Origin of the sequence: Streptomyces sp. BB1-1-1 (assembly GCF_031597775.1) — a bacterium.
Taxonomy (GTDB): Bacteria; Actinomycetota; Actinomycetes; order Streptomycetales; family Streptomycetaceae; genus Streptomyces; species Streptomyces thinghirensis.
The window spans coordinates 4,024,479-4,082,149 of sequence record NZ_CP134203.1 but is presented as its reverse complement, the minus strand read 5'-3'; the positions used below and the strand labels follow the sequence as shown (position 1 = coordinate 4,082,149).

Here is a 57,671-nt window from a genome sequence, read left to right as displayed (position 1 = left end):
ACGCGTTTCCTGAGCGTGTGCGCGGAGGGGTTGCCGCACTGGCCGCACACCAGTGTCAGTATCGCCAGCTGGTAGAGGTATCCCTTGGTGCCGAAGATGATCACGGGGCGGTCCTTCCGGGTCGGTGCCCGCGGGCGCGCAGGGCACGCAGATCTTCTCCCAGATTGCGCCCGGGTGGGCCCCGGAAGCCAACCGCGGCCGACGGCGGCCGGCGTCACCCGCCCGCGTCCGCGCCCCCCGCCTCCCAGCGCAGCAGGTCTCCCGGCTGGCACTCCAGTACGTCGCAGAGCGCGGCGAGCGTCGTGAAGCGCACCGCCTTGGCGCGGCCGTTCTTGAGCACGGCCAGGTTGGCGGGGGTGATCCCGACGCGCTCCGCCAGCTCGCCCACGGACATCTTGCGCTTCGCCAGCATCACGTCGATGTCGACGACGATCGCCATCAGATCACCTCTGCCAGCTCGTCCCGCATCCGCGCCGCCTCGATGTCGCGCGCGACGGCCTGGGCGAGCAGCATCCGCAGGACGAGCACGACCAGCGCCACGCCCAGGACCGCGACGACGACCCCGCCCAGGATGAGGACGATGCCGGGCGCGACGGCCTCGCCCGGGGCCAGGACGACCCCGAGCGTGAAGACCAGGAGCGCGGCCGCGACGAAGGCGCCGATCACGACATGGACGTACCGGAAGGCATCGAGGGAGAACACGGTGCCCCGCCGCACCATCGTCACCAGCCGCCAGACGCAGATCAGCACGACCTCGGCTGCCGCGGCACCCAGGACGACGATCAGGAAGACCGGCGTGCGTACGGACGCCAGGGCGGCGTCGGGATCACCCGTACCGGCCACCAGCAACCAGACCAGCACGGCCTGAATGAACACCGAACCTGCGAGCAGCATGACGAGCACGCCCCGCAACGCGAGAACTGTCAGCTGTCCCATCACCCCTCCTTCATTCGACTTCAATCGACCTACGATGGGAATCTATCGAGAAACGATAGGTAGGGCAAGGTCTGGCGCAGAGGGGCGGGTGTCATCCGTCCGGTTCGGGGCACCCCATAGGCACGGAGAGTCAGCGATCGGGAGCGGTCAGTCATGGCGGTGGCGCAGGAACCCGGAATCGCGGAGGCGGCGGAACCCGCCGTCTCGCCGGTCAGTTCCCACAACGAGTGGGACCCGCTGGAGGAGGTCGTCGTCGGCCGGCTGGAAGGCGCGACGATTCCCTCCGACCACCCGGTCGTGACCTGCAACGTCCCACCGTGGGCGGCCCGGTTCCAGGGACTGGCCGCCGGCTTCAGGTATCCGCGCGTCCTGGTCGAGCGGGCGCAGCGGGAGCTCGACGGGTTCGTCGCCCTGCTGCAGTCGCTCGGCGTCACGGTCACGCGGCCGGACGCGGTCGACCACCGCCGGCGTTTCAGCACCCCCGACTGGTCGTCACGCGGCTTCTGCAACACCTGCCCGCGCGACTGCCTGCTCGTGATCGGCGACGAGATCATCGAGACCCCGATGGCCTGGCCGTGCCGCTACTTCGAGACGCACTCCTACCGCCCGATCCTCAAGGACTACTTCCGGCGCGGCGCGCGCTGGACGGCCGCACCGAAGCCCCAGCTCACCGACGAGCTGTTCGAGCCGGACTTCCGCGTCCCCGCGGCGGGCGAGCCGATGCGCCACATCCTCACCGAGTTCGAGCCGGTCTTCGACGCGGCGGACTTCGTGCGCGCGGGACGCGACCTCTTCGTCACCCGTAGCAACGTCACCAACCGCATGGGCATCGAATGGCTGCGCCGCCACCTCGGCCCCGGCTACCGCATCCACGAGATCGAGAGCCGCTGCCGCACGCCCATGCACATCGACACGACGTTCGTCCCCCTCGCGCCCGGCAGGGCACTGGTCAACCCGGAGTACGTCGACGTCGACCGCCTCCCTGACGCGCTGCGCTCCTGGGAGATCCTGACCGCGCCCGAGCCCGACCCGATCGACGACCGCATGCTCAAGATCACCTCGATGTGCGGCAAGTGGCTCAGCATGAACGTCCTCGTCCTCGACGACAAGCGAGTCATCGCGGAACGGCACCACACCGGCATGCTGCGCGCGCTGGAGAGCTGGGGCTTCGAGCCGATCCCGTGCGACCTGCTGCACTACGCGCCGTTCGGCGGCTCGTTCCACTGCGCGACCCTCGACGTACGGCGCCGCGGCACGCTCGAGTCGTACACCGACTGACGGTCGTGAACGGCTGACCCCTACACGTCGTGTGCGGTCGCTTTTGGGTTCCGTACCGGATGGTGCCGACGGCCCGAGGAAAGCGAAGCTGTAGCCGATCCAGCCTTTCCCGGACACAGTCCGGGGCGGGTCGGCCACGTATGCGCGGCTGCGCCACTTCGCCCTGGTGTGATCGTGACGTTCCCACCTCGCAAGGAGAGCAGATGGCCCGCCCCACCGACCGCGTCGCCTGCCCAGGGCCCCGCGCCGGGAGGAGGAGACCATGCCCGGATCCGACGACCAGCTGCTCAGTGAGATCGAGTCCCGCCTGCACCGCGACGACCCACGGTTCTCCCACGCCCTCGACACCGGCCGCCCACGCCGGCCACGTGAGTACCGCCACCTCCGGGCCTGGCTGCTGCTCGCCGCCGCCCTGGCGGTGCTGGGCTCCGGGGTCGTCCTGGCCCAGGGGCTGCTCATCGCCTCCGGCCTGGTCCTCGCGGGCATGGCCGGGGAACTCTTCGACCCGCATCGACGCGGGCGCGCGAACCGTTACCCTCCGCCCCGCTTCTGGACCCGCTGACCGCGGGCCGGCCCCGTACGACTCGGGGCGGGCTCGATGACCCTGCCCGAGCTGTACCTGACCCTGCTGATCGGCGGCACGGTGCTGCTGGCCAGCATCGCCGCCGCCCGCGCCGCCCACCGGGTGGGCCTGCCGAGCCTGTTGCTGTTCCTCGCCGTCGGTGTCGTCGCCGGAGAGGACGGGCTGGGCCTGGAGTTCGACGATGCTCAGCTGGCCCAGGCGCTGGGCACCGCCGCCCTGGCCGTCATCCTCGTCGACGGCGGCCTGACCACCCGGTGGAGCGACGTCAGGCGCTTGCTCGCCCCCGCCGGCGTGCTCGCCACCGCGGGCGTGGCCGTCTCCGTCGCGGTGACCGCGGCCGGCGCGCACTGGCTGCTGGGCATGGAATGGCACCTGGCCCTGCTGCTCGGTGCGATCGTCTCCTCCACCGACGCCGCCGCGGTCTTCGCCGTACTGCGCTCACTGCCGCTGCCGCAGAAGGTGACGGGCCTGGTGGAGGCGGAATCCGGCTTCAACGACGCCCCCACCATCATCCTGGTCCTGATCTTCTCCACCACCACCGCGGGCGACCTGCCCGGCCCCGCCCCGGTCGTGGGCAACCTGCTCTACCAGCTCGTGGTCGGCGGCACCCTCGGCGTGCTGATCGGCCGCCTGGGCGCCGCCGCGCTCCGGCACATCGCGCTCCCCGCGACCGGCCTGTACCCGCTCGCCACGGTCGGGTTCGGCATCGTCGCCTTCGCCGCGGCCGGGGCGGTCAACGCCAGCGGCATCATCGCCGCCTACCTGTCCGGCCTGGTCCTCGGCAACGCCGAGCTGCCCCACCGCGCCGCCACCCGCTCCTTCGCCGAAGGCGCCGGCTGGCTGGCCCAGATCGGCCTGTTCGTCATGCTCGGCCTGCTCGTCGACCCCAGCGAACTGCCCTCCGCGATCCTCCCGGCGCTCACCGTCGGCCTGGTCCTGCTGCTGGCCGCCCGCCCCGTCTCCGTGGTCCTGTGCCTGCTGCCCTTCCGCGTTCCCTGGCGCGAGCAGGCGTTCATCTCCTGGGCGGGCCTGCGCGGCGCGGTCCCCATCGTGCTCGCCACGTTCCCCATCGTCGCCGGGGTCGCCGGTGCCCGCGAGGTACTGAACATCGTCTTCGTCCTCGTCGTCCTCTTCACCCTCGTGCAGGGCCCCACCCTGCCCGCCGTCGCCCGCCTCCTGCGGCTGACCCGCTCCGACGCGCTGCGCGAGATCCAGGTCGAGACCGCCCCGCTCGACGTCCTGGACGCCGACCTGCTCACCGTGGCCATTCCGCGGGGCTCCCGCCTGCACGGCGTCGCCGTCTTCGAACTGCGCCTGCCGCCCCCGACCGTCCTCACCCTGATCGTGCGCGACGGCGTCACCGTCGTCCCCGACCGCGACAGCGTGCTGCGCGCCGGCGACGAACTCCTGCTCATCACCACCCCGCACACCCGGGAGGTCACGGAACGCCGCCTGCGTGCCATCGGTCGGCGCGGCAGACTCGCCCGCTGGCTCGGCGAACACGGCGCCCCGGAACCGGAACCCCGACCGGGCACATCGGCACGGACCACGGCACGAGCAGGTCAGTGGTAGGCGTGGACCACGGCGTGGCCCTTGCCGCGGCCGATCATCCACTTGTTGACCGGCGTGGTGATCACGAACGCCACGGCGAAGCCACCGAGGAGCGCCGCCCAGAACAGCCCGTCGGACAGGTGCGCGTCCATCGCTCCCGGCGTCAGCGCGATGATGCCGTTGTCGACCAGTTCCATCACCGCGATGGAGACGGTGTCGGCGGCCAGCGCGACCTTGATCGCGGCCTTCAGTGAAACCCCGGCGCGCACCACCGCGAAGAGGGTGAAGGAGTAGCCGAAGACGAAGGCCAGGGTGATCGCGAGGACCATCGTCTGCACGTTGCCCCACATCAGGGCGGTGCCGATGACCATGCCGAGGATCTCGCCGATGGCACACCCGGTGAGGCAGTGCAGCGTCGCCTTCATCGCCGTCGCCCAGGTCGTGCCCTTGCTGTGGTCCATGACCTTCATCCCCATTCGGCTCGACGTCCCGCTAGGACCTCGGCGGCCCCACACGTGGAAGAGTATACCCCCCTGGGGTATATCGGAAGGAGGGTTGGAGGTCGGAGGGAGGGATGTCGGCGGGCAGGCCGGAGCGGAGCCGGCGCCGACGGCGCCCGCTCCGCTCCGGGGTGATTCCGGTCAGTCCTTGCCGAGCAGCTGGTTCATCTGCTCGATCTCCGCGCTCTGCGAGGTGATGATCTCTCCGGCCATCTTCTTGGCCGGACCGTGGGCGCCGTCGGACTGCTCGGTCTTCGCCATCTCGACCGCGCCCTCGTGATGCTTGATCATCATCTCCATGAAGGTGGTGTCGAACGCCTTGCCCGAGGCGTCCTCGAGCCGGTTCATCTCCTCGGCCGTCATCATGCCGCCCATGCCGTGCGAGGAATGGTCCATGGCGCCCTCGGCGGGCACCTCCTCGCCCCAGGAGGTCAGCCAGCCGGAGAGCGTCTCGATCTCCGGGCCCTGGGCCTTCTCGATGTCCGAGGCGAGCTTCCTCACCTCGGCCGACCGCGCGCGGTCGGGCGCGAGGTCGGCCATCTCGACGGCCTGGCGGTGGTGGGGGATCATCCCCTTCGCGAAGGCGACGTCGGCGGCGTTGTGCTGTCCCTGCGACGCAGACGCAGACGCAGAGGCAGACGCCGACGAGGAAGCGGGCGCGTTGTGGTCGCCGTGTCCGGCCGAGCCGTCGCCGTCGCCACCACAGGCGGCCAGGACGAGTGCTGCCGCACCGGCGGCGGCGACGGCGGCACTACGGCGGACGAGTGAGCGCTTGCGGGTCATGGTCGTGCAACTCCTTCACGCGCGCCGTTCGCGGCGCGCGGTTCAAGCGGATGTGGGCGTGCGAAAGCGCGGCAGCCGTCGTCGGAGGACCGACTCCGGTCCGGTCTCCGGGGTGCCGTGCGGGGCGCTCTATATCCGCAGGAGTTGCAGCTCGGAAAGGTCGGGGGGCGCCCGGCCGTGCCGGGGCGACCCCAGGGCCGCCGCGGCGGGCGAGGACGCGGTGGGCGCGTCCAGCACGTCGCCGGCCAGTGCCGGCGGCGAGTAGGCGGAACCGGTCCCGGCGGCGGCGCACGTCGCGTCGGCATGGTCGAGGTGACTCGATCCGCCCTCCGGGTGCGCGCATCCTCCGCCCGCGTGCGGAGCGCGGTCCGCCGAAGCCGCCGCCATCTCGTGGCCGGTGCGCGGCTGCGCCGTCGGCGTCACCTCGGGCAGGCCGTGCATGCCCAGCACTCCGGCCAGAACGGCCATCACCAGCAGCACGAAGAGCCGCCCTGCCGGGCGGCTGCTCGATCGGATGCTCCTGGCCACGCGCCCATCGTACGGCGCACCGGAAAACAAACGACCGAACTCATCGCCGGGGCTACTCTGTGCCGGGGGGAGGTCGCAGGGGCAGCGGCCTTCATGACGCGGGGGGACCGCATGCTGGAGCTCCTTGGACTGGGAAAGAACTCGGTAGAGCTTTACCGGGCCGTGCTGGCGCATCCGGGAATTTCGGTCGAGGACCTGGTGGACACGTTGAAGTGGCCGGCCGAGCGGGTGCGCTCCGCGCTCGACGAGTGCGTACGGCTGTCACTGGTCAGGCCCTCCTGGGAGGCGCCGGGCACGCTCAGACCGGTCCCGCCGGGCGTCGGACTCCAGGCGCTGCTCGCCAGACAGGAAGCCGAGTTCCTGGAGCGGCAACGGCAGATGACGGACGCGCGCGTCGAGGTCTCGCGGCTCGTCCACGACTACGCCGCGGTGCAACGGGAGTCGTCCCAGATCGAGACCGAGCGCATCGAGGGAATCGACGAGATCCGGTCCCGGATCGAGGAACTCAGCCACAACTGCCACGACTCGCTCCTGGCGTTCCATCCCGGCGGCGGGCAGTCGGCCGCCAGCCGCGCCGCGGGCCGGCCGCTGAGCGGGACCCTGCAGAGCCGGGGCGTCGTGATGCACACCGTCTACCTCGACAGCATCTACAACGACCCCGAGTCGGTCGACTACGCGCGCTGGCTGCTCCGTTCGGGAAACCACGTGCGCACCACGGCCTCGCTGCCCTCCCGGATGCTCATCTTCGACCGCCGGCAGGCGGTCGTGCCCATCGACCCGGACGATTCCGCGGCCGGCGCCATGGTGTTCCGCAGCGCCGGGATCCTCGCCAACCTCTGCGAACTCTTCGACCAGGTGTGGGACAAGGCCGTACCGCTCAGCGGTGAGAAGCGGCCGCGGCAGGCCGCCGAGGAGAACGAACTCACCGGTCAGGAACAGACCGTACTGCGCCTGCTCGGGGAAGGACTCACCGACGAGGTGGTCGCCCGCCGGCTGGGTGTCTCGGTGCGTACCGGACGCCGGATCACCGCGGAGCTGATGGGCCGGCTCGGCGCCAAGAGCCGCTTCCAGGCCGGGATGCGCGCCGTCGAGTACGGCTGGCTCGGCGGTGACGAGGACCGGGCCGCACACCCGGGCGAGCCCGCCGAGCCCGCCGAGCCCCTGGACGAGAACTCGGCCGACGCCTGTGAACAGGGCGAATCATCCGTATAGAGCTGGCATAGCGCCCCGACTCAACATCGACTCACCGAACGGATGGGCGGAGTCGCACGACTCCGGATCCTCACCGATCTCTCAGGGAGTCGACATGAGCAACGCGACCACCGGTCTGGACGCCGCACGCAAGCAGGAGATCAAGGAGGTCGTCTGCGACATCCTCGAGATCGACGAGGACGAGGTCACCGAGGTCAGCCTCTTCAAGGAGGACCACGACGCGGACTCGCTGCGCGCCATCGAGATCCTCGCCGCCCTCGAGCGCACCCAGCGCGTGACGATCGACCAGGCCGAGCTCAGCCGCATGGTCAACCTCGTCGGCGTGTACACCGTCGTCGAAGAGGCCTCCGCCCGCGGCTGACCGGCAGTGCTCCGGCCCTGCCCCGATCAGCCGGTTGAGTCAGCCAGAGGGTGAGCTTCGATGAACACAGGTATGCGAGGCACGGACGTCACCCCCCGCAGGGTGGTCGTCACCGGACTCGGCGTCGTCACCAGTATCGGCATCGGTATCGACGCGTTCACCACCGGACTCCGCGAAGGACGCGGCGGAGTCAAGCCGATCACGGCGTTCGACACCACCGGGTTCGACTACGCCAACGGGTGCGAGGTCACGGACTTCGACCCGGCGCAGTGGATCCACCGGGTGGACCCCGACGAGCTCGGGCGGGCCAGCCAGTTCTCCGTCGCAGCCACCCGGATGGCCATCGAGGACGCCGGGCTGACCGTGGACGAGGTGCGGGCCCGCCGCTCCCTGGTGTCCGTGGGCACCACGGACGGCGAGTCCCGCGACCTCGACCAGCTCGTCGAGACCGGTCTCGCCACCGGTCCCGAGTCGTACGACCCGGTGGTCGCCCGCCGGGTGCCGGCCGGCCGGCTCTCCTCCGGCATCATCCGGGAGTTCGCCCTGGAGGACGTCGAGGCCGTCACGATCCCGACCGCCTGCGCGGCGGGGAACTACGCGGTCGGCTACGGCTACGACGCACTGCGCAGCGGTGACGTGGACGTCGCCCTGGTGGGCGGGGCGGACGCGCTGTGCCGCAAGACCTTCACCGGTTTCTACCGGCTCGGCACCATCGCCCCCGAGGCCTGCCAGCCCTTCGACAAGGACCGCAAGGGCATCCTCACCGGTGAGGGGGCCGGGATCCTCCTGCTGGAGAGCCTGGACTCCGCGCTCGCCCGGGGCGCCCGGATCTACGCGGAAGTGCTCGGTTACGGGCTCGCCTGCGACGCCCTGCACCCGGTCGCGCCCGACCGGGACAGCATCGCCCGCACGATCGACATCGCCCACCGCAACGCGGGGGTGACGCCCGACCAGATCGACTTCGTCTCCGCGCACGGCACCGGCACCAGGGCCAACGACATCACCGAGGTCGGCGCGATCCGGCAGATCTTCGGCGCCGACGCCATGCCGCGGACGGTCTCCATCAAGTCGATGATCGGCCACAGCATGGGGGCGGCCAGCGCGGTCGCCGCCGCGGCCTGTGCCGTGGCCCTCACACAGGGCTTCATCCCGCCGACCGTCAACCACAACGAGACGGACCCCGAGTGCGGCGTCGACTGCGTACCCAACGAGGCCCGTGAGGCCGAGCTGAACATCGTGCAGAACAACGCGCTCGCCTTCGGCGGGAACAACGCGGTGGTCATCCTCGGCAAGTACCGGAGCGCGGCATGAGCTGGCTCGTGACCGGGACGGGAGCCGTCGCCAGCATCGGCTCCGACACCGACGAGATCTACGAGTCGCTGGTGGCGGGCCGCAGCGGACTCGCCCCACTGCGCGGCTACGACCGCGGCAAGTTCCGCGCCCAGGTCGCCTACGAGATCGACGACCGGCCGGCCCCCGGCGTCGACGAACCCCTGCGGGCCACCCGCTGGCTGGAGCGGGCCGTCGAGGTGGCCGCGCGGGAAGCCGGCCTCGGCGACGACCTGTCGTCGGTGCCGGTCCTGGTCGGGACGACCCTGCGCGAGCTGCGCTCGGTCGAGCTGTCCTGGCGGGACGGTACGCCGGTGGAGGTGGCTGACCTGCACTTCGGCACCATGCTGCGCAGGCGCTTCGGTGCCGCCGACACCCACACCGTCGCCAACGCCTGCTCCGCGTCGCTCTACGCCCTGGCCCTCGCCACCGACCTGCTCGACCTCGGGCAGGCCGACACGGTGGTGGTGGCCGGCGTGGACACCATCTCGGAGAGCACGTACGGGCTGCTCGACCGCTGCTACCCCGAAGCCCCCGACCGGGTGCGGCCGTTCGACCGCGCCCGGCGCGGCATGCTCCAGGGCGAGGGCGCGGTCGCCGTCGTGCTGCGCAGGGAGGCCGACGGGCCCGGCCCGGGAGCCACCGTGCGGGCGCGGGTGCGCGGTGTCGCGGTCAACTGCGACGCCTACCACCCCTCGGCGCCCGAGGCGAAGAACATCGCCGCGGCCGTGCGGGAGGCACACCGCCGGGCCGGGGTCGGCTCCGCCGACATCGACCTGGTGATGCTGCACGGCACGGGCACCCCGCTCAACGACGAGGCGGAGTCCGCGGCCCTCGGCTCGGTCTTCGCCGGCGTCGAACCGTCCCCGTACATGACCGCGATCAAGTCGATGACCGGGCACACCGCCGGGGCGTCCGGGCTGCACAGCCTGGTCGCGGCCGTCGACGTGATGCGGCGCGGGAGCGTGCCGCCGATCGTCGGACTCGACGACCCGGTGGAGTCGGTGGCCGGGTTCCGGCTGGTGCGCGGGCAGGCGGTGCGCCCCGACGAGGAGCTGCGGATCGCCCAGATCGACTCCTTCGGCTTCGGTGGACTCAACGCCGTCGCGATCGTCGAGCGGTATGCCGATGACGAGGCGGCCGCAGGAGACGAGGCCGCCGCTGAGCACGAGGCTTACGCGGGACACGACGCGGACGCGGAGCGCGAGGCGTACGCGGGAGACGAGGCGGACGCGGGACACGACGCGCATGCGGGACACGAAGCGCACGCGGGAGACGAGACGGCCGGCGGCAACGGCGCCGCCGCGGTGCAGGAGGAGGGGCGGTGAGCCGGATGCACGTCGTGGTCACCGGACTCGGTACGGCGGTCCGCGGTCTCGCCACCCCCGAGGAGCTGCTCGGCGACCGGCGGCCCGGTGGCGTGCCGGCCGACCCGGTGGACCGGCTGACCGGCCGGGGCCTGCGCTACAAGGACCGGGCCACCAAGCTCGCCATGGTCGCGGGCGAGGAGGCGCTCGCCGCGGCCGGGCTGATCGGGGCGGACGGCGCGCCGACCGTTCCCGGCGAGTCCGTCGGCACCGTCGTCAGCACCAACTTCGGCAACGTCGACACCGTCTGCGAGACGGTCGCGACCATCGCCCGCGACACCTACCTCGGCACCAGCCCCATGCTGCTGCCCGCGACCTCCAGCAACGTGGTCGCCTCCTGGCTGGCCATCACGCACGGCCTGCGCGGCGCCAACCTGACCCTGTGCAACGGCCGTACCTCCGGTCTCGACGCGGTCAACTGGGCCCGACTGCTCATCGGTTCGGGCCGGGTCGAGCGGGTGCTCGTGGTGGGGGTGGAGCCGGACAACCCGGCGGTCCGCCATCTGGCGCCGGAGCAGGACGAGTTCTTCGACGGGGCGGCCGCCCTGGTGCTCGAGTCGGCCGCCTCCGCGGCCGCGCGCGGGGTGCGGCCCCTGGCCGAACTCGGTCCCTACGCGCGCCGCGCCGAGCACACCATGGCCGTCGCGGACGTACGCGAACGTGAACCGCGCGCCGTCGGCCTGTGGTGCGTGCCCGAACACCCCGAGGGCATCCGGGCCCCCGGCGCCTCCCTCGGGTCGGTGCCGGTCGGCGGCGTACGCGATCTGTCCGAACTGCTCGGTCCCAGCTCGGGGGCGCTCGGTGTGCTCCAGTGCGTGGCCGGCACGGCCTGGCTGGCCGGTGCCGCGCCGGACGGGGCCGGCGACGTGGTGCTCGCCAGCGCGGGCACCGGGGACACCGGCCGGGACGACGCGGCGGCGGCCCTCATCCTCACCCCGGCGGGGAGCGCGTGATGTGGGCCGACGAGGACCGCGAGGGCAGCGTACGGGTACGGCTGCGCCGGGCGCCGCACGACGACGCCCGGCGGCCCGTGCGGGTACTGCTCCTGCACGGCCTCGCCGGATCGACCGCCGTCTGGCGGCGGTTCACGGAGCTGGCCGGGGGCGAGCTGGAGCTGTGGGAGGCCGAACTTCCCTGGGCCGCCCACGGCGACACCCGGTGGAGCCACGACCCGGACCCGGTGCCCTGGGTGGCCAGGGCGCTGGACGCCGTACCGGGGCGGGTCGACCTGCTGATCGCGCACTCCTTCGCCGCCAACGCCGTACTGGAACTCCTGGTCTCCCGTCCCGCCGGACGGCCGGGCGCCTGCGTCCTCGTGTCCCCGTTCCACCGGGGTACGCCCGAGGAGTTCGAGTGGGACACCGCCGTCTACTACCTGCACGGCTTCCAGCGCATCCTCGACGAAGGGCTGCGGGTCGGTTCGGACGGCCGGATCCCCGTCGAGTTGCGCGAGGCGATGGCCCTGCGGGTGCGGGACCGGATCGGCCCGTACGGCTGGATGCGGTTCTTCGACGCCTACCTGCGCAGTCCCTTCCTCGACACCGCGGCCATCGGCCTGCCCACCCTCGTGGTGGCCGGCGAGCACGACTTCGCGGCCCGGCCGGCGGACGCCCGCGCCCTCGCCGGGGCGCTGCCGGACGCACGGCTGCGGATCTTCGAACGGTCCGGGCACTTCCCGATGGCCGAGCAGCCCGAGCTGTTCGTCGGGGCGGTGCACGGCTTCCTTTCCTCCCTGACACCCACCTCTTCCTCTCATCCCTCCCGCCTCCTCACCGAAGTACCGGAGTTGACGTGACCGCGAACAGCACCGCTCTCACCTTCCAGGAGCCGAGCTCCCTGGAGATACGGCCCCGGTACGAGGGGTCCAACATCTGCACCTGGATCGGCTTCAAGCACGTCAACTACCTCGTCGAGGAAGCCGTGCTGAACCATCTGCGGCAGAACGGCCTCCTGCCGGGCACGGTCTACGAGACGTACGGCCTGTGCACCGACATCGTCGACATCGACACCCGCATCCTGCACGCCTTCCACATCGACGACGTGGCACGCGCCGAGGTCAGGCCGCACCGCAGGGCCAAGGACGGCGAACTGCTGCTGTCGGTGGTGCTGCACGTCCAGCGCGAGACCCTCCTCAAGGCCGTGACCTCCACCGTCCGCGTCCAGCTGCGCCTCGACCCGCGAGGCGGGGGCAACGAGCCGGTGCCCGCGTCCCTCGCCCCGTACGCCGTCGAGCGGCTGGCCGCGGCCCCCGCCTGGGACGTGGTCGCGCCCGAGGTGAACCCGGAATCCGCGGACCTGGTCAAGGAGCTGACGGCGGGCACCAACTCCTTCGCCTGGAAGTTCCGGATCCCGTACTGGTACTGCCACTTCACCGAGCGCATCCAGATGTCGGGCTACCTGCGGCTGATGGAGGAGGCCAAGGACCAGCTCGTCGCCGATCGCGGCGTCTCGATCAAGACCCTGCTCGACGAGCAGAACTGGATCCCCGTCGTCCCGCACTCGCGCGTCACCGTCCTCGACGAGGCGCGCATGGAGGAGGACCTGTACGTGGTCCTCACCGTCGAGGAGATCTTCAAGGGCTTCACCTACACCTCCCGGATGGACACCTACGTCGTCCGTGACGGGGCGCTGGTGCACACCGCGACCGGGCGGATCACCCACGGCTACGCGGTGATCGAGAACCGCCGCGACTGGAGCCTGGTCTCCTTCGACGACCGCATGAACGCGGCGCTGGAGGGCAAGTCGGCATGACCGGCGAGGTCGTGGTCACCGGGATCGGTGCCGTCACCTGCCACGGCGGGGGTACGGACGCGCTGTGGCGTGCCATGACGGCGGCGCGGATCCGCCGGCCGGACGAGCCGGCCGACCCGCTCGCCGTGATGGACCTGCCGCGGATCAACCTGGTGCCCGACCCCGACCTGCGGGCGGCGCGCGCCACCCGGTTCGCCGTCGCGGCGGCCCGGGAAGCGCTCGCCGACGCGGGCCTGACCGGGCTGTCCGAGGCGGCGGTCGTCCTCGGCAGCTGCATGGGCGAGCCCGGTCCCAACGAGCGTGAGCGGGGCGGCGACCGATGGACCGCGCCGTTCCGGCTGGCCTCCGCGACCGCCACGCGACTCGGCCTGGCGGGCGTCGCCCACGACATCGGCAACGCCTGCTCGGCCGGCGGCTACGCGCTCGGCATGGCGTACGACATGGTGCGCGCGGGCGAGGCCGACGTGGTGCTCGCCGGCGGCTCCGACGCCTACTCGCGGGTCGCCCTCGGCTGCTTCAACCGGCTCGGCGCGGTCGACCCGGACCGGTGCCGGCCCTTCGAGACCGACCGGGCCGGCACGGTCTTCGCCGAGGGCGCGGGCATCCTCGTCGTCGAGTCCGCCGCGCACGCCGCGGCCCGCGGCGCCACGGCCCCGCTGACCCTGGCCGGCTCCGGCTGGAGCTGCGACGCGGGCCATGTGACGGCGCCGCACGCGGACGGCGAGCAGATCGTACGGGCCATGCGCGAGGCCGTCGGACCGGCGGGCGGTGCCACGGCCATCGGCTGCGTCATCCCGCACGGCACCGGGACGCGGCTCGGCGACGAGGTGGAGAGCCAGGCGCTGCACCGGGTCTTCGGCGAGCGGACGCCCGACGTGCCGCTCTACAGCCTCAAGGCGCTGCTCGGCCACGCGGGCGGGGCCTCGGCCGCGCTCGGCGCGGTCGCCGCCGCGCTGATCCTGCGCGACGGGCACGTCCCGCGCAACGTGCCGCTGCGCGAGCAGGACCCCGGGTGCGACGTGTGGCTGCCGCAGCGGACCCCGGTCCCGCTGCCGCACGACCGCCGGCGGGTCCTGGTGAACGCCTACGGGTTCGGCGGCAGCAATTCCTCAATGGTCCTGGAAGGAGCGGCGGCATGAGCGGGACCAACGGGACCGGCGGGACCATGTGGGCCGTCACGGGGGTCGGGGGTGTCGCCCCCGAGGCCGGTGCCGGGGACGGCGACTGGTTCGACCACCGGGTGCGGCTCGGGCCGCGCGGCTACAAGTACCTGCCCGCCGCCGCCCAGTACCTCCTCGCCGCGGCCCGCGCCGCGCTCGCCGACGGCGGCCGCACCGACGCGGTGCCCGCGGAGCGCAGGGGCGCCGCGCTCGCGCTCAACGGCGGTTTCGCCGGACTCTTCGACACCATGGACCGCCGGATCGCGCTGGAGGGCGGCGCGGCCGGACTGTCGCCCGCGACGGCGCCCTTCTTCGCGGTGAGCCTGCTCGGCTCCCGCCTCACCTCCGAGCTGAGCCTGAAGGCCTTCGCGCTGACACTGGCGAGCCCGAGGGTCGCGGCCCTGGAGGCGGTGGAGGCCGGCGGCCGGGCCCTCGCGGCCGGCCGCTGCGACACGCTCCTGGTCGGCGCGGCCGAGCACCGGCTGCCCGTGTCCCCGGCCGGTGACGGCTCCCCGGCGGGTGACGGCTCCCCGGCGGGTGACGGCTCCCCGGCGGGTGACGGCTCCCCGGCGGATGACGGTTCTCCGGCGGGTGACGGCGAACAGGGCGCCGTCGCCCTGACCCTGGAGCCGCGGTCCGCCGCCGAGGCGCGCGGCGCCCGCGTCCGGGGCACCGTCGCCGCACGCTCGCTGTTCGTCCCGCCGGGCCGGGAGCTGCCCGCCGGGCTGGTCTCCGGGGTCGTACGCCGGCTGCTGTCGGACCTGGACACCACCGTGGAGGTCCACCACGTCCTGGACGGCTCGCCGTTCGCCGTGACGGTGGCCGCCGCCGTGGACCGCGCGGCCGGCGCGACCGGACGCGTGACCCCCGCCGGGGCGGGCTGTCTGGCCGGGGCCCAGGCGCTGGCCGGGTCGCTCACCGGGCCGCCCGGCACCCGGCTGCTGACCACCGCCACGCGCGAGGGACACGCCGCGCTGGCACTCGTCCGTACCGGACCGGACCCGTACCGGGGTCCCGGGACGTCGCACACTTCCCAGAAGCGGGGGACCCACTGATGCTGAAATCCCTTGAAGGCAGCTGGTGCCTGGTACTCGGAGCCTCCAGCGGAATCGGCCGGGCCATCAGCCTCGGCCTGGCCCGCGAGGGGGTCAACGTCGTCGGGGTGCACTTCGACACCGCGGCCCGGGACGACGAGGTCGCCGCACTCGTCGACGAGATCCGCGGGTACGGCGTCGAGGTGTCGTTCCACAACGCGAACGCCGCCAGCCGTGCCACCCGCGACCGGCTCGTTCCGGAGATCGCCGAACTGACCGGTTCCACCGGCGGCATCGGCATCCTGGTGCACTCCCTCGCCTTCGGCACGCTCGTGCCGTTCCTGCCCCGCGAGGGCTGGGAGCGGCCGATCACCTCCCGGCAGCTGGAGATGACCCTCGACGTCATGGCGCACAGCCTCGTCTACTGGACGCAGGACCTGCACCGGGCCGGACTGCTGCGCAGCGGTTCCAAGATCTACGCGATGACCAGCGCGGGCGTCGTCCAGGCCCTGCCCAGCTACGGAGCGGTCTCCGCGGCCAAGAGCGCCCTGGAGGCCCATGTCCGGCAGCTCGCCTGTGAGCTGGCGCCGCAGGGCATCGCCGTCAACGCCCTGCGGGCGGGCGTCACGCTGACGCCCGCGTTGCAGGCCATCCCCGAGCACGCCGGCTATGTCGCGCGCGCCGCGGTGAACAACCCGCACTCCCGGCTGACCAGGCCCGACGACGTCGCCGAGGCGATCGCGGTGCTCTCGCGCACCGACTCGTCCTGGATCAGCGGCAACACCATCGGCGTCGACGGCGCCGAACTGCACGCCGCCGCCGGGGCCTGGGGCCCCGCCCCCACCGGCACCACCGACACCACCGGCAAGGAACTGAAGGGCGAGGGACGATGACCGCAGACAGTCTTGTCGTGTCCGGGTGGTCCACGGGATCGCCCTACGGGCTCGGCGCCGAGGCGTTCGCCGACGGAGTGCGCGCGGGCCGGGACGCCACGACCGCGTCGGGGCAGGGGCCGTACCGGCGCGCCGGTGAGATACCGGGTTTCGACGTGCGCGCCATCCTCGGCCGCAAGGGCACCCGCTCCATGGACCGGGCCACCGCCATCGCCGTCGCCACCACCGGCATGCTCCTGGAGACCGCCGGCGGCGGCCTCGCCGAGGACCGTCCCGACGACGTCGGCATGGTGCTCGGCACCGGCCACGGCAGCGTGCAGAGCATCATGGACTTCACCCGTGACTCCCTCACCGGGGAGAAGCCCTTCCACGTGGACCCGGCCCGCTTCCCCAACACGGTGATGAACCGGGCGGCCGGGCAGAGCGCCATCTGGCACACACTGCGCGGCCCCAACGCCACCGTGGCCGGCGGCGCGCTGACCGGGCTGCTGGCCCTCAACTACGCGTCGCGGCTGCTGCGGCGCAGACACTGCGAGGCCGTGCTGTGCGGCGCCGTCGAGGAGTACTCGGCCGACCGCGCCTGGCTGGAGTACCGGGGCAGGCAGGACGCCGCCCGGCGCTCGGCCGGACCGCTCGGCGAGGGCTGCGCGCTGTTCCTCCTCGAACCGCGCGGCCGCGCCGAGTCGTACGGGCGCCGCCCGCTGGCAACCCTGCTCGGCAGCCGCTTCCTCGGCTTCCCGGAGCCGGAGGGTGCCCAGCAGGCCGTCGTACGGGCCGTCACCGAGGCGCTCAAGGAGGCCGGAGCGGAGCCCGAGGACGTCTCGCTGATCGTGCCGAGCGACACCGGCGGCGCCCTCGGGGGACGCGAGGAGGCCGCCCTCAACGAGGTGTTCGGCCCGCACCGGCCCCGCCGGCTGCGCCTGCGCCGGCTCATCGGCGACGCCTCCGCCGCGTCCGCCGCCTTCCAGCTGGCCGCCGCGCTCAGCGTCACCGGCCCCGGCGAGGTGGCCCTGGTCACCTCCGTCGACCCGGACGGCCAGGTGGGCTGCACGCTGCTGCGGGTCTGAACCCGTGCTGCCGACCGCCCGCCGCCGCGCCTACCGCACCCGCCGCCTGCTCGTCCGGGCCCTGTACGCCGCACCAGCCGCACCGCCCGCACCAGCCGTCCCAGCCCGCCACATCCTCGAACGGAAGACGACCATGACCGAGACCACCGTCAGCAACCCCGCCACCGGCACCCCGTCCCTCGACAAGGAGGGCCTGCGCGTCCTCGTCGCGGAGATCCTCGACCTGGACGTCGCGGAGGTCACCGACGACGCCCACTTCGTCGACGACCTCGACGTGGACTCGCTGATGGCCCTGGAGATAACCGTGCGCCTGGAGCGCGAGTACGCGGTGAAGATGGCCGAGTCCGAGCTCGTCGCCATCACCTCCCTCCAGGGCACCTACGACCTGCTGGACAGGAAGCTGAAGGAGAAGGGGCAGGCCGCGTGAGCCGCGCGAGCGCGCTCGGCGCGGACGGCCTGGAACTGCTGCGCAACGAGCCGTCCGGCGCCACCACCGCCTTCGTCGCCGAGCCGGACGACCCGGTGCTCATCGGCCACTACCCGGGCTTCCCGGTGCAGCCGGGCGTGTTCCTGGTCGAGGCCGCCGACCGCACCGTCCGGCTGTGGGCGGACGGCGCCGGTCTCGGCGCGGGCCTCGAACTGGTCGCCATGGACCGCTGCCGCTTCCGCCGCCCGGTCTTCCCCGGCGACCGGGTCTCCACCGAGGTGACGGTCGACGCCGGCGAGGAGGGCGGGCTGCTGACCGCCAAGGCGTCCGCGCTCACCGTGTCCGGAGCCGTCGCCGACATCAGACTGCGCTACCGCCGCACCTCCGCGGCGACGACGCCGACACCCGAAGGAGAGGCCCAGTGAACGCGCCCGCACCCGAGGAGGTACGTCACGGGACCGACGGGACCGGCGGATTCCACGGGATCCACCGGATCAAGAACACCATCCCGCACCGCGTGCCCATCCTGCTGGTCGACCGTGTCGGCGAGGTCGTGCCCGGCGTGCGCATGACGACGTACAAGGCGATCTCCGGCAACGAGCCCTGCTACGCGCAGCTCGGGCAGCACGCGGGACCCGCCGACTACGCGTATCCGACCGCGTTCGTCATCGAGTCGTGGGCGCAGTCCGCCGTGCTCCTGTCCACCTGGGAGCAGCCCAACCCGGACGTGCTCGCGGGCAAGGTCGAGCTGGCCGGTGCCATCAACGACGTGGCCTTCGACGGCCAGGCGTACCCGGGGGAGGTCCTCGAACACTCCGTACGCCTGCTCAAGCAGGCCGGGGACACCGCGATCCTCACCGGGGAGACCCATGTCGGCGGCCGGCGGCTGCTGAGCGTAGGCGCCTTCGTCGTCGCCCTGAAGGACGTCACCGAACTGCTGCCCGCGCCCGCGGGCCTGCCCGTGTGAAAGGAGGACGTCAACCATGACTGCTGAGGCCTCGGAAGCGAAGGTCGCCCTGGTCACCGGCGGTTCGCGCGGCATCGGCCGCGCCGTCGTGAACCGGCTCGCGAGCGACGGCTACGACATCGCGTTCTGCTACCGCTCCGACGAGTCCGCCGCCGACCTGGTGGCGAAGGAGGTCGCGGCCCTGGGCCGCAGGGTGTTCGCCCGCAAGGTGGACGTCGCCGACCGTGAGCAGGTCAAGGCGTTCGTCACGAGCGTCGAGGACGAGTTCGGGCCGGTCGCCGCCGCGGTCACCTCGGCCGGGATCACCCGGGACAACCCGCTGGTCCTGATGCCGGACGACGACTGGGACGCGGTGATCCGGACCAACCTGGACGGCACGTACAACGTCTGCCGCTCGGTGATCTACCCGATGATCAAGCGGCGCGGCGGCGCGGTGGTGACCCTGTCGTCCGTCGCCGGCGTCGCGGGCAACGCCGCGCAGACCAACTACGCGGCGTCCAAGGCCGGCATCATCGGCTTCACCCGCTCCCTCGCCAAGGAGGGCGGCAGGTACGCCATCCGCGCCAACACGGTCGCCCCGGGCTTCATCGAGACCGACATGACGTCGGCCCTGACGGAGAAGGTCACCAAGGAGATGGTCGGGCGGATCCCGCTGCGCCGCTTCGGCACGGTCGACGACGTCGCCGCGCTCGTCTCCTTCCTCGTCTCCGACCAGGCCTCCTACGTCACCGGACAGGTGTTCCAGGTGGACGGCGGCATCGCGCTGTGAGCACCGGGAAGCGCAAGCGGGTGGTGCCGCGGTTCTACTTCTCGCTGCGCAGCCCGTACTCCTGGCTCGCCTACCGCGAACTCGTCGACGAGCACCGGGAGCTGGCCGCGCGCATCGAGTGGATCCCGTTCTGCGAGCCGGACGAGCTGAGCCGCAAGATGCTGGACGCGGCGGGCGGGGAGTTCCCCTACGCCCCGATGTCGGCGGCCAAGCACCGCTACATCCTCCAGGACGTACGGCGTCTCGCCGCCGCGCGCGGGCTGAGCTTCCGGTGGCCCGTCGACCGGGACCCGGTGTGGGAGGTGCCGCACCTCGGCTACCTCGCCGCCCGGCGGCACGGCAAGGGCGCGCGGTTCGTCGAGCTCGCCGCGCGGGCCCGCTGGGAGGAGGGCCGGGACATCTGCGACCCGGCCGTCATCGGCTCCTTCGGCCCGGAACTCGGCATGCACAGCGCCGAGTTGGCGGGCGCGTCCGACGACCCCCAGCTCCGTGAGGAGGGCCTTGAGGCGCTGCTCGCGGTGCACCGCGACGGGGTGTTCGGGGTGCCGTTCTTCACCGTCCACTACGACAAGTTCTGGGGCGTCGACCGGCTGCGGGACTTCGTGGCGGCGGCCGCCGCCCGTGAGGCCCTGGAAGCCGGGGACGCCGGCCGCCCCGACGAGAACAACCGGAAGCTCCCGCACGGCCCGTCGTTCGACGACGGCCACGCGGGCGGCTGCGGCTGACACCGGGCGCCGGGACCACCCGGCGTCCCGGGCCCTCGCACGGCCGGCAACCCCCCTTCGCGGGCCCAGAGGCACGCCCCGCAGCCACCAGGCCGCCGTCCGGCACCCCCCTGCCGTACGGCGGCCTCCCGCGTGGACTCCCACGTGAAGCTCCCAGCCGACTCCCAAAGGACGGAACGTCATGACCGCTACCGGTACGCCGGCCGTCGCCAACGCCGCCGACTTCGACGTCATGCGCCGCAACGCGCACTCCGCCGCCGTCGCCTTCACCGTCGCCGAGGCCGCCGCGGACCCCACCGTCGCCGGCCACTACCCGGGCTTTCCGGTGCTGCCCGGCCTCTATCTCGTCGAGGCGGTCGACCGCGCCGTCCAGGAGTGGGCCGGACCGGCCCGAGAGGTCGGTCTGGTCGCCATGGACCGGTGCCGCTTCCGCCACCCCGTCCACCCGGGCGACCGGGTGTTCGCCGCCGCCGAGGTCACCGAGACGGCGGAGGGCTTGCAGGTCAAGGGCACGGTGACCACCAACCGTGGCCGGGTGGCCGATCTGCGGCTGCGGTACCGGATCGCGGCCGGCCCCGCATTTATAGGGCCGGGATAGCCGTGCCGACGAGGGTGGGCCCACCAGTCGGCTTCGAACGCAGGAGGAGTGGCACGTGATCTGCTTCGACGGGTACGTGAGCGGATTCCGGCGCCGGGTCGCGGAGCATCCGGACCGCACCGCCGTCCGCTTCGCCTCCGCGGACACCGCCACGGACGAGCTGGTCAGCTACGCCCGGCTGGACGTCGACGCCCGGTCGGTGGCCCAGTGGCTCGCCTCCCGCACCTCCCCCGGCCAACGGGTGCTGCTCGCCTTCCACCCCGGTACCGGATTCATCCGGGCCTTCCTCGGGTGCCTGTACGCGGGAGTGATCCCGGTACCCGTACCGGCGCAGGGCGGGCACAGCACGCAGGAGGCGCGCATCCACGGTATCGAGGCGGACAGCGGCGCGAGCCTGATCCTCGACGAGGCGACGCTCGAACAGGCCGTGGCGACCGATGTGCTCGGCTGGACGCCGCCCGCCGTACTGCCGCGGCTGCCGGCCTTCCTCCAGTACACCTCCGGCTCGACCAGTGAGCCCAAGGGAGTGGTGGTCTCCCACGCCGCCCTGGTCCACAACATCGAGCTGATGCGCACCAGCCACGGCTGGCACGGCGGGCAGACCTGGTGCAGCTGGCTGCCCGCGTACCACGACATGGGGCTCATCGCGATGATGCTCACGCCCCTCTACCTCGGCGGCACCGCGGTCCTGATGCCGCCCACCGACTTCCTCAAACGGCCCGTCTCCTGGCTGCGGCTGATCGACCGGACCGGCGCCGCCATCAGTTGCGCCCCGAACTTCGCGTACGACCTGTGCGCGCGGCGGCTGACCGACGACCAGGTCGCCGGCCTCGACCTGTCGCGCTGGACGCACGCCTGCAACGGAGCCGAGCCGGTCGACGCCGCGACCCTGGCCCGCTTCGCCGCCCGCTTCGCACCGGCCGGGCTGCGCCCCGAGGCGCTGCTGCCCGGCTACGGGCTGGCCGAGTCGACGCTGTTCGTGACCGGCACCCGGGTGGAGACACCCCCGGTGGTCACCGCGGTGGACGCCGCCGCCCTCGCCGCCGGACGCCTCACCGGGGCCCGCGCGGGCGCGACCGGACAGGAGCTGGTGAGCAGCGGCATCGTGCGCGGCCTGGAGGTGCGGATCGTCGACCCCGCGACGGCCCGGGTCCTCCCGGACGGGGAGATCGGCGAGATCTGGATCCGCGGCGAGAGCCTCGCGCAGGGCTACTGGGCGCGCGAGGAGGAGACCCGGCGCACCTTCGACGCCACCGCCGCCGGGCTGGGCGGCGGTTTCCTGCGCACCGGCGACCTCGGGGCCCTCTTCGGCGGCGAGCTGTACGTCACCGGTCGCATCAAGGAAATGATCATCGTGCACGGACGGAACCTCTACCCGCACGACATCGAGCGGGAGATCGGCGCCCTGGAGGAGGAGTTCGGGAACCTTCCGGCCGCCGCCTTCGCGGTCCCGCAGGGCCCGCACGAGGAGATCGTCGTCACCCAGGAAGTACGGGCGGGCCGCCGCGGCGAGGACGAGCTGCGGCACCTGGCGACCAGTGCGCGGACCCGGCTGGGCCGGCGCCTCGGGGTCAGGGTCGGCGCCGTCGCCCTGGTGCGGGTCGGCGAGGTGCGCCGCACCACCAGCGGCAAGATCCGGCGCACCCTCATGCGGGAGCTCTACCTCAAGGACGCGCTGGCGCACGCCGGGGCGCCCCGGACCCGGAAGGCGGACAGCCGGTGACCACGGCGGCCACGACAGCGACCACGGCCGGGGAGTGGTCCCCCTACGGGCTCACCGAGGAGCTGGAGGGCCGGTTCGGCGACCCCCATGACGCGGCCCTGGCCTTCTCCTTCGCCCGGCTCGGCGCGCTGGACCGGGCGGAGGCGTTCCCGGCCGAGGTGTGCCGGCAGCTCGACGCGCTCGGCCTGCCGAAGTGGTTCGTGCCCGCGCACCTGGGCGGAGAACTGCGCTCCAGCGAGGAGCTGCTGCAGATCATCCGCACGCTGGGCCGCCGCGACTTCACCGTCGCGCTCGCGCACACCAAGACGTATCTCGGCGCGGTCTCGGTCTGGGTGGGCGGCAGCGCTGAGCAGGCGGCCTGGCTGGCCGGGCGGGTCATGGACGGCGCGGTGGTCTCGCTCGCGCTGACGGAGCAGACGCACGGCAGCGACCTGCTGGCCGGCGAACTGACCGCCGAGCGCACCCGGACGGGCGGTTACCGGCTCGACGGCGAGAAGTGGCTGATCAACAACGCCACCCGGGCCGACCTGGTGACCGTCCTCGCCCGCACCGACCCGGCCGGCGGCGCCCGCGGCTTCAGCCTCTTCCTCGTCGACAAGTCCCGCCTCGCTACGGAGAGTTGGCGTCCGGTACCGGCGCTGCCCACCCACGGGGTGCGCGGCGCCGACATCAGCGGGATCGCCTTCACGGGCGCCGAGATCCCCGCGTCGGCGCGGATCGGCGCCGAGGGCGCGGGACTCGAGATCATCCTCAAGGGCTTCCAGATCACCCGCACGCTCTGCTCCGCGATGACGCTCGGCATGGCCGGACAGGCCCTGGGCGTCGCGGTCGCCTTCGCCGAGCGGCACGAGCTGTACGGGCGACGGCTCGCCGATCTCCCGCAGGCCGGCCGCACCCTCGCCGAGGCCTACGCCGACCTGCTCGCCGTGGAGGCCGTCAGCCTGGTCGCCACCCGCGGCATCCACACCCTCACCGGGGAACAGAGCGCCGTGTCGGCCGTCGTGAAGTACCTGGTGCCGACCGTCGGCGACCAGTTGATCGCCGGCCTGCGGCAGGTCCTCGGGGCGCGCGCCATGCTCGTCGCGGACCACGCGGAGGGCACGTTCCAGAAGATCGAACGCGACCACAGGATCGTCGGCATCTTCGACGGCAGCACCGTCGTCAACCTCAACTACCTCATCAACCAGTTCCCGGTCCTCGTCCGCGGCTGGCGCGGCGGGCACACCGACCCGGCCGGCGTCGCCGCCTCCGCCCGGCTCGACGCACCGCCCCCCGCGCTCGACCCGGGCGCCCTGACCCTGTACGCCCGGTCCGGCTGCAGCGTCGTACAGGCGCTGCCGGCCGCCGTCGGCCGGGTCCGGGACCGGGAACCGGACAGCGCCGTCGCCGCCCAGGCCGGGCGACTGCTCGTGCTGGCCGGGGAACTGCACGACGAACTCGCCGCCCACCGGCCCTCCGCCCGCGACGTGCCCGAACGGGCCTTCGCCCTCGCCCGCGACTACACGCTGCTCTACGCGGCCTCGGCCGCCCTGCACCTGTGGCTGGAGAACCCCGCCGGACGCTGGTCCGACAGCGGCTGGCTGGAAGCCGTACTCACCCGGCTGCTGCGGCAGCTGAGCGGTGAACCCGATCTCGACGACGTGGACGGACCGGCCCTGGACCGGCTGCTGCCGACCCTGCGCCGGCAGCACCGCGAAGGGCTGCTGTTCTCGCTGTTGCACTGCGAACTGGCCGAGGCCGCGGGCCGTCCGACCCAGGAGGGGTCATGAGCGAGACGATCACGCACGCACCCGGACCGCACGCCCCCGGACCGCTGCCCGCGACGACCGCGGCGGACCCGGACCACCGGGTGCGCACCGCCGCCCTCGAACGCCTCGTCGGGCCCGCCGGTGACCCCGACAACCCGCTGGGCACCGTCGCCGTGCTCGCCGCGGACGAACAGGGCGAACTGTCCGCCGAGGGCGAGCGGCTGCTCACCGGATACGGCCTCAACGCCGAGTTCGTGCCCCGCGCCCTGGGCGGCCGCTTCACCCAGGCCGACGGGTTCGCGCACCTCATGCGCACCGTCTTCCGGCGCGACTGCTCCCTCGGCATCGGCTACGGCGTCACCAGCTTCATCGCCGGACTGCCCGTCTGGGCGTCGGGCTCCGCCGCGCAGCAGCGGCGGGCCGCCGACATCCTGCTCTCCGGCGGCCGCGTCGTCGCCGCGTACACCGAACTCGCCCACGGCAGCGACTTCTCCCGCGTCGACCTCACCGCCACCCCGGTGCCCGAGGGCCTGCGGCTGCGGGGCGGCAAGCAGCTCGTGAACAACATCTCGCGGGCCGAGGCCGCCGTGGTGTTCGCCCGCACCAGCGACCGACCGGGCAGCCGCAGCCACTCCCACCTCCTGGTCGACCTCGACCGGCTGCCCGCCGACGCGGTGCGCCGCGACACCCGCTACCCGACGTCGGGCGTCCGCGGCTGCCTGCTCGGCGGCATCGAGTTCGACGACTGCCCGGTGCCCGCCGACTCCGTGCTCGGCACACCCGGCGGCGCCATGGAGACCGTGCTGCGCGCCTTCCAGGTGACCCGCAGCGTGCTGCCCGGCATGGTCGTCGGCATCGGCGACACCCAGTTGCGGGCCGCGCTCGGCTTCGGGCTCGGGCGACACTTGTACGGCCGGCCCGTCGCCCGGCTTCCGTACCCGCGCGCCACGCTGGTGGGGGCCTTCGCCGACCTGCTGGTGTGCGACGCCCTGGCCACGGTCGGCGCCCGGTCGCTGCACCTGCTGCCGGGCGAGACCAGCGTGCAGTCCGCCGCCGTGAAGTACCTGGTGCCCAAGCTGCTCCAGGAGTCCTCGTACCGCCTGTCGGTGCTGCTGGGCGCCCGCAGCTACGTGCGCACCGGCCCGTACGCCGTCTTCCAGAAGGCCGCCCGCGACCTGCCCGTGGTGGCGCTCGCCCACGCGGGCAGCGCCGTCTGCCAGGCCACGATCGTGCCGCAGCTGCCGCGGCTCGCGGAGCGCGGCTGGTTCCGGCCCGGGGCCGCGCCCCCCGCGGCGCTGTTCCGCCCCGGCGACCCGCTGCCGCCCCTGGACCTCGCGCGGCTGGAGCTCAACGCGCGCGGCCGGGACACCCTCGGCCGGGCCGTCACCGACACCGAGTACGACGACCCCCGCGTGAACGCCCTGGCCCGGCTGTTCGCCGGCGAACTGCGGGGCATCGCGCGCCGCGCCGCCGAACTGCCGCCCCGGGACCGCACGGTGCTTGCCTCGCGCCGCGGGTTCCTGCTCGCCGACCGGTACGCGCACGTGCTCGCCGCCGCGGCCTGTCTCGGCGTGTGGCGGCACGGCGACGGCCCGCTGCGCGATCCGGCCTGGGTGATCTGCGCCCTGCACCGGCTCGCCGACCGTCTCGGCCTGAAGCCGGGGCCGCTGCCCCGGGACGCGGCCGAGGAGCTCCACACGGAGCTGCTCCACCGTCACGAAGAGCACCTCACCTTCGACCTCATCCGCGCTCCGCTCGCCTGAGCGGGGCGCCGTCCCACGGGAGTTCAGCCATGTCCATCGCGTCCACCGGGCCCTCCGCGCCCGACACCGTCTCCGCCGCCGACATCCGCGGCTGGCTCGTCGAACGGATCGCCTTCTACCTGGAGTGCTCCACCGAGGAGATCGACGAGGACGCGCCGCTGGTCGACATCGGACTCGACTCGGTCTACTCGCTCACCCTGTGCGGCGACGTCGAGGACCGCTTCGGGCTCGCCGTCGAACCGACCATGGCCTGGGACCACCCGACCGTCGGCGCGATCACCGCCCACCTCACGGAAGAGCTGGCCAGGCGGTGACCGCCGCGCTCCCGCTCTCCGCGGGCCAGGAAGCCATGTGGTTCCTGCACCGGCTCGCCCCCGCCAGCGCCGCGTACAACGTGGTCCTCGGCGTGCGCGTGCACAGCCCGCTCGACGTGGAGCGACTGCGCCGCGCGGTGGCCGCCCTCGCCGGCCGCCACGAGCTGCTGAGCTCCGTGTACGAGGAGGAGGACGGGCAGCCGGTACGCCGGCCCGCGCCCGGCCTGCCCGTGCCGTTCGAGGTGCGCGAGGTGCCCGGCGGCACGGACGAGGAGGTGACCGCGCTCGCCCGCGAGGCCGGCGCCCGGCCCTTCGCGCTCTGCGACGCCTGGCCGTTCCGGGTCGTGCTGCTGCGCCGCGGGCCCGCCGACGCGGCGCTCGTGGTCGCCGCCCACCACATCGCGAGCGACGCCACCAGCCAGTGGCTGATGCTGCGCGACCTCCTCGACGCGTACGCCCTCGGCGGCGGGCCGCTGCCCGCCCCCGCCGTCCCGTACAGCCGGTACGTCGACCAGGAACGGGCGCTCGCCGACAGCCCCGCCCGCGCCCGCGCCGAGCGGTACTGGGCCGGGCTCGGCCAGGGCACCACCGCCGCGACCCTGACCCCCGACCGGCCCGCCACCGGACCCGCGGCGCTGCGCGGCACGACCTACGTCCACGCGCTCGCCCCGGATCTCGCCGCCCGGCTGCCCGACGCGGCCGCGCACGCCGGGGTGACCCCCTTCGCGCTGCTGCTCGGCGCCTTCCAGGCCGCCGTGCACCGCTCCACCGGGCTCGACGACTTCCTCATCGGCTGCCCCGCGTCCAGCAGGATCGGCAAGGGCACCGCCGACATGGTCGGCTATCTCGTCAGCTCCCTCGCCCTGCGCGCCCGGTTCGCCGCCGACACCACCATCGGCGACACCGTGAGCGAGGCCCACCTGGGCCTGCTCGCCGGCCTCGGGCGGCTGCGTCACCCCGTCCCCGTACCCAGGTTCGCGATGGCCGTGACACTGCTCGCGACCGACCGGCTGCCGGTGCCCGGACTGGTCGGCGCGGCGGAACCGACGACCTACGGAGGACTGCGGCTGTCGCTCATCGACCTCCCGCACATGGAAGGCCAGTTCGACGTCAACGTCGAACTGCGCAGCAGCGCGGACGGGCTGACGGTCGTCCTGCGCTACGCCGACGAGCTGTTCGACCGGGAGACCGTCGAGCGGTTCGCCGAGGTGTGCACCCGCATGATCGAGGCGGCGGTGGACGAGCCCACGGCGGTCGTCTCGCGCGTCCCGCTGGCCGCCGGCGACCAGCTCGCGGAACTGCTGAGCCTGGGCGACGGCCAGTACGACGACTGGTGAGCGCGGCACCGCCCCCCACCCCTCGGGGCCTCGGGATATAGGCCGTTTATGAGAAGGCGGTGCCAGCGTGAACCCACCACCCCTACCGACGAGGTCACCATCATGAATCAGGCAACCGGGGCCGGCCGACGGCCGTTGGTCGAACGGATCACCCACTGGAGTGTCCGAAACCGGAAACGGGCAGCCTTCGGCTGGCTGGGTCTGGTTGTCCTCATCATCGCGATCGGTGCGGGCCTGGGTTCCACCAGCCTCGACGAGCACGCGCCGGGTGAGACGGGCCGCGCACAGAAGATGCTGGACGACGCGGCCGTGTTCTCACCGCCGCAGGAGAACGTGCTGATCGAGGCGGAGGCGGGCGACCCCGCCTACACCGACAACCCGAAGATGCAGCAGGCGGCCACGGACGTCGCGCAGGCGCTGCGCGGACTCGGCAAGGACGAGACCGGCGCCAACTGGGCCTCCGACGTCGTCACGCCGACCGACGGCGCCGAAGCGGCCGAGAAGCTGGTGTCCGAGGACGGGCGTTCGCTGCTCGTCCGGTTCTCCGTGACCGGCTACTCGATGGAGCCGATGGAGAAGGCCGTCGCCGAACAGGCGAAGGCCCACCCGGGTGTCGACATCACGCAGACCGGCAAGGTCAGCGTCAGCCAGGCGATCGACAAGATCCAGGACGACGACTTCCTCCGCGCCGAGGTGCTGTCCATCCCGCTCACCGTGGCGATCCTGACCGTCGTCTTCGGCTCGCTCATCTCGGCCGGCCTGCCGGTGCTGATCTCGCTGGTCTCCGTCGTGGCGGCCATGGGCTTCCTGACGTTCTTCGGCAAGTGGATCGCGATCGGCGACTCCACCCCGTCGGTGGTGCTCCTGATCGGCATGGCCGTGGGCGTCGACTACTCGCTGTTCTACCTGCGCCGGGCCCGCGAGGAGCGCGCCGCCGGACACGACAACGACACCGCGCTCATCATCGCGGGCCGCACCTCCGGCAAGGCGGTCGTGGTCTCCGGGCTCACCGTCATGGTCGCGCTCGCCGGACTGTTCTTCACCGGCATCGAGACCTTCACCGGCATGACCGTCGGCACCATCGCCGTCGTCGGCATCGGCATGCTCGGCGCGATCACCGCGCTGCCCGCCATGCTGTCCTGGCTCGGCGAGCGCGTCGACCGCTGGCAGGTGCCGTGGCTCGGCGCCCGCCGCACCGTCGTCAAGGACTCCCGCGTGTGGGGCGCGATCGTGCGCAAGGTCGTCAAGGCCCCCGTGATCTGGGCCGTCGTCGGCGCGGCGGCCCTGGCCCTGCTCGCCGTACCCGCGCTCGGCATGAAGCTCTCCGACCCGGACCTCAAGCACCGGCTGCCCACCGACGTACCGGCATTGCAGGCCCTTGAGCGGGTCGAGAAGGCGTTCCCGGTGGACACGCAGCCGGCCGAGGTCGTGGTGCGCGGCACGGACCTGGACGGAGCCGCGGTCAAGTCCGCGATCTCCACGCTCAAGGAGCAGGTCGCCGGCAGTGACGGCAAGCTGATGGAGCCCGTCGAGGCCAGCCTGATCCCCGGCGGCGAACTCATGGTGGTGCGGGTACCGCTGGCCGGCGACGGCAAGAACGCCGAGTCCGTGGCCGCCCTGAAGGAACTGCGCGACAACGCGCTGCCCGCCTCGTTCGGCGAGGTCGACGGCCTGGAGTACGCGGTCGCCGGCGACACCGCCAAGCAGGAGGACTTCAACTCGGCGCTGGAGAACAGCGCCCCGTGGGTCTTCGGCTTCGTGATCGTCCTCGCCTTCGTGCTGCTCGCGGCCGCCTTCCGGTCGCTGGTGATCCCGATCGTGTCGATCGTCCTCAACCTGCTGTCGATCGGCGCGGCCTACGGCGTGCTGACCCTGGTCTTCCAGGACGGGCACCTGTCCTCGCTGCTCGACTTCCGCTCGTACGGCGCGGTGGTCAGCTGGCTGCCGCTGTTCATGTTCGTCACCCTGTTCGGGCTGAGCATGGACTACCACGTGTTCATCCTCAGCCGGGTACGTGAGTACCGGGGCCGGGGCATGTCCACCAAGCAGGCCGTGGTGGAGGGCATCACCAAGAGCGCGGGCGTCGTCACCAGCGCCGCCGCCGTGATGATCGCGGTGTTCTCGGTCTTCGCCACGCTCTCCGCCATCGACTACAAGATGGTGGGCGTCGGACTCGCGACGGCCGTGCTCATCGACGCCACCCTCGTGCGCGGAGTGCTGCTGCCGGCCGCGCTGACGATGTTCGGCGACGCGACCTGGAAGATGCCGCGCGCCCTGCGCTGGCTGCCGGGCGTCAGCCTGGAGGGCAGCGACGACGATCCCGCCCCCGCCCCCGCGCCGGCGGCCGCCCCGGACGCCGCGCCGCTGCCGACGGCTCCCCTCCAGGAGCCGGCCGGACAGACGGCCGCCACGCGCTGACGGCTCCTCCCTCCCCGGAAGAGCCCGCGAGAGCCCGCAGGAGCCGCACGCATCCGGCACGCGAAGGAGCCGGGATACGCCACAACCGGCGTACCCCGGCTCCTTTCGCGTGCCGGCCCGCGCCGTATAGGGGCTGTATAGCGGTCCCGCACAGAATTCGAGGGTCAGGTCAGAGGTTTTCAACAGTGCCTGCCACGAAGGGACAACCGTGCCCGAGAAACCGTACTCAGGAATTCTGTCGACCATCGGGAACACCCCTTTGGTCCACATGGAAAACCTGCTGCCCGGCTTCGGGTCCCAGGTCTACGCCAAGGTCGAGCGCTTCAACCCGGGCGGCAGCATCAAGGACCGGTCGGCGCTGAGAATGCTCGTCGACGCAGTGCGCAGTGGCGAACTGCGGCCGGGCGAGTCCGTCGTCATCGAGTCCAGTTCCGGCAATCTCGCGGTCGGACTCGCACAGATCTGCCGCTACTTGGGGCTGCGCTTCGTCTGCGTGGTCGACGGCAAGACCACCACGCAGAACCTCGCCATCCTCAAAGCCTTCGGCGCCGAGATCGAGGTCGTCACCGAGCGCGACGCGGCCACCGGCGAGTACCTGCCGTCCCGTCTGCGCAGGGTGCGCGAGCTGGTCGCGAGCACCGCGAACGCGTTCTGGCCCAACCAGTACGCCAACCCCCTGAACCCGCGCGCCCACGAGGTCACCATGCGGGAGATAGCCCGGTCCCTGGACGGCCGGGTCGACTACCTCTTCGCCTCGGTCTCCACCTTCGGCACCCTCAAGGGCTGCGCCGACCACATCCGGGACGCGGGTCTCGGCACCACGGTCGTCGCCGTCGACGCCCTGGGCAGCGCGATCTTCGGGCTGGAGTCGACGGTACGGCTCATCCCCGGGCACGGCGCCTCCGTGGTGCCGCCGCTGATGGACCCCCAGGCCGCCGACGAGGTGGTCCACATCTCCGACCTCGAATGCGTCGCCGCCTGCCGCAGGCTCGTCGCCCGCGAGGCGATCCTGGCCGGCGGCTCGTCCGGGGCGACGGTCGCGGCCTTGCGGAAATACGCGGAACACATTCCGGACGGGTCGAATTGCGTGCTCATTTTCCCGGACGGCGGCGACCGCTACCTCGACACCATCTACTCCGACGACTGGGTGCACCGGAATTTCGGCGAGGTCTCCCATCTCTGGAAGGACTGACTTCCCATGATTGTCATCCGGCACGCCGATGTCGAGAGCATCCTCAGCGGCCGCGAGGCGGACAACGTCCGCACCGTCGCCGAGGCCTACCGGCTGCACGCCTCCGGGCAGACCGCGGTCCCGCACTCCGTCTTCCTGCGTTTCCCCGGGCACGACCGGGACCGCATCATCGGCCTGCCGGCCTACCGCGGCGGTGACCGCCCGGTGGCCGGAATGAAGTGGATCTCGTCGTTCCCGGCGAACATCGAGTCGGGGCTGCAGCGCGCCAGTGCCGCGATCCTGCTCAACTCGCTGGCCACGGGCCACCCCGAGGCGCTGGTCGAGGGCTCGGTGATCTCCGCCATGCGCACCGCGGCCAGTGCCGCGCTCGCCGCCGAGCTGCTGACCCGCGACGCCCGCCCGGCCGGTGTCGCGCTGATCGGCTGCGGCGTCATCAACCAGGAGATCCTGCGCCATCTGCGCGCGGTGCTCCCGGAGCTGACCGAGGTCACGCTGTTCGACCGGGCGCGGCCCCGCGCCGAGGAGTTCGCCGGCCGGCTCGCCGCCGACGCGCCCGGCCTGCGGGTCGCGTACGCCGACACCCTCGACGAGGCGCTCGGCGCGCACCCCCTGATCTCCTTCGCGACCACGGCGGGAGTGCCGCACACCGGCCTCGACGCGGTGCGGCCGGGCTCGCTGGTGCTGCACGTCTCGCTGCGCGACCTGCACCCCGAGGCGCTGCTCGGCGCCCACAACATCGTCGACGACGCCGACCACGTGTGCCGCGAGCGCACCTCGCCGCACCTGGCCGAACAGCTCACCGGCGACCGGGACTTCATCGATGCCTCGATCGGCGAGCTGCTCAACGGCGAGCGGGAGTTCGTCCGCGTCCCGGGCCGGACGACGGTCTTCTCGCCGTTCGGGCTCGGGGTGCTCGACCTGGCCCTCGCCGCCGCCGTGTACGACACGGCGGCCGCCAAGGGCCTGGGGGTTCGGGTCGACGGCTTCCTGCCGCCGCCCGCCGCCTGAGTACACCCACGCACCACCCACCACCGGGCGTCCGCCCGACCACCCTCCTAAGGAGCAGACATGGCGACCGAGCCGACCGACGACCGCACCTACCGCGTCGTCCGCAACGACGAGGACCAGTACTCGATCTGGTGGGCCGAGCGCGACCTGCCCGCCGGCTGGAGCGCCGAGGGCACCGAGGGCACCCGCGAGCAGTGCCTCGCCCGGATCGCCGAGGTCTGGACGGACATGCGCCCGCGCAGCCTGCGTGAGCGCATGGAGGCCGACGCGGCCTGACCCGCCCCCGCCCCGCCCCCCACACCCTTCCTCCGCACCTTCTCTCTTTCGCACTTCGGAACAGGAGATCTCGTGAACGCCGAACAGCGGTCGGGTGACGTCCCCGACATCCGTCCCCGGCCGTCGGCGGCCGGAGGCACCCCTCTTCTGCACGAGAGGTTCGCCGCACAGGCCCTGCGCACGCCGCACGCGGTCGCCGTCGTCGACGGCGCGCGCACGGTGACGTACGCGGAGCTGGACCGCGCGGCGAACCGCATGGGGCACTTCCTGCGGGGGCTGGGGGCCGGGCCGGACTCCGTCGTCGGGGTCGGCCTGGAACGCGGCGCGGACCTGGTCGTCGCGCTGCTCGGGGTGTGGAAGTCCGGGGCCGCCTACCTGCCGCTGGACCCGGCGCAGCCGCCGGCCCGGCTGACCGGCCTGGTCCGCGCGGCGGGCGCCCGGGTCGTGCTGGCCGGCCCGGCGCTCGAAGGCGCCGTACGCGAGGCGGGTGCCCGCCGGGCGGGGCCCGAGGAGGTGCCCGCCGAGCTGCCGGACACCGGACCCGCGGGCGGCGCGGACCCGGACGGCGCCGCCTACACCGTCTTCACCTCCGGCTCCACCGGCACCCCGAAGGGCGTCGTCATCACCCACGCGGGCATCGCGAACCGCGTCGGCTGGACCGTGCGCAAGCACGGCCTCGGCCCCGCCGACCGCGTCCTGCAGAAGACGTCCATCGGCTTCGACGCGGCCGGCTGGGAGATCTTCGCCCCGCTGGTCGGCGGCGGCAGCGTGGTCCTCGCACCGCGCGGCGCCGAGCGGGACCCGGCGGCGCTCCTGCGCGCGGTGGCCGACCACCGCGTCACCGTCCTCCAGGTGGTCCCCTCCGTCCTGCGCGTCCTCGTCGAGGAGGGCGACTGGACCGGCTGCGGCTCCCTGCGGCTGCTGTTCTCCGCCGGTGAGGCACTGCACGGCGAACTCGTCGCCCGGCTGCGCGAGAAGGCCGGCCCGGCGCTGGAGGTGTGGAACACCTACGGGCCCACCGAGTGCTCCATCGACATCACCGCCCAGCCCGTCGACCCGGCGCAGACCAGCGGCCCGATACCCATCGGCCGCCCCATCCCCGGAATGCGCGTCCTGGTCCTCGACCCGAACGGCGACCCGGTCCCGATCGGCACCCCGGGCGAGCTGTACGCGGGCGGGACCGGCGTGGCCCGCGGCTACCTCGGCCGCCCCGACCTGACCGCCGAGCGCTTCGTGCCCGACCCCTACGCGAGCGAGCCCGGCTCCCGCCTCTACCGCACCGGCGACCTGGTGCGCTGGCGCTCCGACCGCACCCTCGACTACCTGGGCCGGCTCGACCACCAGGTCAAGGTCAACGGCGTCCGCGTCGAACCGGCCGAGATCGAGGCGGCGCTCGCCGCGCACCCCGGCGTCACCGGCGCGGTCGTCGTGCCGTACGAGGCGGAGGGCGGCAGCAAGCGGCTCGCCGCGCACCTCACCGCGGCCGGTCCCGAGGCCGCCGGCCCGTCGGCCGACGCGCTGCGCGCCTTCCTGCGCGAGCGGCTCCCTGAGAGCCACGTCCCGTCGTTCTTCCACACCCTCGACGCCTTCCCGCTCACGACCAACGGCAAGGTCGACCGGGCCCTGCTGCCCACCCCGGGCGAGATCGCCGCGGCCGGCCGGCCGTCGTTCGTCACCCCGCGCACCGCCGCCGAGCAGCTCGTCGCGGACGCCTGGGCCGACCTGCTCGGCGCGGACCGGGTCGGGGCGCACGACGACTTCTTCGCCCTCGGCGGCACCTCCCTCCAGCTGACCCGCCTCGCCGCGAGGCTGCGCGCCGCGTCCGGCGCGCAGATCTCGCTGCGCGGACTGCTGCGGGCCACCACCGTCGAGGGGCAGGCCGGCCTCATCGAGGTCCCCGCCGCCGACGAGAGCCCGATCGTGCCCGTCCCGCGCGACGGCGAACTGCCGCTGTCGTCCGGCCAGCGCCGCCTGTGGTTCCTGGACCGGATGCACCCGGGCAGCCCCGAGTGGGTGGCCCCGCTCTTCCTGCGGCTGCCCGAGGGCACCGGCGCCGACACCGTGCGGCGCGCCCTGGACGCACTGTCCGCCCGCCACGAGGCGCTGCGCACCCGCTATCCGGACCGGGGCGGCGAGCCGTACCAGGTGATCGGCGAGGCCGGTGCGCGACCGGTCGAGCTGCGTGTCGAGGACACCCCACGCGACGGCCTGGAGCGGCTGTTCCGCGAGCAGTTCGAGCGCGGCTTCGACCTGGCCTCGGGGCCATTGTGGCGGGCGCTGCTCGCCCGCACCGACGACGGCGACGTGCTGCTCCTCACCCTGCACCACATCACCGTCGACGGGTGGTCCACCGTCGTCCTGGAGCGTGAGCTGCGTCAGCTGTGCGCCGCGTTCGAGGCGGACCGCGAGCCGCGGCTGCCCGCGCTCGCCGTGCAGTACGCGGACTACGCGGCCTGGCAGCACGCCCGGCACACCGAGGAGTTCATCGCCGGCGAGCTGGCCCACTGGCGCACCGCGCTGGCCGGCATCGAACCCGTCGACCTGCCCCTGGACCGTCCCCGCCCGGCCGAGCGCGACCCGCGCGGAGCCGTCGTCCCCTTCCGCGTCGAGCCCGAACTGGCCGACCGGTTGACCGAGCTGGGCAAGGCGCACCGTGCCACGCCCTTCATGACGCTGCTCACCGCCTACGCCACCCTGATCGCCCGCTACAGCGGCAGCTGGGACATCCCGGTCGGCACCCCCGTCGCCGGCCGCGGCCGCCCCGAGACCGAGGGCACCGTCGGCTTCTTCCTCAACTCCCTCGTCGTACGGTGCGCGCTGGACGCCGACGTCACCTTCGCCGACGCCCTCGACCGGGTCAGCCAGGCCGCGCGAGCCGCCTTCGCCCACCAGGAACTGCCCTTCGAGCGGCTCGTCGACGAGCTCCAGCCCGAGCGCGACCTCTCCCGCACCCCGCTCTACCAGGTCGCCTTCGACCTGCACAGCGAGGGCGTCACCAGCGTCGCCACCGAGGACGCGGACATGGCGGCCTTCACCGCCGCCTGGCAGGTCGCCAAGACCGACCTCTCCCTGTTCATGCGCAGGACGGGGGACGGCGCCCTGGACGGCGTACTCGAATACGCCACCAGCCTCTTCGAGCGCGCCACCGTCGAGCAGCTCGCCGGACACTTCACCAGCCTGCTCCGGCAGGTCGCCGAGCAGCCCGACCTGCCGCTCGGCAAGGTCGACTTCCTGTCGGCCGACGAGCGCGGCCGCCTCCTCGTCGGATGGAACGACACCGAGGTCAGCGCCGAGTCCGAGAGCGTCCTCGCCCTCGTCGAGGCCTGGGCCACCGCCGACCCGGACGTCACCGCCCTCTCGTACGGCTCGCAAAGCGTCACCTACGGCGAGCTGGACGCCCGCGCCAACCACCTCGCGCACCTGCTGCGGGAGCGGGGCGTCGGCGCCGAGTCGCGGGTCGCGGTGCTCCTGGACCGCGGGCCCGAGCTGGTCACGGCCCTGCTCGCGGTGTGGAAGGCCGGCGGCGCCTATCTGCCTGTCGACCCCTCCTGCCCCGCCGAGCGGCTCACCGCGATGCGCCGGAGCGCGGGCGCGCGCACGGTGATCACGTCGAGCGCGTACACGGCGACCGCCGGGGACGGCGCGGTCCTGGTCGACACCGACGCGGCCCGGATCGCGGCCATGCCGGCCACCCGGCCCGCCCGCACCGACGACCTCGACCGGCTCGCCTACGTGATCTTCACGTCGGGCTCCACCGGGACGCCCAAGGGCGTCGAGGTCACCCATCGCGGCCTCGTCAACCACGTCGCCTGGGCGGCGCGGGAGCTGGCGCCGCGCGACTACGGCGGGGCGCCGCTCTTCTCGTCCGTCGCCTTCGACCTCGTCGTCCCCAACCTGTGGGCGCCGCTGGTCACCGGGCAGCGGCTGTTCCTGCTGCCGCAGGACACCGACCTCTCGGAGCTGGGCAAGCACCTCGCCGAGGCCGAACCGTTCAGCTTCGTGAAGCTCACCCCCGGCCACCTCGACGTGCTCGCCCTCCAACTGACCCCGGCCCAGGCCGGTGCGCTGGCCCCGGTCCTCGTCGTGGCGGGGGAGGCCTTCTCGCGGGCCACTCTGGAGCGGTGGCGGGCCCTGGCCCCCGACACCCGCCTGGTCAACGAGTACGGGCCGACCGAGGCCTCCGTGGGCACCTGCGTCTTCGAGGTGCCCGAGGCGTCCGAAGGGACCGGCACGGAGATCCTGCCGATCGGCCGGCCGCTGCCGAACATGACGATGTACGTCCTGGACGACCGGCTCCAGCCGGTGCCCGCCGGCGTCGCGGGCGAGCTGTACGTCGGCGGTACGGGCGTGGCCCGCGGCTACGCGAACCGCCCCGACCTGACCGCCGAACGCTTCCTGCCCGACCCGTTCGGCACGCCCGGCGCCCGCGTCTACCGGACCGGCGACCGGGTTCGCCGGCGGGCCGACGGCAACGTCGAGTTCCTCGGCAGGTTCGACGACCAGGTCAAGATCCGCGGCTACCGCGTCGAACTCGGCGAGGTCCGGGCCGTCCTGGCCGGCCACCCCGCGGTGCGCGAGGCGTTCCTCACCGTCCACGCGACCGACGACGGGGCGAAGCAGCTCGTCGCCTACTACGTCCCCGAGCCCGGAGACCCGGAGCCCGGCGGCGACCCCGTGGGCGACCCCGCCGGCACCCTCGCCGCGCACTGCGCCCGGCTGCTGCCGGACTACATGGTCCCCGCCGTCTGGACCCCGCTCGACGCGCTGCCCCTCAACGCGAACGGCAAGGTCGACCGGCGCGCCCTGCCCCTGCCCGGCACGGACCCCGGCCCGGCGGACCGGGTGCCGCCGAGCGGTCCCGTCGAGGAACGCATCGCCGAGATCTGGACCGAGCTGCTCGGCACCCGGGCGGGCGCGCACGACAACTTCTTCCACGTGGGCGGCAACTCGATCCTCGCGATCCGGCTGATCTCCCGCATCCAGGAGGAGTTCGAGATCGATTTCGCGGTGCGCACGGTGTTCGAGGGACCCACCGTCGCGCGCCTCGCGGCCACCGTCGAGGAGCGCGTCAAGGCGGAGATCGCCGCGCTCACCGACTCGGAACTCGTGAATGACGAACTGCTGGTGAAGGGGTACGACGCATGACCGGGGACAAGGCTCAGACGGTCCGGGACACCGCGGCACTCCGCGACGAGCTGCTGCGCCGCCGGATGGCGGGCCGGCGCGGCGCCGGCCGGCGCACCGCGGTGCCGCGCGCGGACCGCACGGCCCCCCTGCCGCTGTCGTACGGCCAGCAGCAGATGTGGTTCCTGAACCGGCTGGAGCCGAACAGCACCGAGTACCTGGTGCCGCTCGTGCTGCGACTGCGCGGTCCGCTGGACACCGGGGCGCTCGGCCGCGCCTGGCAGACGCTCCTGGAGCGCCACGAGATCCTGCGCACCCGCTACGCGCTCGCCGGTGACGAACCCGTCCAGGTCATCGACGCCCCGCGCCCCACCGCGCTGGACGTCACCGTGGTCGCGGACGAGGAGAGCCTGCTGCGTGCCGTCGAGGACGACATGGGCCGCTCCTTCGACCTGGCCGGCGAGTGGCCGGTGCGCGCCCGGCTGCTGCGGCGCGCCGCCGACGACCACGTGCTGTCGGTCGTCTTCCACCACATCGCCTGCGACGCCTGGTCCACCGGCGTCCTCGGCCAGGAACTCTCCGCCCTCTACGGCGCGTTCACCAGCGGCGCCGACAACCCGCTGGCGCCCCTGCCGGTGCAGTACGCGGACTACGCGACCTGGCAGCGCGCGGAGCTGAACGGCGGCGCCCTGGCCCGGCAACTCGACTACTGGACCGCTCAGCTGGCGGACCTGGAGGCGCTGGAACTGCCGGCCGACCGACCGCGGCCGGCCGTGCGGGACGCGGCGGGCGACACCGTCGCCTTCACCCTGCCCGCCCCGCTCGCCGACCGCGTCCGCGCGACGGGCCGGAGCCACGAGGCCACCCCCTTCATGGTGGTGCTCGCCGCCTTCCAGGGCCTGATCGGCCGCTACACCGGCCGCACCGACGTCGCCGTCGGCACCGTCGGCTCGGGGCGCACCCTGCCCGAACTCCAGGGCCTGATCGGCTACGGCATCAACAGCCTCGTCCTGCGCGGCCGCTGGAGCGCGGACGCGTCCTTCGGCGAACTGCTCGACGCCACCCGCTCCACCGTGCTCGACGCCTTCGACCACCAGGCGGTGCCCTTCGCCCAGCTCGTGGACCGGCTCCAGCCGGAGCGCGACATGTCCCGTACGCCGCTCTACCAGGTGGCGTTCACCATGCACGGCGAGCGGACGGCCGCCTTCGAGCTGGCCGGGCTCACGGCGGAGCCGTACCTCGGCACCGGCCGTGTCGCGAAGACGGACCTCGACCTCCAGCTGACCGAGGGCGCCGACGGCTCGTTCACCGGCCGCTTCGAGTACGCCACCGCCCTGTTCGACCGCGCGACGGTGGAGCGCATGGCGGACCACCTGCTGCGCCTCCTGGAGACCGTCACCACCGACCCGGCCACGCGCCTGTCCGCGGCCGGCGTCCTCGGCGCCGACGAGCGGGCCCTGCTCGCCGGCGGCCCCGAACGCGTGGAGCCGGTCACCCGCCGCGTCCACGAGGTCTTCGAGGCGCAGGCGGCCCGCACCCCGGACGCCGTGGCCGTCGTCTTCGAGGACCAGGAACTCTCGTACGCCGAGCTGGACACCCGCGCCAACCGCATCGCGCACCTGCTGCGCGCCAAGGGCGTCGGCCCCGAGGACCTCGTCGGCATCTGCCTAAAACGCGGCATCGAACTGATGCCCGCACTCCTGGGCGTGCTCAAGTCGGGCGCCGCCTACCTGCCCCTCGACCCGGCCAACCCCGCCGACCGCCTCGCGTACATCGTCAAGGACGCGAACGCCCCGGTGGTGCTGACCACCGCCGCCCAGGCCGCCGTCCTCGACGGGCGGTACGAGGGCGACGTGGTCGAACTGGACACCGAGGCCGCCCTCCTCGCCGCCCAGCCCGCCACCGCCCCCGGCGTGGCCGGCACTCCCCAGAACCTGATCTACACCATCTACACCTCGGGCTCCACGGGCCGCCCCAAGGGCGTCGCCCTCACCCACGAGAACGTGGTGCGGCTCCTCGCGCGCGGGCAGGAGCACTACGCCTTCGCGGAGACCGACGTGTGGCCGCTGTTCCACAGCTACGCCTTCGACGTCTCCGTCTGGGAGATGTGGGGCGCGCTGCTGCACGGCGGTCGCCTCGTCGTCGTCCCCTTCGCGGTGACCCGCTCGCCCGAGGAGTTCCTCGACCTCCTCGTCGACCAGGGCGTCACCGTCCTCAACCAGACGCCCTCCGCGTTCCGCGCGCTGACCGGCGCCGCCCGCGACGGCGACCCGCGTATCGACCGGCTCGCCCTGCGCGCCGTGGTCTTCGCCGGCGAGAAGCTGGAGGTCTCCGAGCTGGGCCCGTGGGCGGAGCGCATCGGCCTGGACCGCACCGCCCTGGTGAACATGTACGGGATCACCGAGACCACCGTGCACACCACCTACCGGCGGCTGACCGACGCGGACCTCGACCCGCGGTCCGGCAACCCCATCGGCCACCCCCTGGCCGACCTGACCGTCCACCTCCTCGACGCCAACGGCGAGCTGGTGCCGATCGGCGTCCCCGGCGAGATCCACGTCGGCGGTCCGGGCGTCGCCCGTGGCTACCTCAACCGCCCCGAGCTGACCGCCGAGCGCTTCGTCCCCGACCCGTACGGACCGGCCGGCGCCCGCCTCTACAAGAGCGGCGACCTGGCCCGCCGGCTCCTCGACGGCCAGTTGGAGTTCCTCGGCCGCGCCGACGACCAGGTCAAGATCCGCGGCTTCCGCATCGAACTCGGCGAGATCGAGAACGCCCTCGCCGCCCACGAGGTGGTCCGCGACGCGGTCGTCCTGGTCCGCGAGGACACCCCCGGCGACGTCCGGCTCGTCGCCTACGTCACCGCGGACGACGCCGACGCTCCCGCCCCGGCCCAGCTGCGCGCCCTGCTCGCCGCCGCACTGCCCGAGTACATGGTCCCGGCCGCCTTCGTCGTCCTCGACCGGCTGCCGCTGACCACCAACGGCAAGCTCGACAAGCGCGCCCTGCCCGCCCCCGGCCAGGACGCCGTCGGCGCGACGGCGTACGTCGCCCCGCGCACCGTCGTGGAGGAGCGGATCGCCGAGGTCTGGCAGGACGTGCTCGGCCTCGACCGGGTGAGCGTCGAGGACGGCTTCTTCGAGCTAGGCGGACACTCCATCCGGGCGGTCACCCTCGTCGGACGGCTGCGCGCCGCCGGATACGACCTGGCCGTGCGCGACGTCTTCGAGTACCGCACCGTCGCCCGCATCGCCGAACTCGTCACCGGCCGCCCTGCGCCGGCCGCCCGGCCCGCCACCGTCGCCCCGTTCTCCCTGGTGGCGGACGAGGACCGGAACCGGCTCCCGGAGGGCCTCGCGGACGCCTACCCGCTGTCGCAGGTCCAGCTCGGCATGGTCGTCGAGATGCTGACCGACGACGGCAAGCACCCGTACCACAACGTCACCTCGTTCCGAATACGCGACGAACGGCCCTTCTGCGAGGCGGCGTTGCGCGAGGCCGCGGCCGTCGTCGCCGCCCGGCACGACGTCCTGCGCACCTCCGTGGACCTCTCCGCCTACTCCGTACCGCTGCAACTCGTGCACACGCACGCCGAGATGACCGTCGGCGTGCGCGACCTGAGCGCCCTCGACGAGGAGGCGCTCCTCCGCTCCCTGCGGGAGTTCACGGCCGCCGAGCGCGCCGACCTCTTCGACCTGGCCACCGCCCCGCTGCTGCGGCTGCACGCGCACCTCGCGGGCGACGGCAGCTGGTGGCTCACCAACACCGAGTGCCACGCGATCCTGGACGGCTGGAGCCACCACTCCTTCCTGATGGAGGTCCTGGAGGAGTACCGGCGGGTCCGGGACGGCGAGCCCCTCGCCGCCGCGCCGGACGGGCCCACGGCCCGCTTCGCGGACTTCGTCGCAGCCGAACTGTCGACGCTCGCCTCGCCGGACTCGCGCGACTACTGGCAGGACATCGTCACCGACCACGCCCGGCTGACCGTCCCGGCCCTGTGGGCCGGCGACGACCAGGACGCCGGACAGCCCTGCCGCGTCCCGGTCCCCTTCCACGACCTGGAGGACCGGCTGCGGGCACTGGCGACGAAGGCGGGCGCGTCGCTCAAGAGCGTGCTGCACGCGGCGTACCTGAAGACCATGAGCCTGATCACCGAGGAGGAGCGCTTCTTCACCGGCCTGGTCTGCAACGCCAGGCCGGAGGTCCTCGGCGCGGACCGGGTGTACGGCATGCACCTCAACACCCTGCCCTTCGCCCACGACCGCTCGGCCCGCACCTGGCGCGAGCTCGTCGCCCAGGTCTTCGCCCGCGAGATCGAACTCTGGCCGCACCGGGCCTATCCCATGCCCGTCATCCAGCGTGAACTCGCCGACGGCGAGCGCCTGATCGACATGCGCTTCAGCTACCACGACTTCGACCAGGTCGACCGCGACCGCGTCGACTACCTGGCGAGCATCGACGACAGCCCGACCGAGTTCCCGCTCGGCGTCTCCGCCCGCATCGGCCACCTGGTCCTCACCGCCTCGCCCCACGCCCTGAGCCGGGAGGACACCGACCGCCTGGCCGGGATGCTCCGCTCGGTGCTGGAGGCGATGGCGGCGGACCCGGAGGGCTCGGCGCGGGAGGCGCATCTGCCGGCGGAGGAGTACCGGCGGCAGGTGGTGGAGTGGAACGAGACGGGTCACGAGGCCGAGATACGGTCGGTCCTGGAGCTGTTCGAGGCGCAGGCGGCCATGACACCGGAGGCCACCGCAGTCCGCACCGGCGACCTGGGCGTGTCCTACGCGGAGTTGGACGCACGGGCGAACCGGATCGCGCACTTCCTGCGGGAGCGCGGGGTCGGTGACGAGTCGCGGGTGGCGGTGGTCCTGGACCGCGGCCCGGAGCTGATCGCGTCGTTGCTGGGTGTGTGGAAGGCGGGCGCGGCCTACGTGCCGGTGGACCCGTCCTACCCGGCCGAGCGGGTCGCGGCGATCGTCGAGACCTCGGGTGCCCGGGTGGTCCTGGACGCTTCGCGGCCGTCGGTGGAGGGGCTGCCGGTGACGGCGCCGGAGCGGTCCGACGATCTCGACCGGCTGGCGTACGTCATCTTCACGTCGGGTTCGACGGGGACGCCGAAGGGGGTCGAGCTTCCGCACCGCGGCCTGGTCAACCACGTCGCCTGGGCCGCGCGAGAGCTGGCGGCACAGGGCACGGGCGGGGCGCCGTTGTTCTCCTCCGTCGCCTTCGACCTCGTCGTGCCGAACCTGTGGGCGCCGCTCGTCGTGGGACAGGCCGTGCACACGGTGTCGGCGGCCGTCGACATGGCCGACCTCGGCGCGCACCTGGTGGCTCAGGGCCCGTACAGCTTCATCAAGCTCACCCCGGGACACCTGGAGATCCTCGGCCACCAGCTGGACCCCGGGACGGTAGCGTCCCTGGCCGGGACGGTCGTGGTCGCCGGTGAGGCGCTGCCCGGCGAGGTCGCGGGCCGCTGGCTCGCCGCCCTCGGGCCCGGCCGGCTCATCAACGAGTACGGGCCGACCGAGGCCTCCGTCGGCACCTGTATCCACCCGGTGACCCAGGCAAGGCCCTCGGAGGTCGTGCCGATCGGCCGTCCGCTGCCCAACATGACGATGTACGTGCTGGACGCGCTGCTCCAGCCGGTGCCGGTGGGTGTGGCGGGGGAGCTGTACGTCGGCGGTACCGGGGTAGCGCGTGGGTACGCGGGTCGTCCGGATCTGACGGCGGAGCGGTTCCTGCCGGACCCGTATGGCGTCCCGGGTGCCCGTCTGTACCGCACCGGTGACCTGGTGCGGCAGCGCGCGGACGGGAACGTGGAGTTCCTGGGCCGCCTCGACGACCAGGTCAAGATCCGCGGCTACCGCGTCGAACTGGGCGAGGTCCAGGCCGTGCTGGCCGAACACCCCGACGTTCGGGAGGTGTTCGTCACCGTCCACGAGACGGACACCGGTGACCGCGGTCTCGCGGCCTACTACACGACCGGCGACGGGCAGCCCGTCGAGGACCCGGCCGCCTTCTGCGCCCTGCGCCTGCCGGACTACATGATCCCGGCCTCCTTCACCGCCCTGGCCGCCCTGCCCCTCAACGCCAACGGCAAGGTCGACCGCCGCGCCCTGCCCGCCCCCGGCGCGGACGCCGGGCAGGACGGGCAGGACGGTCACGTCGCACCGCGCACCGACGCCGAGGAGCAGATCGCCGCCGTCTGGCGCCGGGTCCTGGAGCGCGAACGGGTGTCGGTGGACGACGACTTCTTCGACGTCGGCGGCCACTCCATCCGTGCCGTCGCCCTGGTCGGCGCGCTGCGCGCCACGGGCTTCGACATCGGCGTGCGCGACGTCTTCGAGTACCGCACCGTCGCCCGGCTCGCCGAACTCCTCACCGGCCGGCCGGCGCCCGAGAAGGCCGCGTCGATCGGTGTGGCACCGTTCGCCCTCCTCCCGGAGGCGGACCGGGACGCGCTGCCCGCCGGGGTCCAGGACGCGTACCCGCTCTCCCTCGTGCAGACCGGCATGGTCGTCGAGATGCTCGCCGAGGAGGGCGGCAACAAGTACCACAACGTCAGCCTCTTCCGGATCCAGGACCCGGACGGCGCCCCCTTCGACGTGGCGGCGCTGCGCGCGGCCGCCCGTACGGTCACCGGCCGCCACGACATCCTCCGCACGTCGATCGAGCTGGCCGCCTACTCGGTGCCCGTGCAGCTCGTGCACGCCCACGCCGAGGTTCCGGTGACCGTGCACGACCTGCGGGATCTCGCGACCGACGAGGAGCGCGCCGAGGCGCTGGCCGGCTTCCGGCGCGACGAGGGCGCCCGGCTCTTCGACCTGACGGCCGCCCCGCTGCTGCGGATCGCCGCGCTCGTCGATGCCGACGACTCCTGGTACCTGGGCCTGACCCAGCCGCATGTCGTCACCGAGGGCTGGAGCCACCACTCCCTCCTGATGGAGATCCTCGACTGCTACCGGCAGCTGAGGGACAACGGCGTCACGGACGCGCACGAGCCGATCGCCGTCCGGTACGCCGACTTCATCGCGGGCGAGCTGGAGTCCCTGGACTCCGCCGACGACCGCGCCTACTGGCAGCACACCCTCGACACGTACGCGCCCTTCGACCTCCCCGCCTCCTGGGCCGAGACGGACGGCCCGCGCCGCCCCTCCAGGGCCCGCGTCGACCTGCGCCGGCTGGAGCGTCCGCTGCGGGCGTTCGCGGCCGCGGCCCGGGTCTCGTACAAGAGCGTCCTGCATGCCGCCCACCTGAAGGTGATGAGCATGCTGACGGACGAGCCGGCGTTCTTCACCGGCATCGTCTCGCACGGCCGTCCCGAGGCCCCGGGCGCCGAGCGGGTGTACGGCATGCACCTCAACACCCTGCCGCACCCCTTCGACCGGAACTCCGCCACCACCTGGCGGGAGCTGGCCCAGCAGGTCTTCGCCCGCGAGGCCGGCACCTGGCCGCACCGCCGCTACCCGCTGCCCGCGATCCAGCGGCTGGCCGGCGGCCACCGGCTGATCAGCGTGGTCTTCAACTACCTGGACTTCCACCAGGTCGACACCGGCCAGGTGGACATGGCGGGCGCGGTGCACGACGCCGCGACCGAGTTCGCCCTGCACGTCTCCGTGCTCGGCGGACACCTCGGGCTCAGCAGCCACACCCACGCCCTCAGCACCCGGAACGTCGAACGGCTCGCCGCCCTGTACCAGGCGGTCCTGGAGGCGATGGCCGCCGACCCGAACGGTGACGCGCGCGCCGACCGGCTGCCGGCGGGCGAGCGCGAGCTGCTCGTCGCGCTGACCGGTCCCGCGACCGCGGCCGAACCCCGGACCGTCCCCGCGCAGTTCGCCGCGCACGTCGCCCGCACCCCGGACGCCGTCGCGCTCGTGCACGAGGACACCACCCTCACGTACGCCGAACTCGACGCCCGCGCCAACCGGCTCGCCCACCACCTGACCGGCCTCGGCGTCGGCCCCGAAACCCTCGTCGGCATCAGCGCCGAACGCGGCCCGGACCTGATCGTCGGCCTGCTCGGCATCATGAAGGCCGGCGGCGCCTACGTGCCGCTCGACCCGGCCTACCCCGCCGACCGGCTCGCGTACATGCTGGCGGACTCCGCGCTGCCCGTCCTGGTCACCCAGGAACACCTCCTCACCAGGCTGCCCGCCCACGACGCGGCCGTCGTCCTCCTCGACGGGGACGCCGACCGGATCGCCGCCCGGCCCGCCACCGCCCCCGACGTCGCACTGGACGTCGACCACGCCGCCTACGTCATCTACACCTCGGGCTCCACGGGCCGCCCCAAGGGCGTCGTCGTCACCCACCGCGGCACCCGCAACCTCGCCGACGCGCAGGCCGGCGCCTTCGGGATCGCTCCCGGCGACCGGGTCCTGCAGTTCGCCTCGATCAGCTTCGACGCGGCCTTCGCCGACCTCGCCCAGACGGTCCTGTCCGGCGCGACGCTGGTCCTCGCCCCCGCCGACCGGCTGATGCCCGGCCCCGGACTGACCGCGCTCACCGCCGAACACGGGGTCACCCACCTCACCCTGCCGCCCACCGCGCTCACCGTGCTCTCCCCGGACGGCGGGCTGCCGGCCGCCGCGACCCTGGTGGTCGCGGGCGAGGCCTGCACCCCCGACCTGGTGGCCGCCTGGTCGCCCGGGCGGCGCATGCTGAACGCGTACGGGCCCACCGAGACGACCGTCTGCGCCTCCGTCAGCGAACCGCTGGCCGGGGCGGTGACCCCGCCGATCGGCCACCCCATGCCCGGCTTCGTGCTGCGGGTGCTCGACGCCGCGATGCGGCCGGTGCCCGCCGGCGTCCCCGGCGAGCTGTACGTCGCCGGAGTGGGCCTCGCCCGCGGTTACCACGGCCGCCCCGACCTGACCGCCGAGCGTTTCGTGCCCGACCCGTACGGGGACGAGCCCGGCGCCCGCCTGTACCGCACCGGCGACTCGGTGCGGCTGCTCGAAGACGGCGGGCTCGAGTTCATCGGCCGCATCGACAACCAGGTCAAGCTGCGCGGCTTCCGCATCGAACTCGGCGAGATCGAGACGGCCCTGGCCCGCCTCGACGCGGTCAGGGACGCCGTCGTCGTCGTGCGCGAGGACGCCCCCGGCGACAAGCAGCTCGCGGCCTACGTCAGCGCGGCGGACGGCCACAGCCCGGCCCCCGCCACCCTGCGCGAGGCCCTCGCGGGCGCCCTGCCCGACTACATGCTGCCCACCGCCTACGTCGTCCTCGACACCCTCCCGCTCACCGCCAACGGCAAGGTCGACAAGCGGGCGCTGCCCGTCCCCGACCGCGCCTCGCTCGCCGCCGACGCGGCCTACGTCGCACCCCGCAGCCGCGCCGAGGAGCGCATCACCGAGGTCTGGCAGGACGTCCTCGGCGTCGACCGGATCGGCGTCCACGACAGCTTCTTCGACCTGGGCGGCGACTCGATCCGCGCGGTCTCGCTGATCGGCGCCCTGCGCGAGGCCGGCTTCGACCTCGGGGTCCGCGAGATCTTCGAGGGCCGCACCGTCGCGGCCGCCGCCGAACTCGCCACCGGCCGCCCCGCCCCCGCCGAGCCCGAGCCGGGGGTCGCCCCCTTCGCCCTCGTCACCGACGCGGACCGCGACCGGCTGCCGGCCGGTCTCGACGACGCCTACCCGCTGTCCCAGGTGCAGGTCGGCATGGCCGTCGAGATGCTCACCGACACGGCGGCCGCCAAGTACCACAACGTCAGCGTCAACCGGATCCGTGACGGGGTGCCCTTCGACGCCGAGGCCCTGGCCGGCGCGGTCCGGTTGGTAACGGCACGCCACGACGTGCTCCGCACCTCCTTCCGGCTCGACGGCTTCTCCGTACCGATGCAGCTGGTGCACACCGAGGCCGCCACCCCGGTCGCCGTCCACGACCTGCGCGGGCAGGACCCCGCCGCGCAGAACGCGGCCGTCGGCGCGTTCGTCGCCGCCGAGAAGGCCGACGTCTTCGACCTGTCGGCCGCCCCGCTGCTGCGGGTCGCCGCGCTCGTCGAGAGCGACCAGGCCTGGCACCTCGCCCTCACCGAGTCGCACGCCATCACCGAGGGCTGGAGCTACCACGCCCTGATGATGGAACTCCTCGACACCTACGAGCAGTTGCGTGCCGGTGCCGCGCCCGGCGAGGTCACCGCGCCCGCCGCGCCCGACGTGCGCTTCGCCGACTTCATCGCCGCCGAACTGGCCTCCCTGGAGTCCGAGGAGGACCGCGCGTACTGGCAGCGGATCACCGACACGTACGAGAGGTTCGGACTCCCCGCCCCGACCTCCGACACCGGCCCGGCGGAGAGCTACCGGGTCCGGGTGCCGCTGCACGACCTGGAGCCGCGGCTGCGCACCTTCGCGTCGACGGCCCAGGTCTCCCTGAAGGCGGTCCTGCACGCCGCCCACCTGAAGGTGATGAGCCAGCTCACCGTCGAGGAGTCCTTCTTCACCGGGCTCGTCACCGACACCCGCCCCGAGGCGGCGGGCGCCGACCGCGTCTACGGCATGTACGTCAACACCGTGCCCTTCGCCGTCGACCGCACCGCCCGCACCTGGCACGAACTGGTGCGCCAGGTCTTCGACCAGGAAGTGGCGCTCTGGCCCCACCGCCAGTACCCGATGCCCGAGATGCAGCGGACACACGGCACGGGAGCCGGCCGCCGGCTCGTCGACGTGGTCTTCAACTACCAGGACTTCCGGATGGTCGACACCGACCTCGTGGACGTCGAGTCGGGAGTGGGCTCCGGCGGCATCGAGTTCGGGCTCGCCGTCACCACCCTGGCCGGCCACCTGAACCTGAAGACCAGCACCGCCAGCCTCTCCCGTACGGACACCGAACGCCTCGCGGGCATGTACCGGGCGGTCCTGGAGTCCATGGCCGCCGACCCGCGGGGCGACGCCCGGGCCGTCTACCTGCCGCCGGGCGAGCGGGAGGTGCTGCTCGCCGACTGGACCACCCGGCCCACGGCGCCCGCGGACCCCCGTACCGTCCACGGCGTCTTCGAGGAGCAGGCGGCCCGCACCCCGGACGCGGTCGCCGTCACCTTCGAGGACACCCGGCTCACCTACGCCGAACTCAACGCACGCGCCAACCGCATCGCCCACCTGCTGCGCGCCCGCGGAATCGGACCGCAGACCCTGGTCGGCGTCTGCCTGGAGCGCTCCGCCGCCCTGGTGCCCGCGCTCCTCGGCGTCCTCAAGGCGGGCGGCGCCTACGTGCCGCTCGACCCGGCCTACCCCGCCGACCGGCTCGCCTACATCGCGGCCGACGCGCAGGCCCCGGTCGTCCTCACCGAGCGGTCCGCGGCCGGCGCCCTGGAGGGCCGCTACGACGGTGAGCTGATCGTCCTCGACGACGACGCGGCGGCGCTCGCGGCGCAACCCGCGGACGACCCGGCCCCGCTCGCCACCGCCGACGACCTGATCTACGTCATCCACACCTCGGGCTCCACCGGACAGCCCAAGGGCGTCTGCCTCAGCCACGCCAACGTGCTGCGGCTGTTCACCGTCACCGAGGAACAGTTCCACTTCGGACCGGCGGACGTGTGGACCCTCTTCCACTCCTACGCCTTCGACTTCTCCGTCTGGGAACTGTGGGGCGCACTGCTGTACGGCGGCCGGCTCGTCGTCGTCCCGCGGGACGTGGCCCGCACGCCCGAGGACTTCCTGGGCCTGCTCGCCGACGAGCGGGTCACCGTGCTCAACCAGACGCCGTCCGCGTTCCGCTCCCTGGTCGGCGCCGCCCGCGACGGCGACCCGCGCATCGGCCGGCTGGCCCTGCGCTCCGTGGTCTTCGGCGGCGAGAAGCTGGAGGTCGGCGAACTCGCTCCGTGGGCCGGGCGGTTGGGCCTCGGCACCCCGCAGCTCATCAACATGTACGGGATCACCGAGACCACCGTCCACGTCACCCACCACCGGCTGACCCCGGCGGACCTGGCGGCGCCGCTCGCCAGCCCGGTCGGCGGCCCCCTCGGCGACCTGCGCACCGTCCTCCTCGACCGCGCCGGCCACCTGGTCCCGCTCGGCGTGCCCGGCGAGATCCACGTCGGCGGTCCGGGCGTCGCCCGCGGCTACCTGAACCGGCCCGGACTCACCGCCGAACGCTTCGTGCCCGACCCGTACGGGAACGAGCCCGGCGCCCGCCTCTACCGGGCCGGCGACCTGGCCCGCAGGCTCCCCGACGGCAGCCTCGACTTCCTCGGCCGGATCGACGACCAGGTGAAGATCCGCGGCTTCCGCATCGAACTCGGCGAGATCTCCGCCGCGCTCGGCACGCACCCGCGGGTGCGCGACGCCGTCGTCGTGGTCCGCGAGGACACTCCCGGCGAGAAGCGCCTGGTCGGCTACTTCGTGCCGGCCGGCGAGGAGGTCCCCGACCCGGCCGAACTGCGCGGCCACCTCGCGCGGACCCTGCCCGACTACATGGTCCCCGCGGCCTACGTGTCCCTCGACGGCATCCCGCTGAACGCCAACGGCAAGCTCAACCGGCGCGCCCTTCCCGCCCCGGCGCAGACCGGGCTCGTCCCGGGCGACACCCACCTAGCTCCGCGTACCGACGCCGAACGGCACATCGCCGCCGTCTGGCAGGACGTGCTCGGCATCGACCGGGTCGGCGTCCACGACAGCTTCTTCGACCTGGGCGGCGACTCCATCCGGGCCGTGCCGCTGGCCGGCGCCCTGCGCGCGGCCGGCTTCGACATCGGCGTGCGCGAGGTCTTCGAGCACCGCACGGTCGCTCGCCTGGCCGAGCTCGCCACCTGGCAGGACACGACTCAGGAGGAGGCAGCGGTGCCGCCGTTCGCACTCATCACGGACGAGGACCGGGCGAAGCTGCCCGCGGGCGCCTATGACGCCTACCCCCTCTCGCAGGTCCAGGCCGGCATGGTCGTCGAACTGCTCGCCGACGACGGGCGCAGCAACTACCACAACGTGACGTCGTTCCGGATCAAGGACGAGACGCCGTTCTCGGCCGCGGCCCTCACCGAGGCCGTCCGGCTCGTGGTCGCCCGCCACGACGTCCTGCGCACGTCGGTGCACGCCACCGGCTACTCCGTACCGATGCAGGTCGTCCACGCGGACGTCCCGGTCACCGTCCCGGCGCACGACGTGACCGGGCTCGGCCGGGCGGACCTGGAGAGCACCCTGCGCGGCTACGTCACCGCGCAGCGCGAGGACCTGTTCGACCTGTCCACCGCACCGCTGCTGCGGGCCGCCGCGCACATCGAGGGCGACGGCGCCTGGTGGCTCACCCTCACCGAGTCGCACGTGATCCTGGAGGGCTGGAGCCACGCCTCGCTGGTCATGGAGATCCTGGAGACCTACCGGGCGGTGCGCGACGGCCGCCCCGTGGCCCACGAGGAACTCCCGGTCCGGTACGCCGACTTCATCGCAGGCGAGCTGGCGTCCCTGGCCGACGAGGACGACCGTGCCTACTGGTCCGGCATCGTCACCGAGTACGCCAGGTTCGAGCTTCCGACCGGCTGGGCCGAGGGCAAGGACCAACCGGCGGGCTCCCACCGCGTCAAGGTCACCTTCGGGGACCTGGCCGACGACCTGCGCGCCCTGGCCGCCACCACCGGCGCCTCCTTCAAGAGCGTGCTGCACGCCGCCCACCTGAAGGTGATGAGCCAGCTCACCGGCGACGCCGCCTTCTTCACCGGTCTGGTCTGCCACGGCCGGCCCGAGGTCGCGGGCGCCGAACGGGTCTACGGCATGCACCTCAACTCGCTGCCGTTCGCGCACGACCGGCGCGCCCGCACCTGGCGGGAGCTGGTGGGCCAGGTCTTCCAGCGGGAGCTGGAGGTCTGGGATCACCGCCGCTACCCGATGCCCGCCATCCAGCGCGAGGCGCGCGCGGGCCGGCTGATCGACGTCCTGTTCAACTTCGTCGACTTCCACCAGGTCGACGACGAACTGGTCGACTCCGACGTCCGCATCAGCGAGACGCCCACCGAGTTCGGGCTTTCCGCCCACGCCACCGCCGACAACATCGTCCTGTCCACCTCCACCCAGGTCCTCGGCCGGGCCCACGCCGAACGCCTCGCCGGCATGTACCGGGCGGTCCTGGAGTCGATGGCCGCCGACGCCGACGGCGACGCCCGCGCCATGTGCCTGCCCGCGGGCGAGCGCGAGCGGCTGCTCGGCGAACAGAGCACCGAGTCCGCCGAGCCCGTCACCCGCCGGGTGCACGAGCTGTTCGAGGAGCAGGTGGCGCGGACGCCGGACGCGGGAGCGGTCACGAGCGGGGAGGTGACGCTGTCGTACGCGGAGCTGAACGCGCGGGCGAACCGGATCGCGCGGGTCCTGCGGGCCAAGGGCGTGGGCCCGGAGACGCTCGTGGGCATCTGCCTGGAGCGCGGCCCGGACCTGTTGCCGGCACTGCTCGGCGTGCTGAAGTCCGGCGCGGCGTACGCGCCGCTGGACCCGGCGAACCCGGTGGACCGCCTCGCCTACATCGTTCAGGACACGGCGGCCCCCGTGGTCGTGACGACCTCGGCGCTGGCCGGGATCCTCGACGGCCGCTTCGAGGGCGAGCTGCTGCTGCTCGACGGCGACGCCGAGCTGATCGCCGCGCAGGAGGCGGACGATCCGGGGGGCGCGGGCAGCCCGGACAACCTCGTCTACACGATCTACACGTCCGGTTCGACGGGACGCCCCAAGGGCGTGGCGCTGACCCACGCCAACGTGGTGCGGCTGATGTCGACGGCGCAGGAGCACTACGCGTTCGACGAGACGGACGTGTGGTCGCTGTTCCACAGCTACGCCTTCGACGTGTCGGTGTTCGAGATGTGGGGTGCGCTGCTGCACGGCGGCCGCCTCGTGGTCGTACCGGCGGACACGGCACGCGCTCCGGAGGACTTCCTCGACCTCCTCGTCGAGGAAGAGGTCACCGTCCTCAGCCAGACGCCGTCCGCCTTCCGCGGCCTGGTCGCCGCGGCCGGTGACGGGGACCGCCGGGTCAAGCAGCTCTCGGTACGCGCCGTCGTCTTCGCCGGCGAGAGGCTGGAGGTCGCCGACCTCAAGCCGTGGACCGACCGGCTCGGCCTCGCCCGCACCGCCCTGGTGAACATGTACGGGATCACCGAGACCACCGTGCACACCACCTACCACCGGCTCACCAGGCGCGACCTCGACCCGCAGGCCGGCAACCCGATCGGCCGCCCGCTCAGCGACCTGCGGGTCCACCTCCTCGACGGCAACGGTGACCTGGTGCCGATCGGGGTGGCGGGTGAGATCCATGTCGCGGGCCCGGGTGTGGCGCGCGGTTACCTGAACCGGCCCGACCTGACGGCCGAGCGGTTCGTGCCCGACCCGTTCGGACCGGCGGGTTCGCGGCTGTACCGGAGCGGGGACCTGGCGCGGCGGTTGCCCGACGGGAGCCTGGAGTTCGTCGGACGCGCCGACGACCAGGTGAAGATCCGCGGGTTCCGGATCGAGCCCGGCGAGATCGAGAGCGTGCTCGGTGCGCACCCGGGGCTGCGGGAAGCGGTCGTGGTGGTGCGCGAGGACACGCCGGGTGACAAGCGGCTGGTCGGCTACGTCGTGCCCGTGAAGGCGGGGGAGGTGCCGGGCCTGGGTGAGCTGCGGGCGCACTTGTCGGCGTCGCTGCCGGAGTACATGGTGCCGGCCGCGTTCGTGCCGCTGGCCGCGCTGCCGCTGACCACGAACGGCAAGCTCGACAAGCGGGCCCTGCCCGCCCCGGAGGGCACCGCGCTGGGCAGCGACCGCGCCTACGTCGCTCCGCGCACCCCGACCGAGGAGCGGATCGCCGGCATCTGGCGCGATGCCCTCGGTGTCGAGCGGGTCGGTGTCGAGGACGGCTTCTTCGACCTAGGCGGCGATTCCATCCGAGCCCTCGTGGTGGTCGGCGCACTGCGCGCCGCGGGTCACGACCTCGCGGTACGCGACGTGCTCGCCGCCCGCACGGTGGCCGCGCTCGCCGAACTGGCCACCGGCCGCCCCGCCCCGGCCGCCGACGCCACGGCACCGACGGCGCCGTTCGCCCTGGTGGCCGACGAGGACCGGGACCGGCTCCCGGCCGGGCTCGCCGACGCCTACCCGCTGTCGCAGGTCCAGCTCGGCATGGTCGTCGAGATGCAGAGCGGCGACAGCCGGCACAAGTACCACAACGTGGTCTCCGTCCGGATCCGGGACGAGCAGTCCTTCTCCCCGGAGGCGCTGCGGACGGCGGCGGCGGTGCTCACCGGCCGCCACGAGGTGCTGCGCACGTCCCTCGACCTCACCTCGTACTCCGTGCCCATGCAGCTGGTCCACCCGGACGCCGCACCCGTCGTCACCTTCCGGGACCTGCGGGGCCTGACCGAGTCCGAGCTCGCCGACTCCCTGCGGAAGTTCACCGCCGACGAGCGCGCCGAGCTGTTCGACCTGACGGCGGCCCCGCTGCTGCGGCTCGGCGCACACGTCGAGGGCGACGGCGCCTGGTGGCTGTCGGTGACCCAGTGCCACGTCATCCTGGACGGCTGGAGCCACAGCAACCTCCTGATGGAGGTGCTCGGCGAGTACCGGCGCGCCAGGAACGGCGAGGCGCCCGGCGAGGACCCGACGGCCGTCGTCAGGTTCGCCGACTTCATCGCCGCCGAACGCGACGCGCTCGCCTCTTCCGAGGACCGCGCCTACTGGCAGACGATCATCGAGGGCCACGACCGCTTCGCCCTGCCGGCCGGCTGGGCCGAGCGCGCGGACACGGCGCCGGTCGCCTGCCGCAGCAGGATCCCGTACGCGGACCTGGAGGAGCCGCTGCGCGCCCTGGCCTCGGCCGCCGGTGGGTCGCTCAAGAGCGTGCTGCACGCGGCGCACCTGAAGACCATGAGCCTGCTCACCGACCAGGAGCGCTTCTTCACCGGCCTCGTCTGCAACGCCAGGCCCGAGGTCCTCGGCGCCGACGCCGTCTACGGCATGCACCTCAACACCCTGCCCTTCGCCCACGACCGCTCGGCCCGCACCTGGCGCGAACTGGTGGCGCAGGTCTACGGCAGGGAGACGGAACTCTGGGGGCACCGAGCCTTCCCGATGCCGGTCATCCAGCACGAACTGGCCGCCGACGACCGGATCATCGAGGCGCCCTTCACCTACCAGGACTTCCGCCAGATCGACCACGGCCTGATCGACACCGAGGCCACGGTCGGCGAGGGCGCCCTCGAGTTCGGGCTGCGGGTCTCGGCACTCGGCGGATCGATCAACCTGCACGCCAACAACCACGTCGTGGACCAGCGGCACCTCGACGGTGTCGCGGCCATGTTCCGCTCGGTGCTGGAGGCGATGGCGGCGGACCCGGAGGGTTCGGCGCGCGAGGCACATCTGCCGGCGGAGGAGTACCGGCGGCAGGTGGTGGAGTGGAACGAGACGGGTCACGAGGCCGAGACGCGGTCGGTCCTTGAGCTGTTCGAGGCCCAGGCTCTGCGAACGCCGGAGGCCACCGCGGTCCGCACCGGCGACGTCGCCCTGTCCTACGCGGAGTTGGACGCCCGCGCGAACCAGGTCGCGCACTTCCTGCGGGAGCGCGGGGTCGGTGACGAGTCGCGGGTGGCGGTGGTCCTGGACCGCGGCCCGGAGCTGATCGCGTCGTTGCTGGGCGTGTGGAAGGCGGGCGCGGCGTACGTGCCGGTCGATCCGGCGTCTCCGGCCGAGCGGGTCGCGGCGATCGTCGAGACATCGGGTGCCCGGGTGGTCCTGGACGCCTCGCGGCCGTCGGTGGAGGGGCTGCCGGTGACGGCGCCGGAGCGGTCCGACGATCTCGACCGGCTGGCGTACGTCATCTTCACGTCGGGTTCGACGGGGACGCCGAAGGGGGTCGAGCTGCCGCACCGCGGCCTCGTCAACCACGTCGCCTGGGCCGCGCGGGAGTGGCTGTCCCGGGGGACCGGGGGCACCGCCCTCTTCTCGTCCGTCGCGTTCGACCTGGTCGTGCCGAACATCTGGGCGCCGCTCGTCGCCGGCCAGGCCGTGCACACCTTCTCCCAGGACATCGGCCTGGACAGGCTGGGCGAACACCTGGCCGCCGGCGCCCCGTACAGCTTCCTGAAGCTGACTCCGGGACACCTGGAGATCCTCGCCCACCAGCTGGACAAGGAGACCCTCGCCGGGCTGACCGGGACGGTCGTGGCCGGCGGGGAGGCCTTCCCCGGCGAGGTCGCCAACCGGTGGCTCGACCTGCTCGGCCCCGGCGGAATGATCAACGAGTACGGGCCGACCGAGGCGTCCGTCGGCACCTGCGTCTACCCGGTGACGGAGGAACAGCCCTCGGAGGTCGTACCGATCGGCCGCCCCGTCCCCAACATGACGATGTACGTGCTGGACGGGCTGCTCCAGCCGGTGCCGGTGGGTGTGGCGGGGGAGCTGTACGTCGGCGGGACCGGGGTGGCACGCGGTTACGCGGGACGTCCGGACCTGACGGCGGAGCGGTTCCTGCCGGACCCGTACGGCGTCCCGGGTGCCCGTCTGTACCGCACCGGTGACCTGGTGCGGCAGCGCGCGGACGGGAACGTGGAGTTCCTGGGCCGCCTCGACGACCAGGTCAAGATCCGCGGCTACCGCGTCGAACTGGGCGAGGTCCAGGCCGTGCTGGCCGAACACCCCGACGTTCGGGAGGTGTTCGTCACCGTCCACGAGACGGACACCGGTGACCGCGGGCTCGCCGCCTACTACACGACCGGCGACGGGCAGCCCGTCGAGGACCCGGCCGCCTTCTGCGCCCTGCGCCTGCCGGACTACATGATCCCGGCCTCCTTCACCGCCCTGGCCGCCCTGCCCCTCAACGCCAACGGCAAGGTCGACCGCCGCGCCCTGCCCGCCCCCGGCCACACCGGCGAGAACGACGCACAGCGCCCGTACACGGCCCCCGTCACCGAGATGGAGAAGGTCATGGCGGGCGTCTGGGAGCTGACCCTCGGCCTCGACCGGGTCGGCACCGGTGACAACTTCTTCGAGCTGGGCGGCCACTCGATGCTCATCATCAAGGTGATGGCGGCGGCCCGGAAGCTGAACCTGCCCATCACCCTCCAGATGCTCTACCAGACGCACACCCTGGCCGACCTGGCCGCCGAACTGGACGCCGCGACCGGCCCCGGCACCGCGGTGACGGTCACCGACAACGTCCCGGCGGCGCCCGCCGCCGACCGGCTGCCCGTCATGGAGGAGCACCACATCCCGGGCGTCGCGGTCGCGGTCCTGCGGGACGGTGAGGTCGCGTCGCTGCACGGTTACGGCGTCCTTGAGGCGGGCTCGACCCGGCCCGTCACCCCGACGACCCTCTTCCAGGCCGGCTCGATCAGCAAGCACATCACGGCACTCGCCGTGCTGCGCCTGGTCGACGAGGGCACCCTCGACCTCGACACGGACGTCAACGCCCGGCTCACCGGCGGCTGGCGGATCACCGACCCGGCCGGCACCCCGGTGGCCGTCACCCTGCGCCAGCTGCTCTCGCACTGGTCGGGCCTGGTCTCCGTACCGTACGAGGGCGTCGCCCCCGGCGCCGGACTGCCGCCGCTGTCCGAGCTGCTCGACCAGGTGCACAGCGAGGTGGCGCCCGGCACCAGGTTCCGGGTGTCCAACACCAACTACTGGGTCGTTCAGAGGCTGTTGGAGGACGTCACCGGGCTGCCGTTCGCCGAGCTGATGCGCCGTACGGTCTTCGAGCCGCTGCGCATGGCACACAGCAGCTTCGACCAGGACCACCCGGAGACGTCGGGCAGGCCGGCGGCCGTCGGACACGGGCCGCTCGGCGACCCGCTCGAGGGCGGCTGGCGCGTCGGACCGCACCTCGCCTCCTCCGGTCTCTGGTCCACCGCCGCCGACCTCGCCAAGGTCGCCGTCGAACTGCGCAGGGCCTACCTGGGCGAACCCTTCGCCTTCCTGTCGAAGCCGCTCGCCGAGGAACTGCTCACGCCCGTCGGCGAAGGCACCTTCTACGGCCTGGGCACGGTCGTCGAC

36 protein-coding genes and 1 pseudogene (2 of these 37 cut by a window edge) are annotated in these 57,671 nt (G+C 73.2%); 31 read left to right on the top strand and 6 right to left on the bottom strand.

Going from position 1 to position 57,671, the window contains the following annotated elements:
* The 3 genes from RI578_RS18660 to RI578_RS18650 form a co-directional block, all read right to left on the bottom strand.
* On the bottom strand, positions 1–104 hold the start of the coding sequence (locus RI578_RS18660) for a zinc-ribbon domain-containing protein (protein ID WP_310872131.1). The gene continues 196 nt to the left of window position 1, outside the view; only the first 104 of its 300 coding nucleotides appear in the window; it begins with the start codon at positions 102–104; its stop codon lies beyond the left edge, outside the window.
* Between the two features lie 110 nt (positions 105–214).
* The gene (locus tag RI578_RS18655; RefSeq protein WP_310872130.1) at positions 215–439 is read right to left on the bottom strand and encodes a helix-turn-helix transcriptional regulator; all 225 of its coding nucleotides are present in this window, start codon (positions 437–439) and stop codon (positions 215–217) included.
* Positions 439–936: a DUF2975 domain-containing protein gene (locus tag RI578_RS18650; protein WP_310872129.1), complete on the bottom strand. Its 498-nt coding sequence runs from the start codon at positions 934–936 to the stop codon at positions 439–441. Before RI578_RS18650 ends, RI578_RS18655 begins: the two co-directional genes overlap by 1 nt.
* A gap of 153 nt (positions 937–1,089) precedes the next feature.
* Between RI578_RS18650 and RI578_RS18645 the strand changes: the two genes are divergently transcribed.
* The 3 genes from RI578_RS18645 (at position 1,090) to RI578_RS18635 (ending at position 4,369) form a co-directional block, all read left to right on the top strand.
* Entirely contained in the window at positions 1,090–2,214 is a 1,125-nt protein-coding gene (locus RI578_RS18645) for an amidinotransferase (protein WP_310872128.1), read from the top strand.
* A 262-nt stretch (positions 2,215–2,476) separates the two neighbouring features.
* Complete coding sequence (locus RI578_RS18640) at positions 2,477–2,776, top strand: DUF3040 domain-containing protein (RefSeq protein WP_310872127.1); 300 nt, start codon at positions 2,477–2,479, stop codon at positions 2,774–2,776.
* Positions 2,777–2,812: 36 nt separating this feature from the next.
* Positions 2,813–4,369: a potassium/proton antiporter gene (locus RI578_RS18635; protein WP_310872126.1), complete on the top strand. Its 1,557-nt coding sequence runs from the start codon at positions 2,813–2,815 to the stop codon at positions 4,367–4,369.
* Here the strand turns inward: RI578_RS18635 and RI578_RS18630 are convergent.
* The 3 genes from RI578_RS18630 to RI578_RS18620 form a co-directional block, all read right to left on the bottom strand.
* Entirely contained in the window at positions 4,360–4,824 is a 465-nt protein-coding gene (locus tag RI578_RS18630) for a DUF4396 domain-containing protein (protein WP_310872125.1), read from the bottom strand. The two genes, RI578_RS18635 and RI578_RS18630, sit on opposite strands and share 10 nt — an antisense overlap.
* A gap of 165 nt (positions 4,825–4,989) precedes the next feature.
* Positions 4,990–5,631, bottom strand: a complete 642-nt coding sequence (locus RI578_RS18625) for a DUF305 domain-containing protein (RefSeq protein WP_310872124.1) — start codon at positions 5,629–5,631, stop codon at positions 4,990–4,992.
* A 129-nt stretch (positions 5,632–5,760) separates the two neighbouring features.
* Positions 5,761–6,159 (bottom strand): DUF6153 family protein, encoded by a 399-nt coding sequence (locus RI578_RS18620; RefSeq protein ID WP_310872123.1) that lies wholly within the window; start codon positions 6,157–6,159, stop codon positions 5,761–5,763.
* A gap of 111 nt (positions 6,160–6,270) precedes the next feature.
* Here RI578_RS18620 and RI578_RS18615 point away from each other — a divergent pair, with 111 nt between their 5' ends.
* The 28 genes and pseudogenes from RI578_RS18615 to RI578_RS18480 form a co-directional block, all read left to right on the top strand.
* The gene (locus RI578_RS18615; RefSeq protein ID WP_310872122.1) at positions 6,271–7,371 is read left to right on the top strand and encodes a LuxR C-terminal-related transcriptional regulator; all 1,101 of its coding nucleotides are present in this window, start codon (positions 6,271–6,273) and stop codon (positions 7,369–7,371) included.
* A 94-nt stretch (positions 7,372–7,465) separates the two neighbouring features.
* Positions 7,466–7,732: an acyl carrier protein gene (locus RI578_RS18610; protein ID WP_310872121.1), complete on the top strand. Its 267-nt coding sequence runs from the start codon at positions 7,466–7,468 to the stop codon at positions 7,730–7,732.
* A 60-nt stretch (positions 7,733–7,792) separates the two neighbouring features.
* Positions 7,793–9,043 (top strand): beta-ketoacyl-[acyl-carrier-protein] synthase family protein, encoded by a 1,251-nt coding sequence (locus RI578_RS18605; protein ID WP_310872120.1) that lies wholly within the window; start codon positions 7,793–7,795, stop codon positions 9,041–9,043.
* Entirely contained in the window at positions 9,040–10,389 is a 1,350-nt protein-coding gene (locus RI578_RS18600; protein WP_310872119.1) for a beta-ketoacyl synthase N-terminal-like domain-containing protein, read from the top strand. The genes RI578_RS18605 and RI578_RS18600 overlap by 4 nt, the downstream gene beginning before the upstream one ends.
* 5 nt (positions 10,390–10,394) lie before the next feature.
* Positions 10,395–11,381 carry a beta-ketoacyl synthase N-terminal-like domain-containing protein gene (locus tag RI578_RS18595; protein ID WP_310875803.1) on the top strand — a complete coding sequence of 329 codons (987 nt, stop codon included), beginning with the start codon at positions 10,395–10,397 and terminating at the stop codon, positions 11,379–11,381.
* Positions 11,381–12,223: an alpha/beta fold hydrolase gene (locus RI578_RS18590; RefSeq protein WP_310872118.1), complete on the top strand. Its 843-nt coding sequence runs from the start codon at positions 11,381–11,383 to the stop codon at positions 12,221–12,223. The genes RI578_RS18595 and RI578_RS18590 overlap by 1 nt, the downstream gene beginning before the upstream one ends.
* Positions 12,220–13,179 (top strand): hypothetical protein, encoded by a 960-nt coding sequence (locus RI578_RS18585; RefSeq protein WP_310872117.1) that lies wholly within the window; start codon positions 12,220–12,222, stop codon positions 13,177–13,179. Before RI578_RS18590 ends, RI578_RS18585 begins: the two co-directional genes overlap by 4 nt.
* Positions 13,176–14,318 carry a beta-ketoacyl synthase N-terminal-like domain-containing protein gene (locus tag RI578_RS18580; protein ID WP_310872116.1) on the top strand — a complete coding sequence of 381 codons (1,143 nt, stop codon included), beginning with the start codon at positions 13,176–13,178 and terminating at the stop codon, positions 14,316–14,318. The genes RI578_RS18585 and RI578_RS18580 overlap by 4 nt, the downstream gene beginning before the upstream one ends.
* Positions 14,315–15,394, top strand: a complete 1,080-nt coding sequence (locus RI578_RS18575) for a beta-ketoacyl synthase N-terminal-like domain-containing protein (protein ID WP_310872115.1) — start codon at positions 14,315–14,317, stop codon at positions 15,392–15,394. Before RI578_RS18580 ends, RI578_RS18575 begins: the two co-directional genes overlap by 4 nt.
* On the top strand, positions 15,394–16,266 hold the full coding sequence (locus tag RI578_RS18570; protein WP_310872114.1) for an SDR family oxidoreductase: 873 nt from the start codon (positions 15,394–15,396) through the stop codon (positions 16,264–16,266). The genes RI578_RS18575 and RI578_RS18570 overlap by 1 nt, the downstream gene beginning before the upstream one ends.
* Positions 16,263–17,333, top strand: coding sequence for a beta-ketoacyl synthase N-terminal-like domain-containing protein (locus tag RI578_RS18565; protein ID WP_310872113.1), 1,071 nt, complete (start codon positions 16,263–16,265; stop codon positions 17,331–17,333). Before RI578_RS18570 ends, RI578_RS18565 begins: the two co-directional genes overlap by 4 nt.
* Positions 17,334–17,337: 4 nt before the next feature.
* Positions 17,338–17,760, top strand: a complete 423-nt coding sequence (locus tag RI578_RS18560; protein ID WP_310872112.1) for an acyl carrier protein — start codon at positions 17,338–17,340, stop codon at positions 17,758–17,760.
* Positions 17,757–18,185 carry a hypothetical protein gene (locus RI578_RS18555; RefSeq protein WP_310872111.1) on the top strand — a complete coding sequence of 143 codons (429 nt, stop codon included), beginning with the start codon at positions 17,757–17,759 and terminating at the stop codon, positions 18,183–18,185. The genes RI578_RS18560 and RI578_RS18555 overlap by 4 nt, the downstream gene beginning before the upstream one ends.
* A complete protein-coding gene (locus tag RI578_RS18550) occupies positions 18,182–18,727 on the top strand; it encodes a 3-hydroxyacyl-ACP dehydratase (protein ID WP_310872110.1) in 546 nt (181 codons plus the stop codon). Before RI578_RS18555 ends, RI578_RS18550 begins: the two co-directional genes overlap by 4 nt.
* 16 nt (positions 18,728–18,743) lie before the next feature.
* Positions 18,744–19,496, top strand: coding sequence for a 3-oxoacyl-[acyl-carrier-protein] reductase (fabG, locus tag RI578_RS18545; protein ID WP_310872109.1), 753 nt, complete (start codon positions 18,744–18,746; stop codon positions 19,494–19,496).
* Entirely contained in the window at positions 19,493–20,221 is a 729-nt protein-coding gene (locus RI578_RS18540) for a DsbA family protein (protein ID WP_310872108.1), read from the top strand. The genes fabG and RI578_RS18540 overlap by 4 nt, the downstream gene beginning before the upstream one ends.
* A gap of 181 nt (positions 20,222–20,402) precedes the next feature.
* Positions 20,403–20,819, top strand: coding sequence for a MaoC/PaaZ C-terminal domain-containing protein (locus RI578_RS18535; RefSeq protein ID WP_310872107.1), 417 nt, complete (start codon positions 20,403–20,405; stop codon positions 20,817–20,819).
* 55 nt (positions 20,820–20,874) lie between these two features.
* A pseudogene (locus RI578_RS18530) lies at positions 20,875–22,023 on the top strand (AMP-binding protein); the annotation flags it as partial.
* 515 nt (positions 22,024–22,538) lie between these two features.
* Positions 22,539–24,311, top strand: coding sequence for an acyl-CoA dehydrogenase family protein (locus tag RI578_RS18525; RefSeq protein WP_310872105.1), 1,773 nt, complete (start codon positions 22,539–22,541; stop codon positions 24,309–24,311).
* Positions 24,308–26,053, top strand: coding sequence for an acyl-CoA dehydrogenase (locus RI578_RS18520; protein ID WP_310872104.1), 1,746 nt, complete (start codon positions 24,308–24,310; stop codon positions 26,051–26,053). The genes RI578_RS18525 and RI578_RS18520 overlap by 4 nt, the downstream gene beginning before the upstream one ends.
* 29 nt (positions 26,054–26,082) lie before the next feature.
* On the top strand, positions 26,083–26,367 hold the full coding sequence (locus RI578_RS18515; protein WP_310872103.1) for an acyl carrier protein: 285 nt from the start codon (positions 26,083–26,085) through the stop codon (positions 26,365–26,367).
* Positions 26,364–27,704: a condensation domain-containing protein gene (locus RI578_RS18510; protein WP_310872102.1), complete on the top strand. Its 1,341-nt coding sequence runs from the start codon at positions 26,364–26,366 to the stop codon at positions 27,702–27,704. Before RI578_RS18515 ends, RI578_RS18510 begins: the two co-directional genes overlap by 4 nt.
* A 102-nt stretch (positions 27,705–27,806) precedes the next feature.
* Positions 27,807–30,122 carry an MMPL family transporter gene (locus RI578_RS18505; protein WP_310872101.1) on the top strand — a complete coding sequence of 772 codons (2,316 nt, stop codon included), beginning with the start codon at positions 27,807–27,809 and terminating at the stop codon, positions 30,120–30,122.
* A gap of 208 nt (positions 30,123–30,330) precedes the next feature.
* Entirely contained in the window at positions 30,331–31,314 is a 984-nt protein-coding gene (gene sbnA, locus RI578_RS18500) for a 2,3-diaminopropionate biosynthesis protein SbnA (protein ID WP_310872100.1), read from the top strand.
* Positions 31,315–31,320: 6 nt separating this feature from the next.
* The gene (gene sbnB, locus RI578_RS18495; RefSeq protein WP_310872099.1) at positions 31,321–32,322 is read left to right on the top strand and encodes a 2,3-diaminopropionate biosynthesis protein SbnB; all 1,002 of its coding nucleotides are present in this window, start codon (positions 31,321–31,323) and stop codon (positions 32,320–32,322) included.
* Between the two features lie 60 nt (positions 32,323–32,382).
* Positions 32,383–32,598 (top strand): MbtH family NRPS accessory protein, encoded by a 216-nt coding sequence (locus RI578_RS18490; RefSeq protein WP_121748250.1) that lies wholly within the window; start codon positions 32,383–32,385, stop codon positions 32,596–32,598.
* Between the two features lie 72 nt (positions 32,599–32,670).
* Positions 32,671–37,743, top strand: a complete 5,073-nt coding sequence (locus RI578_RS18485) for a non-ribosomal peptide synthetase (RefSeq protein WP_310872098.1) — start codon at positions 32,671–32,673, stop codon at positions 37,741–37,743.
* On the top strand, positions 37,740–57,671 hold the 5' portion of the coding sequence (locus RI578_RS18480; RefSeq protein WP_310872097.1) for a non-ribosomal peptide synthetase. Its footprint extends 207 nt past the window's final position; 19,932 of the gene's 20,139 nt are visible here — the first part of the coding sequence; its start codon is at positions 37,740–37,742; its stop codon lies beyond the right edge, outside the window. Before RI578_RS18485 ends, RI578_RS18480 begins: the two co-directional genes overlap by 4 nt.

Coding starts and splice junctions, on each gene's coding strand:
- RI578_RS18655 (WP_310872130.1), bottom strand. CDS start 439: ATGGCGATCGTCGTCGACATCGACGTGATGCTGGCGAAGCGCAAGATG.
- RI578_RS18650 (WP_310872129.1), bottom strand. CDS start 936: ATGGGACAGCTGACAGTTCTCGCGTTGCGGGGCGTGCTCGTCATGCTG.
- RI578_RS18645 (WP_310872128.1), top strand. CDS start 1,090: ATGGCGGTGGCGCAGGAACCCGGAATCGCGGAGGCGGCGGAACCCGCC.
- RI578_RS18640 (WP_310872127.1), top strand. CDS start 2,477: ATGCCCGGATCCGACGACCAGCTGCTCAGTGAGATCGAGTCCCGCCTG.
- RI578_RS18635 (WP_310872126.1), top strand. CDS start 2,813: ATGACCCTGCCCGAGCTGTACCTGACCCTGCTGATCGGCGGCACGGTG.
- RI578_RS18630 (WP_310872125.1), bottom strand. CDS start 4,824: ATGGGGATGAAGGTCATGGACCACAGCAAGGGCACGACCTGGGCGACG.
- RI578_RS18625 (WP_310872124.1), bottom strand. CDS start 5,631: ATGACCCGCAAGCGCTCACTCGTCCGCCGTAGTGCCGCCGTCGCCGCC.
- RI578_RS18615 (WP_310872122.1), top strand. CDS start 6,271: ATGCTGGAGCTCCTTGGACTGGGAAAGAACTCGGTAGAGCTTTACCGG.
- RI578_RS18610 (WP_310872121.1), top strand. CDS start 7,466: ATGAGCAACGCGACCACCGGTCTGGACGCCGCACGCAAGCAGGAGATC.
- RI578_RS18605 (WP_310872120.1), top strand. CDS start 7,793: ATGAACACAGGTATGCGAGGCACGGACGTCACCCCCCGCAGGGTGGTC.
- RI578_RS18600 (WP_310872119.1), top strand. CDS start 9,040: ATGAGCTGGCTCGTGACCGGGACGGGAGCCGTCGCCAGCATCGGCTCC.
- RI578_RS18595 (WP_310875803.1), top strand. CDS start 10,395: ATGCACGTCGTGGTCACCGGACTCGGTACGGCGGTCCGCGGTCTCGCC.
- RI578_RS18590 (WP_310872118.1), top strand. CDS start 11,381: ATGTGGGCCGACGAGGACCGCGAGGGCAGCGTACGGGTACGGCTGCGC.
- RI578_RS18580 (WP_310872116.1), top strand. CDS start 13,176: ATGACCGGCGAGGTCGTGGTCACCGGGATCGGTGCCGTCACCTGCCAC.
- RI578_RS18575 (WP_310872115.1), top strand. CDS start 14,315: ATGAGCGGGACCAACGGGACCGGCGGGACCATGTGGGCCGTCACGGGG.
- RI578_RS18570 (WP_310872114.1), top strand. CDS start 15,394: ATGCTGAAATCCCTTGAAGGCAGCTGGTGCCTGGTACTCGGAGCCTCC.
- RI578_RS18565 (WP_310872113.1), top strand. CDS start 16,263: ATGACCGCAGACAGTCTTGTCGTGTCCGGGTGGTCCACGGGATCGCCC.
- fabG (WP_310872109.1), top strand. CDS start 18,744: ATGACTGCTGAGGCCTCGGAAGCGAAGGTCGCCCTGGTCACCGGCGGT.
- RI578_RS18535 (WP_310872107.1), top strand. CDS start 20,403: ATGACCGCTACCGGTACGCCGGCCGTCGCCAACGCCGCCGACTTCGAC.
- RI578_RS18520 (WP_310872104.1), top strand. CDS start 24,308: ATGAGCGAGACGATCACGCACGCACCCGGACCGCACGCCCCCGGACCG.
- RI578_RS18515 (WP_310872103.1), top strand. CDS start 26,083: ATGTCCATCGCGTCCACCGGGCCCTCCGCGCCCGACACCGTCTCCGCC.
- RI578_RS18505 (WP_310872101.1), top strand. CDS start 27,807: ATGAATCAGGCAACCGGGGCCGGCCGACGGCCGTTGGTCGAACGGATC.
- sbnB (WP_310872099.1), top strand. CDS start 31,321: ATGATTGTCATCCGGCACGCCGATGTCGAGAGCATCCTCAGCGGCCGC.
- RI578_RS18490 (WP_121748250.1), top strand. CDS start 32,383: ATGGCGACCGAGCCGACCGACGACCGCACCTACCGCGTCGTCCGCAAC.